Origin of the sequence: Pedobacter gandavensis (assembly GCF_032677645.1) — a bacterium.
Taxonomy (GTDB): Bacteria; Bacteroidota; Bacteroidia; order Sphingobacteriales; family Sphingobacteriaceae; genus Pedobacter; species Pedobacter gandavensis_A.
The window spans coordinates 115343-173013 of sequence record NZ_JAVTSB010000006.1 but is presented as its reverse complement, the minus strand read 5'-3'; the positions used below and the strand labels follow the sequence as shown (position 1 = coordinate 173013).

The following is a 57671-nucleotide window of genomic DNA, read 5'->3' as shown; positions in this document are numbered from 1 at the left end:
TTTTTTCAACTATAGACATCAATACTGAAATTAGTTTTCATTTTTCTTTTTCCCTTTGAAAAACCCGATTAAAAAGCAGATCAAAGCCGGTATAGCGAATATTTCGTATGGCATTATATCTTTGGTTTTAAACTTTTATGGTGTTGATTTCTTATTTCTTCTTCAATTTTAGGGCTGATAAATACGAGCACCCAGGAAATATAAACGACGAAAGAGGACGGCGCTGTATTGATCACCTCATTAGCATAGCTACAGAACAAAATACCCGCATAGCCGGAGGTTAATGCCATTGTTTTTATTCTCAGACCCTGGTCCTCCGTCTTCCAGACAATACCACAACACTTTCCGAGAATATACATCATGATACAGAACCATAAAATGAAGCCTACAATGCCATACATTGCCCAAACTTTCACCCAATAACTATCCGGTTGTACCGTAGAAAGGAATTTATCCTTGTTATAAGTTTCTCCCCAGACCCCGATCACACCAAGTCCACCACCAAAAGGTCTGCTGGCCAGATAATCCCGTAAGATCTGTTGATTCATCAGTCTGACATTCAGAGAAGCCTCTTTAGGATCTAACGCAGTCCTCAATCTAAAGATCTGATAATTTCCATCCCCGATATTGGTGAATTTCAGGAAGCCAATAAAAGCAAGTGCTACTGCCCCTCCAATAATCATGACTTTAAATTTCTTGCTCAGTACCAGGGCCAGCAACAAACCGATAATCAAGGCAAATAAAGCGCCCCTTGTCCCTGAAATCAACATCCCATAAATCATGATCATAGATGCGATAAACAACAATGCCTTTTTCCACCATTTAAACGGCCCCAGGCAAAGAATCAAAGTGATTAAACCGATATGTGCCTGCGAGGCTCCAAATTGTCCTGCATCACTATAAAAAGAGAAAACTCTTAATTTTCCCCAGATCAGGTGAGTATTTGCGGCACCATCATCCAGGAACTTTTGCTCCCCCGGAGAGAGGCCAATATACATTTGTTTTAAACCATTAAAAGAGGCCAGTAAGGAGAGGCCAATAATGAGATACAAGAAGGTATTCAGGTCTTTATTCTTCTTCAACAGTAGAAAACCGAGGGGAACAATCAGGAAAGGATATAAAGCTGCTGCTCTAATCTCCTGTAACCAACCCTGTGGACTGGCTCCGGCAGGATTTGCGACTTCCAGCACACTGACAATTAGCCAGATTGTTAACAACCAGACAAAATCATTATTTAAGACTTTCCAATCGTATTGGTGTGCGGTAAAAATGATCGTCAGCCATCCCATTAAAAGAATTACCTCCTGTAGCGTTCCATAAGGAAAACCTCCTACTTCCCTTCCTAAGATACCGAAGGTAAAGATATAGAAGATCGTCATCCAGATGATCGTTTTAGGCTGCTGAATAAAACAAATCTGCAAGGCAATTCCGCAGGAAATCGCAATGACCAACACAGGCGCTAAAATACCCAGATCCGCTATGAATATAGAAGTACCGAGACAAATGAGTATTACAAAAGATATAATTGTAATACTCCATTTATTGCGCTGTTTGGTCCCGGGTGTGCTGTGCATTTAAAATCTTTTAAAAAATCTGTTCATTAAAGATAGAACTCTAAAACCAGGTTTTAGTTTTTACTGTTCGTCCGAATTTTGTTCAGAACCCATCCTAACAAACCAGGTTGTTCCTTCAAATAATTAAGTGCATCTCTGTCTGTATCCGAGATTACACCTCCTACTTCAAAAACAATCAGACTTTTTTCCGTAAACATCAGCCATTCCTTAGCGATATTAAGGTCTCTCATGCTATTAATATCAATAATAATCAAGTCAAATTCTTCTCTTAACACTTCAAAACCTGCTTTCAGGCTTTTATTGCTTTGTAATTCTAATAGAGAAGTATTGTCATTGTTTTTATTCAAAACGGTGATGAGGTCATCTGTACGGATTTCCTTTTTAACCAGGAAGGTCTCAAAATTCTCTCTGGTTACCAGTTCTTTCGAATTACTTGCTTCGGGAACATGATTTTCGCCACCAATAAGCAGGATTTTCTTCCCTGTCATGGCGAACGCCTGTGCCAGACTGGAAGCGAGAAAAGATTTCCCTTCACCCTCTCCGAGGCTGGTAATGCCCAGAATCTTACTATCATCGGCCTCCATGTGGTTAGAAATCTCCAACCGAATAGACCTCAATAAATTCTTATAAGCGATATAATCGGGGTTATTGGCATCATTCCAGATGCTTTTAATAGATTTCCCTTGTACATCTACCAGCGTCAGGTTTCCAATTATTGGTAAACCCGTTGCCTGTTCCAGTTGTTTAGGCGAATAAATACTATTATCCAGGAAGAAAAGCCCGACTACTGCCATAAAGCAAAGCGAGAAACTTCCGATTCCGGAAAGCGCCAGGTACAGCATTGCCTTTGAAGGCTCAGGAGTACCAATTAATCCATATTGTGCAATATTTAACTTTAAGCCGATATTCTGTTCCGTTCTGGTCTGATTATAACGATTTAAAGCCTCCATATAGTCCTTGGTAGCCAGGTCTGCATCTCTTTCATAATTCTGAATTCCTGCATCAAAAGGCACCATTTTGTTGTATTTACCCTTCAGCATCGCCAATTCTCTATCGATAGAAGCAATACTACTTCTGGCCTGATCTGTAGCAATTTGCAATGCTGCTCTTTGCTGTATCAAATTTTGTTTAGAAACCGTAGGATCAGTGATGTTATTGTCCGAATTACGGGCCGTCATATTGCTAAGTACATTACTAAGCGAATCAATTTTACGTTTATCCGATACTTTAAAACCACCATCAATATAGCGGTCATTTGCAACTTTAAGCTGATTTTTAAGGTTTACAATATCTCTGTTATCGGAAACTACATTTCCACCTACATAAGGATCAGCTCCTCGCAATTTCGCCTCAATAGCGGCAATAGCACCCTGATTTGACTGTATAGACCTTAAGGCTTGTGCTTTTAACTCTTCATTCTGAGAAATCTGACCATAAACGATTTCGCTTTGCTTATCCAGATTCAGGACGCCATTGGCCATCTTGAAATTCCTTAAAGCTTCATTTTTCTGGTTCATCACCTCTTCCTTTTTGCGGAGCAGGGAATCCAGTAAAACGATAGAATTATTCTGATTGAAATTTACATCCAGCGTATAATTTGAGATGAACTCTTTCGCAAGGGTATTCACTACATAAGCAGAAAGTTCAGGGTTTTCAGAAGTATATTTAACGGTGATAAAATCACTGCCATCGCCATGATAGATACTCAGTTTTTTATCCAGCGATTTTTCATCATACCCCATAGAGCTAATAATTTCATACAGCGGAAACTTCTCTTTATTGTCGGCAACGGTTAAAACACTCTTTTTCTCAATTTTAGATTTCAAAAGATCGATTAATTCTGCTTTTTGAGGAGCAGATAAGGAATCAATCTTCTTACTGTATTGTTTAAATGAAGTTTTAGGGTCTTCCAGATCATGCAACATCAAAGTGTAGGAAAGAATACTCATGATTTTTTTCATTTTCATCTTCTCCATGATATTGGCAAACTGTTGACTGGTTTGGTAATAATCCCTCCCCTGTCCGGCTTCAGTATAGACTTGCTTAGATTGATCTACCAATCCGGTAGAGATCTGTGCTTCAGAACTGTATTCTTTGGGCATATTTTTCACCATAAAGTAAGTTATTGCGACAGCAACAACCGGCACTATGATAATCAGCCACTTGTATCGGCTTAAATGTTTTGAAAAATCCTTAAAATCCATTGAGTTAAAGTAATGATAAATTTTGTTATTTAACGTCTGATAATTTCATGCCAATAATCTCTTCCAATGAATCTTTTGCAGAAAGCAAGCTTACTTCAGATTGGATTTTAGAGGTTAAAGAGGTCGACAAGTTAATTCTCGATTGGTTATACACATCTAAAGAAATTTCACCTTTCTCAAATTTATATTTTAAGTTCTCCGCCACGTTTTTATTATCCTGTACACTTTGTGTATTGATCTTCAACTGACTGATTTGCTGAATATAAGCATAATACCTTCTTTTAACCTCTACCGAAATCGCAAGATCATATTCTTCCGCCTGGTATTCTGCAATCTTTAAATCAGATTTTGCTTTTTTAGCATTGAATGGCTTTTGAAGAAAGGCACCCAGGTTAAGGTTTACACCAAACTGGAATCCATTTACATTGTATGGATTTACAGGATCAATTACTGATTTACCCTGAGGTCTGTAAAAATAAGAACCATTAAATATATCAAGGTACGAAAGTGCGGTGATCGGTATTTCGGCTTTTGCTTTAGTAACCGTTTCATTCATCGCTTTTCTTTTTGGGTAATTCTGCTTAGCCAACGAAATGTACTTCTCTAAATCCGCGTACTTAATTTCTCCTATGACTGATTCCTGGGCGTACGTATCCAGGCTTATAAACATTAATACAATTAATGCGATTTTAAATAGATTTTTCATGATTTGAGTTGGTTAAGAGAATTCTTGTTAGCGTTTATATTTTTTTAACTGGTTTATTTCGGGTTATACTTCTTCCTTTTGAATCAAGGCAGGGATTGTTTTCAATATAATCTTAAGGTCCAATAAGATCGAATAATTGTCTGCGTAATAGTTATCCAACTCTTTACGCTCTGTTTCAGACATATCTTTCTTCCCTCTTTTACTGATTTGCCATAGGCCGGTTAAACCTGCTGGGCCCAGAAATCGGGTAGACCATTCATTGGTTGTCAACTGTTCTGCTTCATATAGCGGCAGCGGGCGGTTCCCTACCAGCGACATATCTCCAATGAAAACATTGATCAGTTGTGGCAGCTCGTCGATACTTGTTTTCCTTAAAAAAGCGCCTAGTTTGGTAATTCTAGGATCGTCTTTAAATTTCACAAAAGCGGCTTTACCGTTCTTTTTATCAGATTCATTGGCATATTGGTTCAGATTAGCGATAGAATCGAGCATTTTATCGGCATCACTTCTCATCGATCTGAATTTATAAAAATCAAAGATGCGATATCCTGCACCTACCCTTTTACTCTTATAAATTACTGGTCCTTTAGATTCCAGGCGGATTAAAATGGCTACGATGATAAACAAGGGGAATAGAACCAATAGTGCCATACCCGATGCAACCACGTCAAAAGCGCGTTTAGCGAAGGGTGTCTGGTACTCTACTTCTACCTGTTGAGAAAGCTCCATCAATTTAGGTTTGATTAGCTTAAATTTAACTAAAAAATTAAGTCTTTCACAGAAATCTTCCAAAGGAAATGGATAAGTATAATAATCGTTCACCTTTAGCTCCAGTGCTTTCTTTCTCCAGCTCCTATCTTCTTTGATCCCGAGCAATACAATAATCAATCCCTGGAGCAGTGGATTTTTCTTAATTTCTCTAATCTGATCAAAGCAATTCTTATTGTCATCTACCTCAATTAAAATAATATCCGGCAAGGTCAACAATGATTGTTGATCCAGGTATCTTCTAAAATCCTCAGGATCGTCCATCTGCTCCACATTGGCATCAAACTCCTCGGCAATTACACTTTTAAGAAGTTTCCCAAAATGCACAATCTTAGCATTTATTTGAGGACGATTAATTGTAGACGTGTTCATTATGCGATAAGTTGAGCAATTTGAGTTTTTAATGTAGCCGGATTAAAAGGTTTTTCCATATAACTGTCTATTTTAAACGGCATATTTTTTACTTTTTCAGCAAGATCTTCGGCACCGGACAATAAGATGACCGGGGTATTTCTATAGAATCCACTGATTTTCAGGTTCCTGATCAGGGAGCTGCCATCAAAATAAGGCATCATCAAATCAGAGATAATCAAATCAGGATCATTCCCTTCTTCCAACCAGGCAATCGCTTCTATTCCACTTTTTTTAATGATTAAATCGTAATCTGCGGCTAAGATAAAACTCAACAATTTGAGAATACTAAGTTCATCATCAACAATTAATATACTTTTCTTGTGAGCTGTTTTACTTTCCATGTATTCTTTAGTGTGCGTCTTACCTGAACTCCACAACAAAAATTTATCCAAATATGGAGAATGATCTGTTTCAGAGGATCTGGCTGTACTGTTCTTGTTACTGATTTTATCTGTAAACATAATGCTTTTTCTAGTTAAAACTTTAATTAAACTTGCGTTGGTTTAAAAAAAGCAGTAATTACTATACTTCATATTCCTATCAGCTCAGTTATTTTATTTTGATCACGAAGGTTTGCATCCGACTTTCACCTTCCGTCCAGTCTTTCAGCTCATTAGAAACCACTCTTCCAGAAGAATCCATCACTAAAAGTCTGATCTTTTGCTCCTCTTTAGAAAGCAATGTGGTGATCAGGTTAAAGCCATTCGCATAGTAAAAAGCGATATCATCACTTCCCCGGTCGACCCTTACTTCATAATTCTTACCATTGACCTGGTAGTTAATCACACATTTATTACATTCCACTCTTAAGAGTCCTGCATTCTTTAAAACTACAGGGCTTTCAGCTTCTACGCCCTCCTTTTTACAGCTACCCAGAAACAGCGTAACTAATAACAATAATGGATATAATGCCCTCATTTTCCTGTAGTTTTATGAGATATTAAAGGAAAAAACCAAGCCAGACCTGTATTTTGACAAAATGAACTTCAAAATAAAGCAATAAACTTAGATGTAAGCATACTGAGCGGTATTTTCGATATTAAAAATATAATTGATGATCTCATAAACAACAGCTATAGGTAGTTTATTTTCCCAATAAAGGCCCCATTGTGGGCATTTTTCTACAACTTATCCCGCTCAAATAATAGGTGTTACACCGCCAAACCAGCCTCTACGGTGCATTTTTGAGGCATTTTATTTGTCCATCAAGGGACTTGGTTCGGCTGGCGAATTCGGATATCTAAGGTCATTTTCGCCATCGGGATTCCCCGAAATCCGCTCATGGTCGCTATTCAGATAGCTGTTAAACGAAAAATCCTCAGAGGAGCCATCGGCATCCAGTCCAAGATTGTTCTTTTCTTCATAAATTCTGCTGAGAAGTCTGTTTTTCTTGTAATTCATCCTGATATCGTTTTTATTATTCTTTAATTTTCCGGAAAGCCTGCCCTGTAAAAAGTTTAAGCCCTGGCAGGCGGGATTTAAGCACATTCCACACTGGCAATCCTATTGCCTTGAAATCCAGTTAAAACATACCTAAAGTAGATATTAGTCCGGATAAATTAACAAGTAGCTGTAATATAGGTTTTAACAAAATAAAATTTCCTAAATTTAAATTATCCTCCACCCTGATTTTAAGATTTTGATATTAATGTTCAATTCATTATTTTCACATCGAAATATATATATAAGAATATGCGTACAACAGGAAAAGTTAAATGGTTTAATTCTGCAAAAGGATTTGGATTTATAACTCCAGAAGATGGAGGAAAAGATATTTTCGTACATTTTTCTGCGATTGCAGGAGATTCATTCAGAGAATTGAATGAAGGAGACAGCGTAGAATTTGAATTGAATGAAGGAAAAAAAGGTCCTGAGGCTTCTAACGTAACCGTTCTTTAGTCTTTACATTCATTTTATAAAGGGGGTATGCTCAGGCATTACCCCTTTTTTTATTTATAATAGACCATGCAAAGTAATTTGACACCTATAAAACAACAGACCATCAGCATTCTTGGTTGTGGCTGGTACGGATTGGCACTGGCCAAACGCCTTTTAGCCGAAGGTTATTCCGTAAAAGGCTCAACAACCAGTCCCGAGAAAGTCGAAATTCTTTCTTCCATGGGCATCCAACCCTTCCTTCTTGATTTTCAAGAGCAGGGAGATACAAGTAATCCGGATTTCTTCAATACCGATATTTTAGTCATTGCCATACCCCCAAAAAGAAACACCTCAGAACAAGCCTCTTTTTCAGGGAAAATCCAAAAGATCGCCAGGCTAGCACAAGCAGCTAAAGTACCACAGGTTATTTTCATTAGTTCCACCGCAGTTTATGGGGAATCTAACGGGGAAACCAGCGTATCCAGCAAAACCATGCCTGATACACCATCCGGGAAAGCAATGCTGGAAACCGAGCAATTATTATCCGCCAACACTTCCTTTTCGACCACCATACTCCGTTTTGCCGGACTGATCGGTCCGGGAAGAAATCCGGGAAGGTTCTTTGCCGGGAAGCAGGACATTCCTAACGGCCAGGCTCCGGTAAACCTGGTGCACCAGGAAGACTGCGTAGAATTTACGCTGGCACTCATTCAACAGGACGCATTCGGGCAGATTTACAATGTCTGTAGTCCGGACCATCCCAGTAAACAGGAATTCTACGTCAAAGCTGCACAGCAATCACAACTTCCATTACCATCTTTCCAGGATCAGCTGTTAAAATGGAAAATTGTTTCCGGTTTACCGGCCAATTCCGCCTTCCATTACGAATACCGGATCGCTGATTTTTCAAAATGGATGGATACTGATCGCTTTTAAATTGATATATTGCTGCATTTAAGCAAGAGCGGAAATATGAAATTGACCATTTGGGGAGCAGCAAGACAGGTAACAGGGAGCATGCATCTGCTGGAATTAGCGGATTACAAAATACTCGTAGATTGTGGTCTGGATTATGAGAAAGACACCTATCAGGAAGAGAATCAGTATTTTCCTTTTGATCCGGGATCTATAGATGTCGTGATCCTTACCCATGCACATATTGATCATTCCGGGAATCTCCCTACCCTAATCAGGATGGGTTTTGAAGGACAGATTCTCTGCACTCCACCTACTGCTGACCTTACAGAATTACTTTTACTCGATTCTGTTAACATTTTTATCAATAAACAGACAAAATCCGGCAGAGGCCGTAAAAAAAGAGGACCGGGTCCGCAGCCACTTTACCTGCATAAACATGTTATGGATACGGTGGACAGGTTTGTAACCGTTAATTTCCATAAAAACTTCCGCATTAATCCGGAAGTATCCCTGGAGTTCATCCCTGTTGGCCACCTTCTGGGTGCCGCAGCTGTTGTTTTAACGGTACAGGATGAGGGAATCACTAAAAAGATAGCCTTCACCGGTGATATTGGCCGCAGCAACTACCCGGTATTGGGAGATCCTGAACCGATCCCTGAAGTAGATTACCTCGTTTCAGAATCTACTTATGGCGGAAGGCTACACAGCTCAGAAATGAGTCTGGAGCAGAAACTAATTGAAACGATTCAGGAATCTTGTATCAAAAATCCAGGCCGCCTGATCATTCCTGCCTTTAGTATCGGCAGAACCCAGTCGCTGGTATTTGCCTTAAATCAGATCTTTAGTAAGGGCTTACTTCCTTACGTGAAAATATTTGTAGATAGTCCACTAGCCGAATCTGCGACTACAATATACCGCAAACATTATCATTTACTGAATCAGGAGGCTCAGGATTTCTACAAACACCAGGGTGATCAGTTTGAATTTGAGGGACTCTCCTATGTTCATGATAAACGCGAGAGTATTTCCATTTCGAATTATCATGAGCCTTGTATTATTATCTCTTCGGCAGGCATGCTGGAAGGCGGAAGGATACAAGACCATCTATATTATAACATACAAAACTATTATTGCACGATCCTATTCATTGGGTATTGCTCCAAAGGGACGCTGGGCCACCGTTTACTCCGTGGAGATTCTATCGTTAGACTGAGAAACCGGGAATTAATGGTCTATGCTACCATTCAGAAAACAGATCTTTTGAGTGGTCATGGCGATCACAAAGATCTCGTCAATACGGTAAAACAACAGGATCCTTCCAAACTAAAACAAGTATTTCTGGTACATGGCGAAGATAAAAGCACGCAAAGTCTGGCAGAAGCCCTGCGGGAAATCGACTATAAAGTCAGTATTCCTGAGCTCGGAGAAGTCTTCGATTTATAATTTCTGTATTAAATACTATACACTAAATCTGAGCGTTGATCGGGATAGGTTGAAATTTAATACGTTATCAAGAAATCAATAACTCACTCATTATTAATGTATTCATAGGATTTTAAGCGCTAATAGTTGTTTGGCAAGATTATTTCAAGGGGGATTGTAGTTCAATAATACTAAAAGAACGCAAATACCTAATTGAAAAGAATATGAAATCCAAAATTACAAAAGCCGCAATGGTAGTGACCCTATTGGGTGCATCATCGCAATTATTCGCACAAGATACAAACCCTGATGCAGCAGGACGCTTCGGGAAAAAAGAGTTCCGCACCTGGTCAATAGGTGGTCATGCAGGTATACTAAGCTCAAACACTATTTTCAATGGTAATGATCGTGATTTTAATAGCGCGAGAGAAGCTTTAGGATACGGTGGATACATCAAAAAACAAATCCTTCCTGCTTTAGGTTTACAAGCTGATTTCCTTGCCGGAAAGGTAAAAGGATCAGGCGCCTTAAACCCGGGTCTTACTGGTGGTAAATATTTAGGTAGCAACACTGCTTTTGAAACGCATCTGGAATGGTCGGCAGCTTTAACAGCAGTTTACAACCTGGCTAACATCAGCATCAACAACGAAAATGCAGTCCTGATCCCTTACGTTAAAGCTGGTGCGGGTTACATGTCTTCAGGCGCTAAAGTTACTGATGGTACACTTACAGAACAAAACCACTACAAAGACGGTTATTTCATCCCTGTAGGTGCAGGTTTCAAACTTGGTATCGCTAAAGGTATTAACTTAGACTTCGGTTATGATGTGAACTTCACAAAAACAGCTGAATTTGATGGCTACAATACCGGAACGTTTGATAAATTCTCTTACGGACATGCAGGTATCGAATTTGCATTGGGTAGCAAATCAAAACCACAATTACAAAACTATAGTTCATTAGCAAACTTACGTAACGAAAGTGCAGAAGAAAGTGCAGCATTAAGAAGTGCTTTATCTACTGCTGAACAGAAAATCGAGAGAGATAGAGAAGTTTATGCTAAAGAAATGGGTGATGATGATAAAGATGGTGTAGCGAACAAATTTGACAAATGTCCTGGTACAACATCAGGTGTAGTTGTTGATGGTTCAGGATGTCCATTAGTTGCTCCGGCTACCATTATCAGAGAAAAAGTAATCATCACAGAAGCTGACCGTAAGGTTGTTGCTGAAGCGATTAAAAACTTAGAATTTGATTTAGGAAAAGCGACAATCCGTGAAAAATCTTTCCCTACATTAAACCGTGTTGCAGCGCTATTAGTAGAGAAAAACTTCAGCCTTAAATTAGCTGGTTATACTGATAACACTGGTTCTAATGCCTTAAACATGCGTTTATCGAAAGAAAGAGCAGAAGCAGTAAAAGATTATTTAGTAGCACAAGGTGCAAACCCTGCACGTATTGAAGCGGTAGGTTACGGTCCGGCTCGTCCGATTGCAACTAACAAAACTGCTGCTGGTCGTCAGGCTAACCGTAGAGTTGAATTTAATTTATTCTAGTTTAATCAATTCATAAGTAAGAAGCCGGCAAGTAATTGCCGGTTTTTTTTATGAGCAAAATCCAGTGGTTACGGTGCTTTAAAAAGAATCCGGTTCGCGTTCCGGTATAAACACACCTGATATTTTCATTGTCTGAATAGCCTGATCCAGGGTAAATGTCAGTTTCATACGTTCCATATCGGTACGGTCGATGGCACTACAAACATTATATTCTTCCAGCTGATAGCTTACACTGAAGCTCCCCTTCCCTGTTCCCTCCAATTCCAGACTATCTGCAATGAAATTAACATGACGTACTTTTTCCCTGGCATGATAGCCTTGAATCATCAATGCTAAAGGTTCTTTCTGCATGTCCAGCAATTTAAGCAACGCGGTTTCGGGATTGGCCGCATACAAAGTCCGGAATTCTTCGGGAAGATTGATCGTTAAAGAATGTTGCATAATTATTGATTTATGGACAAAGTTAAGATTTAAACCAGAAAAGGCCTGAGTTTTAACAACCCGGGCCTTTTCTAATCCGCTCCTGCGGAGCAATTACTAAACTATTATGCTGCTTTTTCTTTCGGCACAAAAATGATGGAAGCAATTACTGCCAGGATCAATACTCCACCTACAATCGACAATGATAATGGTGAAGAGATGTGATAGAACGGAGCAATTACCATTTTAACCCCGATAAAGGCTAAGATAATGGCCAATCCGTATTTCAGCAAGCTGAACATGTGAATAAAATTCGCCAACAGGAAATACAGGGCTCTTAAACCCAGGATCGCAAAAATGTTAGACGTATATAAGATTAGTGGATCATCAGGAGCAATGGCGAAAATCGCAGGGATTGAATCTACTGCGAAAAGTAAATCTGTAAACTCAATTACCGCAACAACTACCAATAATGGTGTAGCTACTCTAATTCCGTTTTCAACAGTGAAAAACTTTGCACCATCAAATTCCTTGCTTACTTTGAAGAACTTGTAGATCAAACGTGCACCAGCACTTTTGCTAAAGTCTTTTTCTTCATCATCATCGTCATCTGCCACCCATGATTTGATACCTGCATAGATTAAGAAGATACCAAAGATTAACAGAATCACATTGATTTTCACTACTTCTCCGAATATCGTCATTTCAGGTAGGTAGGTTAAGTTAATCAATCCTACACCAGCAAAAATGAAGATCGCGCGGAACAATAACGCACCGATGATACCCCAGAACAACACTTTATGGTGTAATTCTTTTGGTACTTTAAAGAAACCGAATACCAGAATAAAGACGAAGAGATTATCGACTGATAAAGCCTTCTCAATCCAGTAGGCCGATTGAAATTGTGTGAATTTCTCAAATCCGGAGGTTGCATAAATCACTCCACTAAAAGCCATAGATAAAGTAATCCATACAACAGACCATATTGCAGCTTCTTTGCTGCTTACGGCATGTACCTTCTTATTAAAAACGCCCAAATCCAGCAATAGCATCACGACGACTAGTATTGCAAACCCGATGATTACACCTGGGTGATTAATCAAATTATTATCCATGTTTTAATTATTGTTTTATTTACTGTGTAAAAAATGCTAAAAAAGATCTGTTTTCAGCATTGCTTTTAAAATATTAGCCTGTACATCGAAGTTATTCAAATGTTCCAGGAAATCCAGGTCTGAAATTTTCAGGTAATTCTCTTCGAGCAGATCGATAATCTCTTTTGGGATATAGGTTTTAAGGGCCGCAGCGCTACTTTCCAGCTTATCGTTCTTGTAAGAAAGCTCCTGAATCATCTTTTCCTTTTCCGATAGATTATTGGTCCAGTCCATATCCTTTAAAACCTCCATATCGCAAAACAGGAAGAGATTCCTGTTGGGGAAAAAGAGAAAATAACGGTCAACTTCTACAAACTTATAGACCTCAATGATCATTTGTCCTGATTTTAATCCGCAGAAGAACTCCGTTTTAAAATCATACTTACAAAGGGTGCCCATTAATTTCTTTTCGATAGTTGCATGTATGTTTAGATACACATCTTTCGGATCGTATTGAATCAGTTCACTCAACTGATCAGGAGTAATGTTGTAATAAAAGTCTTTAGCATACCTGGAGCTAAATGAATTGATATTTTTTGAAAAAGGAAAATCGGTACTCAGCTCAGACAACACTTCGAACAACTTCCTTAAGGATAAATTGATCTTTAAGGCCTGTTTCTGCTTGTCCAGCTTGAAATTCCGGTCCGTAAAGACCGAATTACTCATCCGTTCGATCAGCTCCTTATTCAGCTCTATTTCATCATAGATCAGGCTGACATTCTTTTCATTATTTTTCTTGATTTTTCTGAGCAGCTCAATAACACTGGAGGTAAACTGGACATGAAATAGCTCCAGTTTATCAATATCCAACTCTTCATTCTGCTCAAACAACTGATGAATGACCTGGCTACGCAGGTAAATTTTATAAACCGCTTCTTCCTCAAAAAACACAGAGAGCAGCTGTAAACGGCTGATCTCTGTGCGGGATTCTTTTAAAATATAATTACGGCGGTCATCCATCGATTTTTTTAATTAACGCGGGTCACGTTTTTCTTCAATTCAGTTTCCAGAGTTTTCAATTCTCCATCCAACACTCTTCTGCTCTGCTCTCCTTCTTCATGAATTTTCTTCACCTCATTCAAGGTTTCGATCAACGATTGCGTAGTCATTTTCAGCGTATCTAATGATACTACTGTTTTTTCATTTTCTCTGGCCACGTCGATACTATTCTGTTTCAGCATTTCTGCGTTCTTCTGCAGAATGGTGTTGGTGGTATCAGAAATTTTCTTCTGCATCTCTACATTGGCTTTTTGCCTTTGTAAAGCGACTGCAATGGTCAGTTGGTTTTTCCATACCGGAATGGTGGTAGAAACAATCGACTGTGCTTTTTCAGCGATAGAAGTATTGTTATTCTGCACGACTCTGATTTGGGCCAGCGACTGTAACATGATAAAGCGGACAATTTTCATATCAGCTAAACGTCTGTCTAATCTGGTGATGAAATCTCTTAAATCAGCGATTTCATAATCCTGATAATCAGCAGGATTGGCTTCCATTTCCGTCAATTTCTGTTTCAGTTCTTCATATTTCAGTTGACCCGAAATAATCAGTTCTTCCATCTGGTGGATATACGCCACATTGTTATCAAACATCGTTTGCAATGAGCTGTTGTCCTTGATCGAATTTAAGCGCCCAGCCTTAATCTTATTGGTGATTTTGTCAATATTATTGACCACCACATCATATTTTTGAAATAGTTTCTTAACATCAACTACCAGATTCTTTAGGAAAGGGATTTTTGAAATGAAAGATTTAAAACCACTCTGTTCCAGTTCAGAAACATCAATATAATTAAGCTCGCTTAGTAATTCATTAATCAATCCACCAACTTCGCCGCTATTCTGAGTTCTTACAGATGATAAAAAATCATTACTGTATTTCTCCATAGAATTTTGCGCTTCTACCCCATAATTCAGGATAGAATTAACGTCAGAAGGCTGTAATGATTTATTAATCTCACTATATTTTCTCACCTCTTCCGGTGTGATGGTTGTTAAATCTACATTTCCATCTTTATCCAGTTTTACCGGAACCGGAGTCAGGCTTTGGGTATTATTCGGGGTTATTTCCATAATTCAATAAAATGTTCCTTTGCCTTTAGATTCTAAAGATAGCTTTGTGTTACTGTATTTACAGTTTCTTCTAATTTCTTGTCTTTGGTAGGCTCTCCGATTGCGTTGAATTTCCACTCTCCGTTTTTCTTATAGAATACACCTAGCACCATAGATACATGACCAGCAAAACCTGCGCCATTTGCGATATCATAAGTTGCAAATACTTCTCTTACCTGTTTTGGGTTTCCTTCGTAAATACGGATAGATGCGAAAGGAATGGTTCCAAAATCATGACCTCTAAAGCTATTTAATACAAATGCCACATAGTCAACAGATGGGTTAAGCTGGGTAAAATCTAAAGTAATTACCTCATTATCTAAACCATCATCACCACCCATATCGCCGGTTAAATCGTCACCACTGTGTTTTACTGCGCCGTCTTTAGATTTCAAACTACCGAAATAGATCACATCTACCAGTTGTTTTTTCTCATTATACAAGGCACAACTTGCATCCAAATCTACTGCTTCTTTTGTTTTACCAAAACCAAACATGCCTTTTTTCTCAATGGCACCCCAGTTAATTCCTACACAAATATTTTGAAGCTTGCTTCCGTTACTCTTTTCAAGACTGATACGCTGTCCTTTTTGAAGATTAATTGCCATAATTTCTTATTGATATTTATTTAAATAATCCTGTAAACCACCTTTCATTCCCATTCCTACTGCTTCGAATTTCCATTTTCCTTCACGTTTGTAAATTCTACCGAATTCTACCGCAGTTTCAATAGAGAAATCTTCTTCCAGTTCGTATTTTAAAATTACTTCATTTGTAGCGGCATCAAAAATACGTACAAAAGAATTTCTAACCTGACCGAAATTCTGTTTTCTGCCTTCTGCATCATGAATCGTTACCACAACGCAAATCTCATTTACTTTAGGATCTATTTTGGTCAAATCAATCTTGATTTGCTCATCATCGCCATCTCCATCACCTGTTAAGTTGTCACCTGTGTGTTCTACAGAACCATCAGGAGAAACCAGGTTGTTGTAAAATACCAGATTTTGATCCGACACTAATTTCTTTTGATCATCTAACATAAAAATGGAAGCATCTAAATCAAATGCTGTACCTGTAGTAGAACTATTGGTATCCCATCCAAGTCCGATCGTAAATTTAGGAGCATCAATATTCTCCCTTTGTCCTTTTTGCAAGTTAATTGCCATATTTCATCAATTTTAAATTATAATCAATAATTAACAATACTGGTCCCAGCCTCGGTTTCCGCTTTGAAATCTGTACGATTACAAATTTCGTTTAGCAAAATCAGCCGCTTCATCAGTACCTGCAAAATATCAATTTTTCGGGTAATAAACTAGCTTTTTAATGTAAAAATCGTGTTTTTTATCCGCTGATCCCCTCCTATTTGAAGATCGGATGACAATTGCTTTTTGCCTGGGATTTCAGGGTCCTTATTGCTGACTTAGTATTCCCGATTTTGCAGCAAATTCCAGGTTAATACAGTCAATTATCAGGATTTGGCTCTCAAGCCTGGCTCCTTCGCTCCTTACCCGATGTTTCGATCTTGTTCCTTTCATCTTTCCTTCGGGCTGCGTCCGGAATGCGTTCAGATTGTAGTCGTATTTCCCCCATATTTAATTGATCCTTGAATCATGGTTGAAAGGTCATTTAGACCTATCAAGGACCTATCAACCATTAATCAACGACCTATCAGAGATTAAGAAAATCTGAACACAATCCGAACGCATTCCGAGCGTATTCCGGACGCAGCTTTAAGTTTTCCTGAAAGCAAAGTTGAGCTTCCATAAAATCACAAACGGCGCTTTCTATCCGGAAGCCAACCGCAATACTCCCCTCCCTGAAACACAAAAAACTCCTGCATTTTCTTGCAGGAGTTTCTTTCTCAACTTAAAAACCTTTTTAGCTTACCGTATAAGGCTGCTGCTGTAACTGATTTTTCAAATGATTTAGATTTCCTTCATAAGATGGAATCGTATGGTAACTATTGCCCAATGATAAATCATACAAGTTGTTCTTGAATTCCGCAGTTTGTCTATCGATGAAAATGCTGAAATCTTCAAAATCACTATTCAGAATATATTTTACAATCCTCGTGTTTACCGCAAAGTTTCCGCCTTTAATGATCTCATCCAGGTGAAAAATAGATTTCACCAAATGATAGTTTAGCTGATTTTCAATATTCGGATGAATATCTTTATTCACCAATTCCGCAAAATAAAGCATATGAATATCGTTTTTAAGACCATATTCTTTCACCATTTTCAGGATCATCCGCTCATGACTTCCCGTAATTTTGATATCATCCAGAAAAAGCAATGTTTTACCTGCTAAAAAGTCTTTATCGATATGAAAAGAATCATTTCCAATCAGTTTCATTCTTTCTTCCGCACTTAATCCCCCGTAATCCTCTTTATAAGTGATGGTTCGGTGTACTTTAGCTTCCTGAACGACCAATCCACCATGCGCAACCAACCAACGGTTCAATTGAGAAACAAATGCGTTTTTCATTGCAAAAGTTGCTGTAGGAATGAAACAATAAGGACTGGAAATGACTACAATCTGTTCTGTAATCAAGTTCTCTTGCAGATAATATTTGATAAAACCATCAGCCAGATCTTTTCCGAAAGACTTAGATACCAGATCATCACCGAATTTAAAGCGACTGTAATCATCGGCTGAGAAGCCGAAATTAACCTGGTCATTTATTTTGTGCAGGGAGTAGGTATATGGAATCATGAAAGTAAATGTGAAATTAATAAGTCATTTGAATTGATCAGCAGGGTATGGATTCCCATCGCTTTCGCCCCTTTTACATCCGCAATGGGGTTGTCACCTACATGGATGACTTCATGAAGTCCGATTTCCGGGTGTTTAACCGGGTCAATCGTGTTCAGCATCAGTTTAAAAAATTCTGGATTAGGTTTAGACAAACGCAGTTCATCAGAGTATAATTGAAAATCCAATAAGTCCGACAAGTTCAGATTTGACAATACTTTTCTTAAGGTTTTTCCTTTGATAAAGCCGGTATTGCTTAACACATTTACCGTACTCAGTCCGGATGATTTCAGTGCGGTTAACACGGTAAAAGTTTCTGGATTATATAACAAAGGCATGTTATTTAACAACAGGGTCTCCATTTCCAGATACAATGCTTCGGTATCTACCTCCTGAAAATCCGTTGAATAATCATTGATCATACTGATCACCATCAGATACATTTCATCAGCATCAATGTTCTTACCCGTTTTTTCATTGATGGCATTCACCATTAAGTCCACCTGTCTAAAAACTAAAGCGACTTCCTCAATAGTTTTCTTTTTGGAATTAAACCGGGCATGAAAATATTTCGTCCGCTCCGTTTTAAAAGCAGGATTGGACTTGATCAAGGTCAGCCAAAGATCAAATGAATAGTGTTTATAAAAAGGCATCTGTGTGTTTAAATTTCCAGTTTAGAATATATTTAGCGAAGTAATGTTACAAATTCCGCATCGCTTATTTGATTTTATCTAATGGTTTTCGCTGGTTAGCACTGGAGTCTTTATATTTACTGGGGCTCAAACCGGTAACCGATTTAAACTGTGCAGAAAGGTGTGCGCTGCTGCTGTATCCCATTTTATAAGCAATTTCGTTCAGATTTAGCTCTCCATATTCCAGGAGTTCTTTTACCTTTTCGATTTTCTGTTGAATGATATACTTCTCGATCGTAATCCCTTCTACGTCAGAAAACAACCGACTCAGATAGGCATAGTCCTTATCCAGACGCTCTGCAATCATGGTGATCAGGCTTTGATTAATTTCATTCAGATCCGAATAATGAACCAGCTCAATCACCTTATTCTTCACCTGCTCTACCAGCTGATCTTTCCCCTTATCCATCAGTTCAAAACCCAGCAATTGCATCGTTGCCGATATGTCCTGCAATTGAGTGGGATTAGGATCCGGAGCCACCTCTACCTTACCTAAGCTGATGTCTTTTACTTCGAAATGAAGCTGCTCCAATTGCTGACGAACAATCATCACACAACGTTCACAGACCATGTTTTTTACGTATAACATCATAATTCTATCTCTCAGGAGGTTTATGCAAATACAAAAATAAGGAATTTCCTTTCGCCGGACTTACAAAATCCTGCTTAAAACTTATATAATTAAAAACGAAATGCTAAAGATTATGTTTTGATAAAACTGAAGATATGTTGAGGTAAAACGACGAATTCCCGGAGAAAACGACCGATTCCGGCGGATGCCAAAAGTACAATTCCTATATTTGCAAAATCTAATGACAAAACAAAAATACTTCCTCCTGATTGTACTATTAGGCTCCCTAACCGCGTTAGGCCCCTTTTCAATCGACATGTACCTTCCTGGATTTCCGGCCATTGCCAAAGATCTGAATACAACTGTGCTTAAAGTATCGTTATCACTTTCCAGTTATTTTATCGGAATTTCCGCGGGACAACTTCTTTACGGCCCTTTATTAGACCGTTTTGGCAGAAAAAAGCCCTTGTATATCGGATTACTGGTTTATATTATTGCTTCCGCATTTTGTGTGTTTGCTAGTAGTCTGGATGCCCTGATTATTCTGCGTTTCCTACAGGCAATTGGTAGTTGTGCCGCCGCAGTGGCCTCGATTGCCATGGTCAGAGACCTTTTTCCGGTAAAAGAAAATGCTAAAGTTTTCGCCTTACTGATGCTTGTAGTAGGCGTTTCTCCAATGATCGCCCCTACTTTGGGTGGCTATGTAACGGTGGCCTGGGGATGGCACTCTGTATTCATCATTTTGATGGGTTTAGGGGTACTGAATCTGATCGCCAGCTGGCTTTGGCTGCCGGATAGTTATAAACCTGACACCAGCCTTTCTCTGAAACCACTCCCTATTCTCAAAAACTTTCTTTCGGTACTCAAAGAGCCACAATTTTATACCTATGCTTTTACCGGTGCCCTGGCTTTCTCCGGATTGTTCGCTTACATCTCGGGTTCACCACTGGTTTTTATCGATATTTTTCAAGTGTCGGAAGAAGGCTATGGCTGGATTTTCGCTTTACTAGCTACAGGTTTAATCGGCTCCAGCCAGATCAACACCTTTTTATTGAGGAAATACAAAAGCGAACAAGTGATTTTTGCCGCGCTAAGTACCCAGGTAGTGATCGTCTTATTTTTCCTGTTGGGTAGCATCAATAACTGGTTTGGCCTTACAGAAACCGTTCTTTTACTTTTCTTATTCCTATCTTGTCTGGGCTTAACCAACCCGAATACCTCCGCTTTATCGCTTGCACCATTCAGCAAAAATGCGGGTAGTGCATCTGCCTTGATGGGTGCGGTACAAATGGGTCTGGGTGCTTTAGCCTCCTTTGGCGTGAGTATGTTTGAGGTAAAATCGGCGGTTCCTATGGTTGCCATCATGACCGGAACCACCATCATCGCCTTGATGATTCTGGTGATTGGAAGGAGAAATATTATGGTTCAAATCGAGGAAAGTAAAGACGCTTCCGCTTTTATTCATTAATTTTTCAAAAGGTCGTAGGGGTAAAGCCTCATTACGTTGTCTCATTTCAAAATCAGACAAAAATGAGGACTCCCAACTACCACAAAACATTAAAAACAAGCTACCAGGCTCTCGCCCTTAGCGGATTGTTACTTTCAGGAATAAGCGGTTTTGCGCAAAGTGAAACTGCGAACAATAAAAGCCGTTCGGAGACGAATCGTGCTAACCCCGGTGACAGTAGCAGTTTTGCGATGAAACATGTTAACCGCACAATTCAAACGATCGAAAAAGGGCTTGGAAAAACCCATATCGGATTAACTTACCCATTGAGCAGCAATGGAAAACATGCCCCTTTAGACACCAACAATTTCTCTTTTCATTTACTCGCAGGTACCTCTTCCGTTGAAAATGGATTCAGTTTCGCAGGCTTTTCAAATATTATCAGAAATGAAGCAACAGGAACACAAATTGCCCTGTTCTCCAATCACATTGGTAAAAAGGCGACAGGCGTACAATTCGCCGGATTTCTAAATACTTACGGGAAAGGTGATGGCGCTGCCTTTGCCGGATTTGCGAATGTTTCCAAAGGAAATATCAATGGAGTTCAATTTGCAGGTTTCCTCAATATTGCGAAAGACGTCAAAGGTGCACAGTTCGCTGGTTTCTTAAATAAAGCCAATTCAGTTCAGGGTTCACAACTTGCAGGTTTCCTCAATATTGCCGGGAAAAATGTGTCTGCTTCACAGTTAGCCGGCTTTATCAATAAAGCGGAAGATGTAAAAGGTTCCCAATTTGCCGGATTCATCAATATCGCCAAAAAAGTAAAAGGTGTACAAGCAGCCGGTTTTATCAATATTGCCGATAGCAGCGACTACCCTATCGGGATCATCAACCTGGTAAAAAAAGGAGAAAAAAGCATCAGCTTAACCCTGGATGAAACGCAGACTTCCATGCTTTCTTTCCGCTCGGGAGGAAAAGTTACCTATGGTATGATCGGCATCGGATACAACCTCAAAAACAAGAAAGAAGTTTATGCTATGGAAGTCGGTTTAGGTGCCCATTGGTTTCAAAGTTCTTCCTTCCGACTCAACACAGAACTAACAGGAAGTGTATTAGAAAGTTTCAAAACAGGAGAATATTTTAAATCATCGCTCCGCATTTTACCCGCTTTAAGAATCGGAAATCACCTGGAATTATTTGCCGGGCCATCCCTTAATTTCCTAAGCACCAATACCACTGAAGGCAGGAACCTCCACAAGCAATACATACATACCTGGAGTGATCGTGGGCATGACTTCCAGGCTTTGTATTTAGGTTATTCCGGAGGAATCCAGGTAATATTCTAATCTTTTCATTTCCTATCCCCTTTATCTTTTAATCCCATACCTATGGCAACCCTAACTACCGAATGGATCGAATTACTCCCTGTATTTGGGGCAGCAAAAATTGACTTCGCAGACAGTTATCTGATGCAGGAACAGGCTCCTAATCTGATTGCTTACGCGCTACCCGCAGTATTTACACTTGCGCTAATCGAATTTCTCCTGTCGCACTTTGGGGCACATAAAACCTATGAAAAAGAAGAAACGATCGGTTCATTGCTGGTCGGACTAGGGAATTTACTGGTCAATATTCTGATGAAAGTCGTGTTGATTTATGCTGCAATCTGGATTTATAACCTCTTGCCATGGCGTATGGAAATGAACTGGTGGACTTTAATTCCTTGCTTCATCCTCTACGATTTCTGTAGTTACTGGTCGCATCGGACTTCCCATTTTAACCGCTTCTTTTGGGCAACTCATGTAGTCCATCATTCTGCAGAACATTATAACCTGACGGTTGCTTTTCGCCAAAGCTGGCTGCAACATTTCAAAACCGTGTTCTTTATTCCTGTGGCACTAATGGGTTTTCATCCGGTGATCTTTTTAGTCGCCAGTCAGCTGAGTACACTTTATCAATTCTGGGTGCACACCGAAGCAATCGGGAAGTTGCAGCCATTTTTTGAGAAGTATTTCGGAACCCCCTCCAACCATCGTGTACACCATGGCAGTCAGGAGAAATATCTGGATAAGAATTTCGGGGCTACTTTGATGATCTGGGATCATTTATTTGGCACTTTTCAATATGAAGAAGAGCAACCGGTTTATGGGCTCACCACACCGATTGAAAACAAAACGAACCCTTTTTCCCTGAATTTCCAGGAATACCGGGATATGTTGAAAGATGTGAAAGGAAGTGATGGCCTTAGAGAATGTTTATTTTTCATTTTCGCCAGTCCGGGGAAAATATACCGACATAAATTGAATAAGGATCAGCAGGTAACACCGGCTAAAGAAATCCATTCCAAAGCAACGGCCATTGTATTGATGATTATGCTCTTACTGACGCAGGTAGTAGATGCACAGCCCCTACCCGTTCCCAATGGAAAAAATCTATTGTTCTTTCTGCAAAGAACGCCGGACGCGAATACAGTGGTTTATGAGCTTAATTTTAAAGAAGACGGGCAACTAGACCCCAAAGCACCTGTTAAGGGCTCCTGGATCAGATATGAAGAGCAGGGACGATTAAAACCACTAACTACTATAGAACAGAAATTCGCTTATGGTGTAAAATCAAAAGCCCTGGGAAATGAGGTTTATGAAATCCGGCTGGCGGCCTATCAGAAGCTTCCCATGTACCTGATTAAATCAGAAAACGACCAGCAATACCATATCTATATTAAGGATGAGGGACGAAATCATCTATTAAAACGGGTATTTGTAAAAGTTAAAGGAGGTTCCTTCTGGTTTCCAAAAGTCGTTTACATTGATCTGATCACGACTAATTCTGAAACAGGAATTGAAATGCTCAAAAGAATTGACCTTTAAACATTTGGCTTTTATGCCCTGATATAAGTAAAAGAAACTAATATATTTGACTAGAATTAAACCTGTGAATTTAACCGATCCGCTATCCCCCAGCCTGGAACCCTACGACGATGTCGCCTTTGAGCAATTGTTCAAAATGCACTATAAGGCACTTCATGCCTATGCTTTCGTCATGCTGAAAGACCATGATACCGCGGAAGAAATGGTTCAGGGGATGTTCATGAAGTTCTGGGAAAAACGTGAATTATTAGTTATACAGTCCTCGGTAAAAGCATACCTATATAAATGTATTTATCACGATTGCCTGAATTTCCTCAAACATGAAAAGATCAAATTTAAACATCAGGAATATACTCAACATAGCCCTATTTCTCCATCTGAGTCTGCTTCGGCCAGAGTAGAAATGAGCCAATTAAAAAACAATCTGAGCATTGCGATGAATGATTTACCCGAGCAGTGTAGAACCATTTTTCAAATGAGCAGATTTGAAGAACTCAAATACCGGGAAATTGCAGATCAGTTAGGGCTGTCGGTGAAAACGGTAGAAAACCAAATGGGCAAAGCGCTCCGGATTTTACGGTTAAAGCTAGCCGATTTTCTGATCCTGATCGGGATAGGCATAACATACTACAAAGATTTTTTTAATTAACACCATGGCAATGACTGATGAATTATTGATAAAGTTTCTATTGAAAGAAACCAGTGAGGAAGAAACCACTGCTATTGAAAAATGGCTGGCTGCCGACCCTGCGAACCTATCTGCGTTTCTGGAATTGGAAAAAATCTGGGAAAGCAGTCAGTTGCTGGCGCCAAAAAGCCCGGTCAATGAAGAGACAGCCTGGCTCAACTTCAAAGAAAAACTGAGTCAAAAAGAAAAGGCGGAGACCATGCCGGGACATCAGGTATTACAACTCAAAAGAAACTACAACTGGATAAAAGTAGCCGCAGTGTTTATACTGGCCATAGGTGCATGGGTAGCTTATGAGGTACTGACACCTGAAAAATATATGGATCTGGCGGCAAATCAGGAGGTCATCATCCAAAAATTACCAGATGGATCGGAGGTGACTTTAAACAAGAAATCAGCCCTCAGCTACGCGTCGGACTTTAAAACAGACCGCAGCGTACGTTTGGATTCAGGGGAAGTATTCTTTAAGGTGGCTCCGGATAAAAGCCATCCTTTCGTGATCAAAGTAGATCAGATTTCGGTTAAAGTGGTTGGAACTTCCTTCAATGTTAAACATAAGAACCAGCAGACCGAGGTGATCGTAGAGACGGGGATCGTGAAAGTTAGTCTGAAAGGAGAAACGATCAATCTTGTGGCCGGAGAACGGGTACTCATCAACGCTTCTTCCGGAAAACTGCAGAAAGAACAAAATCAGGATCAGCTTTACAGCTATTACAGAACCAGGATTTTCGTCCTTAACAACACCCCTTTACCCAAGTTTACTGAAGTATTAAATCAGGCTTATGACGCGCAGATTAAGTTAGATCCTGCCCTTAAAAACCTGACTTTAACTACCACCCTGAAACTCAGCGAACCTTTAGATTACAACCTGGATATCATTTGTCAGGCTTTAAATTTAACCCATAGCAGTAACGGAAAAGAGATCCTGCTGTCTAACAGAAAATAATGAAGATCAAATTAACGGTAATTTTTCTTTTCTTTTTCAGTATTGCGGAGGCACAATTATCTTCCGCAACAAGCAATACTCATCGGAATCTTTCCAGGCGACTGACTTTTACCGCGAAGCAGGAAACGGTGAGTCAGGTGCTCGACAAGATGAGTAAAGCCGGTGATTTCTATTTTGCCTATAACGGAGCTTTGTTTAATCAGGATAGCCTGGTCAATATGAACCTGAAAAACGTACCCGTAAGGACGATTCTAGATCAGCTTTTCCAGGGTAAAGTGGATTATAAGGAGCGGGAGAATTACATTATTCTGCGTTATGCGGTTAACCACCTCACCATTGAACCCGAGAACATCACTACCGCTGACAATCTTTACCTGATTAGCGGCTATGTGATTGATACGGAAACCGGGCGCAAGGTAAAACAAGCCAGTGTATATGAAAAAAGACTACTTCAATCTACTTTGACAGACGACAATGGCTACTTCAGGTTACGTTTCAAAGGAGAACATAAAGAGGTGATTTTAACCGCCAGCAAGGAAACTTACCGGGATACGGCACTTGTTTTCCTGGCCGATATCACCATCCAACCGGAGTCTTACGATGACCCTGATAAAGAAAACGGGGCTATATTTTCGAATACGATTGAAGAGTTGGGCATTGGCCGGTTTTTCATTTCTTCGGCACAAAGAATTCAGAACCTGAATATCCCTGCCTTTTTTGCGAATACACCTTTCCAGGCTTCACTTACACCAGGTTTAAGTTCTCATGGAATGATGAGTTCCAGCGTTGTCAATAAAGTATCTTTAAATATCTTTGGCGGCTATACTGCCGGAGTGGATGGCTTCGAAATGGCGGGTTTATTTAACCTCAACAAAGGGGATGTAAAAGCATTACAGGTGGCTGGTCTTTTCAATGTGGCAGGCGGTTCTGTAACCGGCTTTCAAATCGCTGGCTTGCACAATGATGTTCGGGGCAACCTAACCGGTTTTCAAGCTGCCGGTGCATTAAACGTGGTCAAAGGCAAGGTAGAAGCTTTTCAAATGGCCGGAATTGCCAATCTGACCAAGGGTGATATGAAGGGTTTTCAGGCAGCGGGTGCGCTCAATGTGAACAGTCGCGAAAAAAACGGCTTCCAGATAGCAGGATTAGGGAATATCAATTCCAGAAACTCCAGAGGGGTCGAAATTGCAGGTGTTGGTAATATCACTTCAAGAACTGCTTCGGGTCTCCAGATTGCCGGTTTATTCAATTATGCGAAGAAGAATACGGGTTTTCAACTGGCCCTTTTAAACTTTTCAGATTCCTCTACAGGAACCAGTCTGGGTTTAATCAATCTGGTGAAAGATGGTTATCATAAGATCAGTATTTCGACCAATGAACTCGTGCAGACAAATGTGGCTTTAAAGACCGGAAACGCAAACCTGTACAATATTTTGTTTGCCGGAAAAACTTACTCGGACACGGCAAAAATAGCGACTTTTGGGCTTGGTTTTGGCCATGATGTCATCTTCAGCAAACACCTTTCCCTCGCTCCTGAACTCAGCGTCCAATACCTCTATCTTGGGAACTGGAAATACTCCAACATCTTAACGAAGTTCCAGCTGAATTTGCAGATACAGTTGTTTAAAGGCTTTACCCTGTTTGGCGGACCGGCTTACTCCTATTATAACAGCGACGCGCCAGCTGCTGCAAGCGCAAAGAATTATAAGCAAGACATTGTGCCCGCTAAACACCATAGTTTTAGCGGAAACAATAAAGGTTGGTATGGATGGAATGCAGGGATTACCCTGTTTTAGGTTAGTAAGTCCAGCAAATCTTTCATTCCTGCAACGGCACCTTTTTGAATCTTAATCACCTGGTGGCTATTTTTTACTTTTGGAATAACCGGATCGATGATGTAGGTGGGACTTTGTGCGGGTACAAAATCAATCAGTCCTGCTGCCGGATAAACCGCCAGTGAGCTACCTACAAGCACGAATACTTCTGCGGTACTACAAATGAAGGCCGCTTCCTCAATCATAGGCACGGGTTCTCCAAACCAAACCACATGCGCACGGAGTTGTGTTCCCAATTCACAAAGATCACCCATTTTGAGTTCCCAACCCTCGATTGGATACGTTAAAAGCGGGTTTTTATCCGATTGCGAACGAGTGATGACGCCATGTAAATGGGTTACCTGAGTAGAGCCCGCTCTTTCATGTAAATTGTCTACATTTTGAGTGATGATATGTACGTCGTAATCTGTTTCCAGTGCGGCAAGTGCTTTATGGGCATCATTAGGTTGGGCCTCCAAGACCTGTTTTCTGCGCTGGTTATAAAAATCCTGCACCATTTCCGGGTTTTTCCGCCATGCTTCCGGCGTCGCCACATCATAGATATTGAATCCTTCCCATAGTCCGTCTGTATCGCGAAAGGTTTTCAATCCGCTTTCGGCACTGATTCCGGCACCGGTAAATACCACTAGTTTCTTTTTCATGGGGAGTTTGGTTGAGCGCTGCTTTGCAGCAAAAAGGAACGCTGCTTTACTGCAAAGCGCTGAATCAAATATAACTATAATAAGGCGTATGAACCAGGAATCCCGATTATTCCACCATAAGGCACACAGCCTTTTCTTGTTAACGAAAAAATCCCGGTATTGTTGAAGAGTTTCCTCCGCAACAATACCAGGATTGTTTATCAGCGCTGCTTAAAAAGCGATGTTTATACTGTTTTAGCTAAACTTAAAGCTGGGTATTTAACTTTCAGGGCTTCAAATGCGCCGAACATTACTGCTCCGTAGGCTACTGTGCCATAAAGGAAGTTCAGTTCGAAAGGAATTGCAGCGATTAAACATTGTCCGTAACCGGCTAATGTAGCTGGATAAATGCTTGGTGCATACATTGGGCCGATGTCGCTAAGAATCCAGTGAAGGAATACACCAATGAAAGTAGAAGCCATAAATGTACCTACATTTACTTTATTCATCATCAGTTTACCAACTGCTACCATGGCAATAATCGCAATATAAGTCCAGTACCAGCCCGCATAGAAGAAGCCGTATCCTGACATTCTTGCAATAAAAATATCGCTTAACACCAATACCAACATAGGAAAAGCAAATGCTTTAACATTGTTATTGAAATATGCGCCGCCAAATAAGGCAATTGCTCCTACAGCAGAGAAATTAGCGAGCTCTTTAAAGTCGCCGGATAAAGGGGCTGCAATACGGATAATGCTTACAAAGATGATAATCATTAACAGGATTATCGAACGCGGGTTGAATTTAGATTCAGACATATTCATTTATATATTATAAAACAAAGTTATATTTTTTCCACGGCATAAAAAAGCCCCTGGCACAAGGTTTAATGGAAGGCAAACGCTGCAGGGAAATAATAACCTTCATAAGGAATGCTTTTGCTCAGTGTTCCGCTTTTTGCATCATAGATATTCAAGGTATTAACTTTGAAATTTTCGCCCCAACCGTCCTGAACAGTGGTGGTTACAATCTGATCGGTCTTTGCATAATAACCAAGGTTCTTTTTATAGAAACTCTGTTTTGCAGCAGTAGTGATGAATGGTTTGTCTAAAGAAGTTTGATCGCCGGAAACATATTTATAGATTTCTTTACCGGCACCGAATCCACCGGTGGTCTTAATCATGAATACTGCGTTCTCTTTGGTAGAAGCAACAATTGGCGAAGAAAACCAGGCACTAAAGGTATTGTAAGTGTTAAACGACAATGCTATCGTTTCTGTTTCTAAAGTTACCGGATCTGATTTATACAGGTTTTTTCCACCTGTAAACCATACTTTACCATCTGGTGTTTGTACAAAGCCCATGGTTACTCCAGGGATTTTCTTTAGAATAGTAAGGTCGGAGGTATTGTAGATGATCGCTCCTTCGGTTCTGGACAGTGCATAGATATATTTGTCTGTTTTCAACAGATCGCCTATATCTCCTGTAGAGCCCGTTAATTTAGTAGGGACGAAGGTCTTCAAGTTCATCGAATAAATCCCGTTGCTGCTACTCAGAAGGCCGTTGTTTTCGTCTATACCGACAAATGCATGCCAGTCAGATCCCTTAACGCCAGGGATTCTGCCTACTTCTTTCATCGTCTTTGCATTTGCAACTACTACCGGTCCACCTATCTTAGCGATTACATATAGGTTTTTGTTGAAAACGGTACCATATTGTACCGTAGAGCTTACGGACTCAAATCCTTTTCCTTCATTTTCTTTTTGGAACACACTATCGCGCAGTGTTCCACTTGTTGCATCATAAAATGATACTGATCCGGTTCCATGACCAAACCATCCTTCATTGATGATAAAAAATCCATTTTCGTATTTTGCGGCAACTTCTATTGGCTCTGCAGGGGCATCTTTCTTACAGGAGAATAGCGCAGCCGATAAAACAGCTGCTACTGCTAGTCCTTTAAAATTGGTAAACTTCATTTAATGGGTTGAATTGGTTGTGAATTGTTACTTGATTAAACTGATGTCGGCTACGCCGGTAACTTCAGTAGATAGTTCTCCCAACCATTCCATACTTGCTTGTATGCCGGTTTGGATTTTAATAAAGTTTATTCCTTTCAAAACCACTTTCTTTCCACTTTCATCTACCGCATTTGCGATGTCAATTTTATCGCCACCAACTGTATTATCGCCATAACCCCATGCGAATGGGCTGCTGGTAACCATAGTTGGAACTGTTGTATTTACATTTGTCGAAGGTAATTTAGATCCTTTCAAGGTGTATTCCGTGATCAATTTTCCGTCTTTATCTTTCATGACCGGGAAATAGGCTTGTCTATGAAAAGTATTCGTCTGGACTACCCCTGTTTTACCATCGCTATCTTTCCATGGTACCGGATCTGCATTAGTTGCCGGCTTAGTGTAGGTAACCGAATAACCGCGTTTATATAAGGGATTATTGAACTCGCTACCCGCAATTTCATACCAGATATCATCTGCTAATCCATTTCCATTGGAATCCTCCATCACCCATACGATACCTGGCTCTGCAAAATCAGGCAGCGCATTTCCGTAGACCATGATATCAGCTTTATCAGCCTGATTGATCACCGTATGATCAAAACCAAGCACAATTGTTCCGCCCCATGCCCCAAGACTTACCGTTCCGGTTTTACCGAGTATCGAATTAGCAGCACCTATATCCCCCAGACTCTCGTTCATAAACTGACCTGGAGCTGGTAGATATTCGATTAATTTAGAAACGTAAACCGTAGGCACAACAGGCTCTGGTGTTGAATCTGAGTCTTTAGAACAAGAAGCCAGGGTGGCGATTCCCACAAAAGCCAGGTAGTACTTAATTTTCATTATATATTGATTTTAGATAGGTTTCAAAAACTTTGGCTATTAATAACCGTATTGGAATACGGCCATTTTAGGGACAACTCCTGTTGCAAAAGAGAATTTCAATACTCCTTCTTTGCTATAGCAAGAAATTGCACCGGCATTGGTATAGTCTTTTCCATCAGCTACATAAAAAGTATTGTCCAATGGATTTAAGGTTACCGAGTAAGCAGAAGTGATTTTGGTAGCAGTACCGTCTGTGATCAGGTCTTTTCCTAAGGCACCAGTAGCGGTGTTGAAATATTTAAGATAAGCAGCGGTATTGAAGCCAATTGCAAATCCTGTTGTTCCCGTGATGTTCAGGAAGGAAAGTCCTAAATCAGAACCTGAACCAATATTAGTATCAGTCAGACTGTTTAATTTGTCGAGTGCCCCTGGAATGTTTGGCCATTGACCAGAAGTCTGCACGAATAAATCACCGGTAGGTGTGGCGAAAATTGCTCTTGGATTAAGGGCAGTAGTGATTTCTTTGCTCTTGGCAAAATCATTCAGGTCTACCACAGATACGGAAGAATTAGTCGCAGATGGAAATAATGGCTGCAAAGAATTGGTCACATAAATCTTGTTATTTACAATGGCCAGTTGCTCTAAAGCACCACCAACAAGTATTCTTTTCTCGATCGCTAAACTCGCAGTATCCAGTTTAGTCAGGTTTCCATCATATCCGGAGATATAGGCTTTGTTTTTATTGAACACAATATTTCTTGGCATAAAACCACCTTTATCATCTGAAAACGCAATGCGTTTCAATGATTTTCCGGTAGCAATGCTGATCACGTCCAGGTAAGAATCTTTTGCACTAGCCGTTGTTCCAGTGATTACGCAATACATTTTACTACCATATTGTTTCAGGTCGTTCGCATTAGCACCCAACGCAGTACCGTTTTGGGTTTTATAATAATCATTGTCTAATTTCTTAGTACCAATATTATAGTAGCTGATGGTACTCGGGCCACCTGCACTAAATGAACCTTCGTTTAACACATAAACGCCAACGGTAGTTTCCTCTAAAGGATCTATCTCCGGTAATTTATCTTTTTTACAGGCGTTGAGTGATAAGAGGCCAGCAGTTGCAAGCAGAAGAAATAATCTGTTTTTGGTCATTGTGGTATTCATGAGATCAATATTGTTTAGTTTTATTTATTGTTTTTAGTTGTATAAATTCTATTTGTATACCATGGCAAAATGGGCTGGAATATCTCCGGTAACCACGGACCATTTCTTTCTTCCTGCCGGATCAAAGCAGTACAATACGCCTGGAGAAACATAATCCCTGGCATCCGTTACGAAAACTTCTTTGGTGTATTTATCAACGGCAATCCCATAAGGAATCTTAATATTTGCATCCGTCCCATCGGTAATAAACTTCTTATCCAGGATTTTCTCGTCTTTTACATTGAGCATCCCGTAACTGAGACTGAATTTCCCGGTATTATTGCTCCATTCTGAACCATAGAAATAAGCGATATCCTCATCAATAACCATATTATTGGCACCGACATCAAAGCGCGCTTTTACCAAATCGGTTTTAGTATCAATCACGAATATTTTAGAATGGATGTCTAAATAATTCCCTCTGGAAGTCACATAAATATCTCCGTATTTATCTGCTTTTACGCGATGTAAATTAATGGCGACCTCGATATTTTTGACTACGGTAAAGGTATTCAAATCAATCACAGAAACTCTGGTATCGTAGTTTAAAGGGGTATATCCTCCGGAATTGGCGACATATAATTTCCCCGAGACTATTGCCATTTCTTCCGGTTGTCTACCAACTTCTATTCTCTTTTCTTCCTTCAAAGAGGCGGTATCGATTTGTACCACTACCCCATTTGGCGCATTTGCCACGCCGACTTGTCCGAGGTAAGCACTTACATACGCCTTCCCATCTTTGAAGGTGATATAACGGGGATTAGTTACATTAATCTGTTGAATTCTTCTACCGGATTTCGCATCCAATACCTCAACTTTGTTGGAAATATTAACGACGATATACAGCTTTGATCCATAAATACCGGCATCATTAGCTACATCTCCGAGCCCGTTGATTTGTGCAGGGTTCAATTGATTGTAAATGTTTCTTCTATATATGCCAGTCGAAAAATCCATAAAGTCCAGGGAAGCTTTATTCATCCCCATATTACCTTCATTGACCAGGTAAAAGCCCTGTAGCTGACGCGATGGATCTGCTGGCAGAACACCGACCTGCTCCTCCGGAATCACTTGTGGATCCTTGCGACAAGCGCCCAAAAACGAGGTCAGCAGGATCAGCAGAAAACAAGCATAGCCTCTTATATTAGTTTTCATTTTATGTACAGGTTTAGTCATCATTTACGCATGGTTTTAATTTCATTTACCCATTGGGTTAATAATCATAGGTTAAACTGAATCGATAAGAACGACCAGGCATGGGGTAGTTCGTAATCACCGCATAGGCCTGATTTAACAGGTTATTTACCTCCGCAGTAAGTCTGATTTTTCTTTTCTGGATTTTCGTATTGTACTGCATGGCCAGATCATGGGTATAAAAAGGTTGCACATAGTTTTTCGGGATATTGGCGCTTTGATCGTAGCGTTCTCCGGTATACATAAAGCTATAATTCAGCGCAAATTTCTTGTAAGAAGCCCCTGCAAGCAAGGTGCCGTTATGCCATGGAATATAAGGGATCTGGTTTTTATAAGTCGTAGATGTTGGATCTGCATCAATAGCCTGCTGGTAGGTATAGCTGAGTCCCAGACTTAAATTAAGTGCTTGTGCCAGTTCCCAGGCGGATTGAATATTGACATCAATTCCTTTGATCTCTACTTTTCCTAAATTTCTCATACTCCACATGGCTTGTGAGGTACCAGGAACTGCTACAATCTTATCTTTTACCTGGTTGAAGTAGGCATCGGCCTGAATAGAGAATTGGGTTAAGGCCCGGTTTTCAAAGCCTTTAATGTAAGTGAAACCGAGGTCATATTGTTTGGTATATTCCGGACGAAGTACGGTAAACTGGTAAAAAGTATAGTAGAGATCGTTGAAGGTTGGCATTCGGAAAATGCTTTTATAAAAGGACCTTATTCTGAACTCCTTTTGGTCAAAAGGCTGCCAGGAGACCATCACTGTTGGTGTAAGCTCATTTTTGCTTCCTGCGGCAGGGCCGGATTTCACTTTATCGCTAACCAGTGTGCTTAGTAAATTTGCCTGAATATCGAACCTGTAGAAATGAAGTTGGGTTGCTAAAACGTTCAGTAAAGTATTTCTTGTTGGGTAAGCGAAGAGATCCAGGTTGGCATCCATATCGTTCCGCTGATAGTCTGTAGACCATACCACATCCCAATATTTATTGATTTTCAATTTATTCGCTAAAGAGAAGTAGAATTCCTGCTGGTGATAGGTGTTATTGAGAAAACCTGTAGTTTTTACATAATCCGGATTCAGGAAACGCAGGTAATCATTTGAATACTTGGCGGAAGCGACGAGGCTATATTTCCCGATGTTTTTTTCATAGGCAGACTGTGCAAAGAAGTTGCGGTTCCACATCCGCTGAGAAAAATGGAATACATTGGCTACAATTGCTCCGGGTAAACCCTGATTGTCTTTATAACCATATAATTTTACGCTCCATTTACTGCTGTCGGCCAGAAAGCCGTTTAAGCCCAGTTCCAGGCGCATTGCTTCTACATCTCCGTCGGTACGGACGGCCGTAGTATCGAACACCCCGTTCGTGATGCGGTATTTATAACGTCCGTTGGCTTTCTTTAATTCTGCACTAACGGTGCTGTAGGTACGTTCGCTCAGTTTGCTCTGCCACAATATGGAGGGATTTAACAGGCCAAAAGACCCTGTTCTGAATGCCGCTTTGATGCGGTTGCTCCTACCATCTTCAAAGTTAGGCTGTCGGGCTTTGAGGTATAAGGAACTTGCCGAAGCGAAACCTTTTGCCGATTGCAAAATACTACTCTTTTGTCCATTGTATAATTCTATCTCTTCTATGTTGTCTAATGAAAACTTCCCAAGGTCTACCTGTCCGTTTTGCGCATTTCCTAATTGTACGCCATCATAAAAAACGGCGGTATGGTTACTCCCCATACTGCGCACATTGATGGTTTTTAATCCGCCGATTCCGCCGTAATCTTTCAGCTGTACGCCAGAAAAATAACGTACTGCATCAGCAACAGAAAGACTATTCAGTTTTTCCAGCTCTGCACCGGAAAGAATTTGTAAGGGCGTGGAAGAAGTTTGACGTCGGCTGAGTTTGATGGTCTTGATCTGTACTTCTTTTAATGCGTTTACCTTTTCCAGTTTTAACGCGTTTGCCTTTTCCAGCGAATCCTGCTTTGCCGACTTCAGCGGATGTGTCTGAGCCTGTAAATTTAAAGGCACAGCTCCCCCGATACCGATAAGGGTTAGAAAAGTAAAAAAACAAGCGTTGATACCTTGAAAGGCAAATTTGTTTCTTCTCATTTTTGTTGTGAGTTATTTACCCACAGCAAACAGTTAGATCATGGAAATGAAATACAGTAAATAAGCACTCACTCCAAGCTTCAATCCCCGAAAGCTATGAAATATTATACTTATGGCAGGTCTTCTGACTTACTCCCGGTGATCCTGCCTTCCCAATCTGTTAAAAAAGTGGCCTTGATTTGAATACCGTTATAGAGCTTACAGCTGCGGGACAGTTACGGATTCACACCGTATTCCCTTTTAATCCCGGTAAATGATCACCGGGAACCAAAAGCGTGGCAAATGTACTTAATTATCCCAAAAGAACAAACTCTGGAAATTAACCTAAAATCTAAAGGGGGATTTCCTGCCCTTCCCTACACCTTTCTCTGCACCTTTCTCGACACCCTTCCCTACACCTTTCTCTGCTCCCTGCTTTACCCCCCGGAAAAGGAGTTTACTGCAAGGTGGCCTAGAAAATTTCGCCCTTTTCCGGGCGAAAGATTTCAGCCACCGAGCAGTAAGCTCCTTTGTATCTCTTCTAATTTTGCCATCTCCTCTTCCCCTAAAACCGGAAACTTCAAATCCATTCCATTTAAATGTTCTTCTAAAATCTGGCTAATCAGCAACCTTGCGTACCATTTTTTATCTGCGGGAATGATATACCATGGCGCCTGTTCCGTAGCGGTTTCGGAGAGTGCAATTTCATAAGCATCCATATAATCCTTCCACTTTTCTCTTTCTGTAATATCCGAGGAGGAGAACTTCCAGTTTTTAACCGGATTTTCTATCCGCTCTAAAAATCTTTCTTTCTGTTCCTCTTTAGAGACATAAAGAAAAAACTTAATCACTTGCGTACCATTATCGGAAATGTGTTTCTCGAAATTCCGGATACTTTCATATCTCCTTTTCCAGAACTTATCATCTATTTTTTTCACCTCATTGTAACCGGGAATTTTCTCCTTGAGAACATATTCGGGATGCACTTTACAGACCAGTACATTCTCATAGTGAGACCTATTGTGAATCCCGATCCGTCCTCTTTCTGGTAAGGCTTTATAATGACGCCATAAGAAGTCGTGGTCATATTCTTCCGAAGTTGGCGTTTTAAAGCTATATACCTGACAGCCCTGCGGGTTTAGCCCTGACATCACATGAGCAATTGCGCTATCTTTTCCGGCGGCATCCATGGCCTGAAATATGATTAAAACAGAATGACTATCGGCAGCATACAGGGTTTCCTGCAATTTATTCAGCGCTTCTTTCGTCAGATCCAGTTCGGCTTTGCCGGCTTCTTTTTCCAGGTCTCCGGTGTAACTGGTATTATAATCTTTTAATGACCATTTCTTACCGGGAACAACCCTTGATTTTTCTATTTCTTTTTTCATTGGCAGATAGGTTTTGTACAGTTTTCTTTACAGGTTTAGAACGCTATAGGGCCTCAGAATGTTTAAAATAAATAATGCTTAAACTCAAAACGCGCCACTATTCGCGAAATTTAAGGTAAAACCTCAATTCTAAACTAATTTAAGCCTTTTTGTAGCGCATGTTTGGGCGTCAAAGTTTTCCCGATCAGTTTAAAGATCAGAGCACCTGTAAAAACATATCTATTTTTTAGCACAAAACTGCGTATTGTATCCTTCAATCTTCTCAGTTCCGTGAAAAATCTGTGTGAATGTTCACAATGTGAATTACAACTTGAACAGGTACTCTTTTTATGGGTTATTATTTATCTAACTTTATTCTAAGAATTCCGGGGAATATCAATTAGTTAAATCATTTAACCTCCAACAAAATGAAAAATTTAACCTTTGCTTTACTCATTTCGCTGATTATACAAGGCTGTGCTCCACAAAGGAACCTCGTTTACTTCAGCAACCTACCAAATTCCACTAATGAAAAAATTCAGCGCGCACCTGAATTAAAAATCCAAAAGAACGACCAGTTGAGCGTTACACTCACCAGTTTAAATACGGATTACAACGTACTATTTGCCAGTGCAAATGCGAATAACAGCAATACACCAGTAAATGGCAAGGCTGGATTCAAGGTAAACAATGCGGGGAATATTGCTTTACCGATGGTTGGCGAGATCAAAGTAGAAGGATTAAGTCTGGAAGAAGCGCAGGCTTTGATTATTCAGGCCTTAAAAAGACAGATTAAGGATCCCTATGTGGACCTCCAATTGGTCAACTTCAAAGTCACGGTTATTGGGGAGGTGAACCATCCTGCTTCTTTAAACGTTCCGGGTGAACAAATTAACTTATTAGAAGCTTTAGGTATGGCTGGCGATATGACCGTATTCGGCAAAAGAGAAAACGTACTGGTCATCAGGGAAGAAGATGGGGTGCGTAACATGACCCGGCTAAACCTCAATGATAAGAACGTTTATGATTCTCCATATTTCAATCTAAAACAGAATGACATCGTCTATGTGGAGCCTGATAAAGCTAAGGAAAAACAGGTCAATCCTAACCAAAATCTGATGCCGATCATATCCACTCTTGTATCAGCAGCAGCAGTAATCCTTACCGTAGTATTAAGATAATCCGTTCTATTTTAATTAGAAGAACATGAACTCACAGTTTTATCAAAAAACGCCTTCTACTCTGGAGAGCGCAAGGGAAAACCTACATCAATATTTGAAATACTGGTATATTTTTCTAATCGCTTTGGTGTTGTGCCTTGCGGGCACCTTTATATACCTGCAAACCCTCAGTCCAATTTATAAAGCAAGCAGTACTTTAATGGTTCAGGACGACAGAAAGGGAGAAGGAGAAGTTAAAGAAAGTGCATTTAGTGACCTGAATATGTTCCGCATTGACCGTAAAGCGGACAATGAGATGGAAGTACTGCGTTCCAGAGATCTGATTTATAAGACCTTAAGAGCACTCCATTTAGAAACTGCCTACTTTATTAAGGGCAGCTTAAAAGACGAAGAGTTATACGGAAAAAATTCACCTTTAAAAGTGACACTTCTTGGTGCAAATGCTAGTGGATACCTGAAAAAACCAGAGGTAGCGCCTTACAATGACCTTGAGTACACTTTAACTGACAAGGATCAGCATTGGGTATTGCCGTACGACAGTGTGGTCCAAAAACCTGGTTACAAAATTATTGTCAGCAAAGGTCCTGCTTTTCAATCCTATACAAAGCCGGTGATGCTGAAATTCAAGAACCTACATCGTATGGCCGAATCTTATAGCTTAACACGTCTGGTGGTGCTTCCAATTGTTAAAGATGCCAATACGATAAACATCAGTCTGACGGATAACATCCCACAAAGGGGCCTGGATATTCTAAATGTACTGATCAGAACCTATAATCAGGAAGATGTGATCCGGAAAAACATGATTGCAGTTAATACCATCAAATTTATTGATAAGCGACTGACTGCCTTAAGTAAGGATTTAAATGGTGTGGAGCATGATGTAGAGAACTTCAAACAAAGCAACATGGTGACCGACGTTAATGCTGATGCACTTATGAATGTGAGCAAATCCGGGGAATACGGGCAGATGCTGTCCAGCACTACTACCCAGCTTAATGTCCTTTCTTCACTGGAAAAATACCTACAGAACAACAATTTAAACGTTGTTCCCAGCGCATTAAACATCAACAATGCGACCTTAACTGATTTGACTGCTAAATACAATGCGACACAGCAGGAAAGGGCAAAAATGCTACGGACTTCTGAAGAAGGCAACCCATTGGTACAAAACCTGACGGCACAGCTGGTCAGTTTAAAATCGAACATTCAGGAGAATCTTCAGAACATCAAAAAGGGCTTGCAAATTGAAAGAAACAGCCAGCAGGCCATGAGTTCAAGGTTCAATTCTAAGGTACGTTCCGTACCAGCCGTAGAGCGTGGTTTACTGGAAAGAACCCGGGAGCAAAGTGTGAAATCCGGATTGTACCGATATCTGTTGCAAAAAAGAGAAGAAACCACACTTTCCTTATCCACCACTGCTCCTACCTCACAAATCATTGATAGACCTTCCTACAACAGTGTGCCCGTATCACCGAAAAAGGAACTGATTTATCTCGGCGCCTGCTTTGCAGGACTACTGATCCCGGGCGCATTCATTTATGGCAGGTCTATGCTAAATAATAAAGTCCGCGATGTAAAAGAAATAGAATTCCTGACTGGCGTACCGGTTCTGGGTGTATTAAATCATGTTAACAAGAATGAACTTGCCACCATAGACCACAACAGCAGGTCTACCATTACTGAATTGTTCAGGTATATCAGAAGTAACCTTAACTTCATGAATAACGGGATGCCTGATCAGGTAATGTTAATTACTTCCTGTATGAAATCCGAGGGGAAAACATTTTTCTCCATCAATCTTGGACTGACACTGGCCTCTGTAAATAAACGGGTTGTGCTATTGGAGTTCGATATGCGTGAGCCACAGTTGCTTCAAAAACTACATTTAAACTCAAAAATCGGTATTACGGATTACTTGCTGGATCCTGACGTCACCATAGATGATCTGCTCTCTAATTCCAGGAAATACCATGATTTAATTGTGGTGGATTGCGGGCCAATTACAAAAAACCCATCGGAGTTGATGATGCATCCAAAAATTGGCAAGCTGGTGGAGGAATTGAAAAGCAGATTTGATTATGTGATCATTGATACTGCCCCCGTAGGGCAGGTTGCAGATGCTTTCAGCCTCTCTGCCTATACGGATTTGAGTATATACCTGATACGTTATAATTACACGGATAAATTACAACTGAACATATTAAAAGACATTTTGTATTATAAAAAACTGACTAACCCTATGGTCGTGTTTAATGATGCAAAAGTTGAGAATAGTAATACCTACGGATACGGTGGCTTTGGCTACGGTTATGGTTTCGAGGTCTCAAAAAACTAATAACAATCACCCCCTCATTTCAGTGTTTCCTACCCTATTCATGTAAGTGATGTAGCGAAGCTCTGTGCTTTTTAAAACAGTAATATGAATCTTTTTACAATTTAAATCTTCTCGACATGGAAAATCAATTCGGCTCCAGATGCACATGGAGCAGGCACTGGCTTGTGATTTATACTCGCCCAAGGTGGGAGAAAAAAGTAGACAAATTATTGAAACTACAGGATATTAAATCCTACTGCCCTATTCGCAGCGTTACCAGCCAATGGGCCGACAGAAAGAAAATTGTTGATTTACCACTTTTTAGCGGGTATGTCTTTGTCTGGGTAAACGAGCGTGAAGAGTATAAAGTAAGACAGACCTTAGGGGTATTAAACTTTGTTTATTACATGGGAAAGCCGGCAGTAATCAGAGATAAAGTGATCGAAAATATTGAGGAACTGATGAGCAAAAACCACGAATATGAAATCATCGATGCCCAGGAAATCACCCTTGGTGACCGCGTACGAATAAAACACGGCATCTTCTACAACCAGGAAGGCACTGTGATTAAGGTCCGTGGAAAACATGTTTTAATGCTCCTTGACCATTTAAATTGCGCCATAGTCAGCAGTATCGCGATCGCAGATGTGATACTGAATACGGCAATATAATCCCGTTCCGGCTGATCTCTTTAGCCGGAACATCAATTTCTCCATCCCTTTTCTACTTTCCGGATAGCACAGATGACCATTGATGTCCCACATGAATGGCCCATGCTTCATGCAATAAAAGATTCACCATTAAAATTAAACACATGATTCCTGTAACTAAACCCTTTCTTCCAAAGGAAGATGAATTCAAAGCGTATCTGGACAGCATCTGGGAACGTCAATGGCTCACCAATAATGGTCCTTTACTCAATGACCTTGAGCTTAAACTAAAGGAATATCTGAATGTAAATCATATGCTGTTCGTCTGTAATGGCACTTTTGCATTACAACTGGCTATTAAAGCATTAGACCTGACCGGTGAAATTATCACCACGCCATTTTCTTATGTAGCCACCACCAGTAGTATTGTATGGGAAGGTTGTAAACCGGTTTATGTTGATATCGACCGGGAAACCTTTAACATCGATCCAACCAAAATTGAGGAGGCGATCACTTCCAAAACTTCAGCCATTCTGGCTACCCATGTTTACGGGAATCCATGTGACATTGACGCCATTCAGGCTATTGCGAATAAACATGGATTAAAAGTGATTTATGATGCGGCACATTGTTTTGGTACGCAATATAAAAACAGGTCAGTATTTGATTATGGTGACATCACTACAACCAGTTTCCATGCCACCAAATTATTCCATACCATAGAAGGAGGAGCGGTTTTCACCCGTGATCCGGATCTTTTAAAGAAAATGCAATACATCCGGAATTTTGGTCACAGCACACCAGATACTTTCGCAGGATTGGGTGTAAATGGCAAGAATTGTGAATTTCATGCGGCCATGGGCTTATGTAATTTAAAGTATGTTGACGAGATTTTAGAAAGGAGAAAACTGCTATCGCTCCATTACTACCAGGGTTTATCCAGACTCAAAGTTAGTTTTCCAAAGCTAAACAAGGATAAGGACTACAATTATGCTTACTTCCCTGTCTTATTTGAAACGGAGGAATTAAGGCAGCGTTGTACAGAAAACCTTGAGCTGTCAAAAGTCTATTGCAGAAGGTATTTTTCTCCATCATTATCCACCCTACCCTATGTAGATCCGGTTTCCATGCCTGTTTGCGAAGACATTTCGAATAGGGTGTTGTGTTTGCCACTCTATCATACCTTAACACTTCCTGACCTTGACATGATCTGTCGTATCATGCTAAGAACTCAGAATTATACTGATGTGGCACCGGTTGCTACAGATAATTTTGGCATACAAGTGACCAATAAAATCGCAACAGAAATCAACGACTTCAACGCTGTTACCAAACCAAATAGACCCATGTAAACCACTTAAACTAACAATCATGAACATTCCATTCTCACCCCCGTTTATTGATCAAAATGTAATTAATGAAGTAGTAGACACGCTTAAATCCGGCTGGATAACTTCCGGACCAAAAGTACTGGAGCTGGAGAGAGAAGTGAAACGGCTAACCAAATCAAAGGCCGCCGTTTGCGTTAACTCCTGGACTTCCGGTGCAATAATGATGTTAAAGTGGTTTGGTGTACAAGAGGGAGATGAAGTCATTATACCCGCTTATTCGTATTGTGCTACGGCTTTATGCGTACTACATTGTGGGGCAACTCCGGTAATGGTTGATATCACTGATGACTTTACGATAGATCCTCAACGGATTAAAATGGCCATCACCTCCAAAACGAAAGCGATCATTGCCGTAGATATTGCGGGTTTACCCTGCGATTACAATACCATAAAAACTTTAATCAGAAGTGCAAAAGTCAGAGGGCTCTTCGTACCGCATTCACCTGAGCAGCGTAAGCTCGGCAGAATCCTGTTAATTTCTGACGCGGCACATTCTATAGGTGCCTGTTATATGGGGCATTCCGCAGCGGTAAGTTGTGACGTCACCATTTTTTCTTTTCATGCAGTAAAGAATATCACTACTGCTGAAGGGGGCTGTGCCTGCTTAAACTTACCTGGCAATTTTGACCACGATGAAGAATATAGATACCTGAAGATCTTCTCTTTAAATGGCCAGAACAAAGATGCCTATGCGAAATCAAAAGGGGCAAACTGGAAGTATGATATTTTATATAAAGGTTTAAAAATTAATATGCCGGATATCTGTGCGGCCATAGGTTTAGCACAAATCAAGCAGTATAAAACTGCTTTACTACCGGAACGTAAAAAGATTGCAGAAAAATATTGTAATATTTTAAGTAATTATGAATGGTTTATTCCACCAACCTTAAAAGACCTTTCAAGAGAATCCTCTTACCATATTTTCCCAATGCGCATCAAACACATCACTGAGGCACAAAGAGATCATATTATTGAAGATATCGTCGCTTTTGGGGTCATCGTAAATGTTCATTTTATTCCGATGCCTATGTTAAGCTATTTTAAAAAAACAGGGTATAATATCGTGAATTATCCAAATAGCTATACACAATATGCCTGTGAAATTTCCTTACCTATTTATCCATCGCTATCTGATACCGATACAGACTATATTATTGATGCCGTAATTAAATCGGTTCAGACCCATTTGCTACAAAGCAAACAGAGAGAACTATCGCTTGTTAAATCATCGTATTTACCTGGATAGCATTTCCGTTTATTTCCATCTCGTTAGCATAAAAAAAGGATGTCTGTTCAGACATCCTTTTTTTATGCTTTAAATCTGAGTTTGCCTCAGGCCGGAAAATCAGCACTGGATAATGCGCATAAAAAAAGGCGCCCGAAGTTCCGGGCACCTTTTCAGCGTTAAGCTGATTTGTTTTTGTAGATAGATAGCAAATGGGGTAACTATTCGTCAGACCTCATATCTGAATATGGTTTGGGATATCTCTCGCTCAATAACTCATTGTATTTTTCGAGTAGCTTGATGTACTTATTCATCCAATAATTTACAGCGGTTGAGTAGTTCGCTGTTGAATTATCATCATTGCTCATTAAATCCCCCTTTTTCTCTCTATCCCCTTGTTGTAAAAGAGCAAAGTCATCTGGAAACTCTTTGGAAAAGTCATGGTTGATGACATTTCCAATTTTACAAATAATATCAAAACTTAAAGATTCTTGATCGAACCAATTGTAAATGGTTCGCCTACTAACGTTTAGCTTCCTTGAAAGTTCAGTGATCCCCATATGATCCTTTCTTACAACATGTTCAATTACTTGACCTACATTTAAATTCATAGTATAAAGTTTTATTAAATGACAACTAGAATTGGAGGGATGAGATCTATATTAAAAATAACAAAAAAATGACAACAAAACAAGAGAAAAATCAAATTTTAAAAAGTATTAATCATACCTACCGTAAATTGATCTATATGCTCATATTTTGAGTTTTTACTCTTAAAATCTGGAATAATTTCCTTCATTTTCTTCACCATTTCATAATCATTATTGGAGTTATTGAGCAGCAACAGCTCTTCAATTACGTTTTGCACATAGAAGATACTATGGTTAATGATTTTCGAAATTTTGATTTTTGGATGGTAGGTTGATAAGGTTTGTTCTTCGACCATCAGTAATTCTTCATATAATTTTTCTCCTGGCCTTAATCCTGTAAATATGATTTGAATGTCTTTACCGGGCACTAATCCGGCTAATTTGATCATATTAATGGCTAAGTCTACAATTTTAACCGGATCTCCCATATCAAAAATATAGATTTCTCCACCATTGCCCATCGCCGCAGCTTCCAACACCAATTGCACCGATTCCGGGATGGTCATAAAATATCTGGTGATTTCGGGATGAGTTACTGCAACTGGTCCACCACGAGCGATTTGCGCTTTAAACCTTGGGATAACAGAGCCGTTCGATCCCAATACATTACCAAATCTGGTGGTTATAAATTTAGTACTGGTTTCGTTCTGCCTTGTAATTGTGTTTTCATTTGATATGGTTAAGTTTTTTTCATTGTTCAGGGATTGAATGTACATTTCCGCCAGTCGTTTGGAGGCCCCCATGATATTGGTTGGCCGCACGGCTTTGTCGGTAGAAATCATTACAAATTTATCCACGCCATATTCTATGGCAAGGTCTGCGATGTTTTTTGTTCCGAGCACATTGGTTAAAATGGCTTCGGAGGGGTTATTTTCCATCATAGGTACATGTTTATAAGCGGCTGCATGAAAAACAATCTGGGGATGATACTCCTCAAAGATCGCTTTCATCCGACACCTGTTCTGAATATTTGCCATGACCACATGAGTTTTTGCCTCTTTAAAATCATCTTCAATTTCGAGCTGCAGATCATGTAAAGGAGTTTCGGCCTGATCACACAAGACCACCATTTCGGGCTTAAATCCGATAATCTGACGCACAATCTCGGAGCCTATGGATCCGGCTGCACCGGTAATCAGGATACGCTTACCCTGCATTTCCCGCAGGATATTATTCCTGGTGAGGACGATAGGCTCCCTATGTAGTAAATCCTCAATTTTCAGGTCTTTGATTTGATTCAGGGTGAGTTTACCATAGAGCCATTTATCAGACTGAGGAACCGTAACGACCTTTATCCCCAATTCAATACATTTATCAATAGTCAACTTTTTACCATTTACATTCAGCTCATCACCAACAAAAAGAACCTTTTGAATATTAAACTTACGTTGTAAAGTCTCAATTGATCTCGAATGGTATACATTTTTCTGTTCTATATGTTTATTGAGCTTATCCGGATTATCATCTACAAAGGCAAATACATTTAAGTCGTTGGTATTACCACCTTCTAAAGCTTTTTTAACCAGAATAGAATCTCTGCCAGAGCCATAGATCAGGATGTTCTCTTTCTTATCACCAGGCTCCATTGTTTTGACATAAAAAAACAGACTTTTGACGGCGATTCTTAACATGATTAACAAGGAGGAAGACACGAAAAAATTCATGGTCAATACTTCTGGAAACCATTTTGAAGAGATACTAAAATGCGGGACAAAAAACAGCTTACTGGTAATGGTGAAGATGAAACTGGTTAACAATACGGCCATAAATATCCGGATAATGTCTTGGGTGTTAGAATACCTGATGATCCCGGTATGTATGCGCATTCCAATAAACACCCCGACTGAAATAAAACTATACAAGGCCGTATAGATCATAAAATGTGAATATACCAATTGTATATACTCAAATTTATGAAGAAGTAGAAAGGACATAAACAGTGTCCATCCGATGATGAGCTGGTCGATAAATAAGATCAACCAGCGAGAATACGTTTTGTCGCGAAACAGGAGCATTTTCATAATGTGAAGATTTAGATGACCAATTGAAAGCAGCCCATGGTGATCCCATTCAGTACTGCACGATAAAGTGGGAAGAAATCAACATTTCTCCCATGATCAATTTTGCGCTTGTTGACCAGCGCAGCATAAACTGGATTATTGGCCACATACCGCCAACTTTTATATTCTAAAAACAAATCTGAAAACCCTGCTTTCCAATTAAACAAAGTATCCATTTTAAAGCCTACTCCACCGCCCAGATGCAGATACCTCATACCTTCTTTCCGTCCGACCAGGGTGATTTCATCCACCAGATATTTAGCGGGGGAATCTATTAAATAAGCATGTTTCGTCCCTACTAAATGTCCCTGGATAATACCATGAGTAAACGTTACAATCATACCACAAACCACTTCTTCTTTCACACAAACCAGGAACAACCGGCAATCAAAATCCTCGTTACCAACAAGAGACAGGAAATATTCTTTACTAAAAAAATAGCTTTCAGATGCCTCTATCCGCTCCATATTATGGGTATAGATTTCATAAAACAAATCAATATCGTTGGGGCAATTACTGGCTCTGACCGAATAACCGGAACTTCTTGCTTTCCTGATGCTTTTCAAGGTATTTCTCCGGTATTTTTTACGTTGTTCTTCTATGGAAATTGTCAGATCTATGGCCACTGTTTTACCGTTTTCATGGATTCCACCAAATTTTTCAAACAACAAGTATTGATTAAACAGGGGATGAAGCCTGGAAAAAACAGAAACATTCTGCTCTTCATTCAGAAAATCTAAAAATGAAATCATGAAATTCTCTCTAAAACTATCTTCGATATCTTCGAACTTCCGATTGGATAATGGCCCTGTATAGCCATAAACAGAAGTTAAATCGGAGAAATCAGTTTGAGAGATGGCTCTTTTGAGTAAAGGAAAGGCGATATAGTTCTGGTCTTCCTCATAAACAAAAAGGACAGGATCACCACTTAGATCCAAAGAGTGATAGAGCCAGGTATGATAAAAATCATACTCTGCGGCACCGTTAACATAGGCAGTCCATTCCTCCCGCTCCAGGAGGGTGATTAATTTTTCCATTTCTTATGAAATTAGGATTTAGGAATAGCCCGGAGTTTTAATTTCCAGGTGTAAAATTCTCCTTCGTCAGCAACATTTTCACTTGATTCCCATGTTTGCTTAGGGGAACAAAACCCATTTTTTTATAGATTGAATGTCCGGCAATATTATCTTCATGTGCGAACAAAAAGATACTATCCAGATTCAGCTCAGAAAATGCCTGTCCGAGGATTAATTTCGTCGCGGCCTTCCCGATTCCTTTTCCCCAAAACTGTGGTTCTCCAATAAACATATGAAACTCAGCCTGTCCATCTTTCAAATCAATCAATTGTACGTTCCCAATGTATTGGGCGGTATCTTCGAGGCAAATTGCAAAGCGCTTATCGGTTTCTTTTTCTAATTTGGCCTGGAGCCATGCTGTTTCCTTTTCCATTGTTATGCCCGGGTTACCGGGTTTAAACTCTGTATAAACCCATATTTCCGGGTTATTTCGCCATTGATAAGATGTTTCGGCATCTTCTACTTTCAATGGCCTTAGGTAGACCGTGTGATTCATATTATTTCATTTAAATAGCGAGATCATTGATTGTAAGAGCATTGCTTAGCCCTGACCAGGTTGGTACATTCTTAAATGTGGTGGCTGATAAAATTCGTGGAGATTGGCTGAAATTCGGGCATTGTATCCAATAACCTGTCTTAAATGGTCATTTAAACCTTCCCCGAATTCATATCCTAAAAATCTTGGAAAATCGAACTGCGGTTTAAAGAATGGCCTGGTAAAAGTTAGGGTCAATGCACGTCTGGGGCCATCGGTTTTATTTACGCCTACGGCATGCCATATATTGGAATCAAACAGAATAATACTGCCTTTCTTCGCCACTGCCCGATCTGCCTGCTCATAGAAAAATACGTCATGTGGTTTAGTATCTTTCTTATGAGATCCGGAAAGAAAATGAGTAGCCCCGTTATCAAGTGTATAATCATCCAGTAAAACAATCATTTGGATGGCGATTTTAAAATCTCCTGTAAAGCTTCTGATATCACGGTGAATATTGTGAACATAGGCTTTAAAATTTTTAAAATTAAGCACTCCACTTATACCGTTTACGATGTAATTGCCATCCAGAAAGTGTCTCATTTCTTTATCACAATATTTCTGCGATAGAAAGGGCATACTGAAGTTATCCTTTTCCAACAAGTGGTGCAGTGTTCCTTCCATACCTGTATCAATGCCATTTTTGACTTGAATTTCCCTTCTTTTTAAATAAGCTGGTTCGAGGTCATTAATTATTTTTTCAATCATTTTATCCTCTGCGGCGTCTTCATAGATGACCCAACCATACTGATCCATTGCATTCTCAAAGTCACTTAAAGTGGCTTCGGAATAAATAAATTTATTTTTCAAAGCACAAAGATTTAAAAGGTTAAACTTTAGTTAATTATCAAATAATAAAGGAATATCTTATTAGACGGCTACCGCAGGGACACGGTAGAGTGGAAAATAGTTCAGATTACTTTGGTCATTACGTTCCTTAACAAGGTCATTATAAACCAGTGGATCTGATACAAATCTCCAGGTACTATCCTCCAGTAACAGGGTTGAAAAGGAGAATTTAAATTTAAACAAGGAGTCTTCTTTCCCCTCCAGGCCACCACCAAGGTGGAAATATCGTTTTCCAAGCTGACGTCCGATGACGCTGATTTCATCTGTCAGGAGTTTACTTGGAGAATGCTGTATATGGCTGTTTGCAGTTGCCGACAGGTGGTTACGGATTACATTTCCAGCGCACATGATTACTGCCCCGCAAATCATCTCTGTTCCATCATAGATGACAATTAATCTGCATTCTTTTGCTTTGCTATTCAGAAGATTCGTGAAATAGGTTTCATCGAAAAAATACCGCTGACTAGCGCCGAGTCTCAACATATTTTCATTGTACATGGCGGTAAATAGACTAATCTCCGTTGCGCTGGAGGCCTCTTTAATTTGATAAGGCATTTTTCTGAGCTGTCTGATTTGCCTGCCCAATCTTTTTTCATACCCGGCTCTCTGTTCTTCAATGGGAATTGACAGGTCCATATAGACGGTTTTCCCATTGCCCGAAAGCCCCCCTATTTTCTCTATTAACACTTTTTGGTCTATAAAGGGGTTTAACCTGGAGAAAAGGCTAATAAACCGGCTGGTTTTCATGAAGCTCAAAAAGGATTGTTTAAAATTTTCCAGTAACTGATCGTTGATGTCTATAAATTTCCGGTTAGATACCGGGCCTGAATAACCATAAACAGAGGTCAGATCAAATAAACCAGAATTATTAATCTCTCTTTTCAGCAGTGGAAGCGCAATAAAGACCTCCCCTTCTGTGTACACAAAAAGCAGTGGTTCACCATTTTTCTCTAAAGCATGATAATGCCAGGTATGGTAGAAATCATAGTTAACGGCCTCTTGAATACATGCATCCCATTCAGCCGGTTGTTCCATATTGATCACATGATATGCCATAATAAATATTAGTTTTAATACATCAATTTAGCTTTCTAAACAACGTCCATGATTTTCAACATATCGGCATTAACCAGATCCACATCGAATTTTGCTTTTGCGAAGTGTCTTCCGTTAACTCCATATCGTATAATGTCCGTCGTATTGTTTATGTAATATTCCATTTTTAAAACAAGTGCAGTCACGTTTTTCACCGGAACTAAAAAGCCATTGCGTCCGGATGGTTCATTGTAGATGGTTTCTCTACAGCCAACAGAATCACAGGTAATCACTGCTCTTCCCATGGCCATCCCTTCCAGAATACATCTTGGTACGCCTTCTCCATAATAGGAAGGTAGAACCACAATAGATGCATTTTTAATATAGGGTCTCACATCATCCACCTGTCCAATATATTCTATAGTATCATCGAATAAAATCTTAGAAAACAAATCCAGGGGTATCGAATCGATATTGTTATCGAAAGCGCCGATCAATTTAAATTTGATGTCCGGGTATTTATGGCGGACGGATTTTGCGGCTTCATAATATTCTTTTATCCCCTTGGCATTGATCAATCTGGAGATCATGAGAAAACTAATATTTAAAGTGTCTGGTTCAGAATAATCATAATGACTTAAGTCGACCCCGGAGCCATTAACCACATATGCCTGTTGCTTTTGTCCGATTATTCCGGTCTTCAGCAATTTCTTATAGTCATCGCGATTCTGAAAAATAATCCGGATTCCTTTATTTCCTCTTAAACTGACTTTGAGCAAGACCTTTGTTATTGCAGTAACCAACCAGTTTTTCTTTCCGCCATCCGTAAAATTATAACCTAAGCCTGTCAGCATGGGCGTAATACAAGCCGTCTTACAAAACTTAGCGACCATAGTCCCATAGATGACTGGTTTGAAGGTATAGGGGAAAAATACATCAGGTTTAGTATCTCTGATCAGCTGGTATAGCTGAACAATATATCTCAGGTCAGAAAAAATAGAAACGTTGCTCCCATTCAGCTTATTCTCATACACGGTTACGTTCAGGCTTTCTAACTTATCTTTAACCTGCTGTCTGGAAATTTTGGGGGTAAAAACCGACACATTATTTCCCTTAACCAACTCTTCAATGAGTTTACCACGGAATTCCAGTAAGGTATGGGAGGAATCACAGGCGATCAGTATATTTTTTCTTTTATTGTCCATAATACACAACGATTTAATACAATCCAAATTCATGATATAGGATGATATACCGTCATCCAAATGGTAGACTTTTGTCGTTTAAATTCTCTTCGAAAAAAAGGTGATAATGATTAAAAACCACCCAGGCTACCTCCCAACAAATGGTAGCCTGAATGGTTAATCCCGGGAACAATACGACCAAGTGTATTTCAACTTACAGGGTCTACTTATTTCGGGAAGAATTTTACTTACCTGGTTAGACCTGCATGATTAGCAGATTTGTACGTGTAAGCGGGCAGCCATTTTGGATGCTGCCGAAGTTGTTTTATTACTAAAAAGAGGTTAATGTTGCACCAGCACCTTTTGTAACTAGCGCAGGAACATCTGCAGCTTTGTTTAACACCGAGGTGTAAGCATAAGTTGGAATCCAACTTGAAGCAGCTGTAGTAATTTTGTTTGCACCTGAAGCTTCAAATATATTGGTATTTAAACCGCTGATAAATCCAGCAACAGGACTAATTTCAGTTCTGATTGGAAGTGACGAGTTTTTGAAGTAGTTATTCTCCACACGTACTGTTGCTCCCATTAGTGCTCCAACATAACCTGCATTCTGCATATAGTTATTGAACACATGCACATTTCCGTATCTCACATCTGGTGTACGCTCAGAAATATTGTAGAAGTAGTTATGGTGAACTGTTACTTTAAGGTGGTTCACATCATCAGGACGGGTATAACTAAAACCGATCAACATCGCTTTGTGGTTGTCATGCAATTTGTTCCATGATAAGGTAACATAATCAGCACCAGTACCAACATCCAGCAATCCATCATAATAATCCCAGTCACTTACCCTAACAGATGAAAGTTCACAGTGATCTATCCAAACGTGGTGAGCACCTTCTTTGATGATGATGTTAGAATAACTAATTACATTACTGATCGTCATATTTCTAACAATTACGTTGTTCTTTCCATAAATCAAAAGACTTGCGCCATTCAGTCTGGATCCCGGAAGTCCCAAAATTGATTTATTTGATTCTACCTGTAGCATTCCTGTACCTGTAATTGTTCCGGAAACCATAATGATTAACGGAGATTTTGAGGTAACCGCAGTTTTCAATTCCGCAAAGGTTTTTACGGTAACCGTCTGACCACCTTTACCACCTGTTGTTTTACCATTAACAGAAGCATAACCAATTGGCTCATCTCCACTAATCGGAGTAGTTGGTCCCGGATCTGGTGTTATTGGATCTGGTGTAGTTGTTGGAGGTGTTATACCACCAGCTCCTTGTCCATTTACGGTATAAGTATATTTTTTACCGTTTGTTTTTGGATTTGAATTATCCGAAGCGGACAAGAATAGGAAACCAGATTTATGGCTGAAACGGCCATTACCTTTTGCTCTGATCTCATCATGTGAGGAATGACCAGGGCCAATTTCTTTTCCATTTTCAAAAACTCTTACTGTAGAGACAGTTGGTTTTTCATTTGAATCACTAATTAGTTTAGAATCCATGGGAATCCTTACTGCAAAACCACCATCAGAAGTAGCCCCTGAAACATTAACCTGCATGGTACCCGATGTACCTCCTCCATTCACAGCTTGTGAATCTAATATACCCGGGATTTCATTAGTGATGGGGTTTTCCGGGTCCTGTGGCCCTACTACTCCATCTTTCTTACATTGACTAAATGCTAATACTGTCGATAACAATACGCCGAACACAAACACTTTTCTAAAATTTAATTTCAATCTTTCCATTTAATTCACTCCATTTTTTTAAATATGCCTCTTAAACGGGGAGGTTGTAAAAAAATTGTATCTCAAAAGTTACAAAGGAAAAGTAAATTGAGACCTCGTGAAGGTAGAAAAATTGGGATTGGGTGATTCTAACAAAGAATATAGCACTGTGTAACAGCCTGTAAAGGCTGTTTACAATTATTTCACATTATTACTTAGTGACATTAAGATGACTAAATAAGCCTGGATATTGGTTAAATTTTAGTTGCAAAAACATGAATTTGATTAGACGGTCTGATTCTTGCACGTCTACGAACCTCCTTATTACAGCCATAAAACATTTTATACCAATCTATGAACTGATGTACCCCGTCTTTGACTGAGGTTTCCGGACTATAATCCAGCTCGTTAACCAGTTCAGATACCTCTGCCCAGGTCGCCGGTACATCGCCAGACTGCATCGGTAAGTACTCCCTAAGCGCAGGGAGGCCAATATTCTCTTCAATTTCATTGATAAAATCTAAAAGCGTTACTGGTTCACCACGACCTATATTAAATACACGGAAGGGCACATTTGAACTTGCAGGATCTGGTTCAGCTGGATCCCAATCTGGGTTTATTGCTGCAGGCTTATCAATTAACCGTAGAATTCCTTCCACAATATCATCGATATAGGTGAAATCTCTACTCATATTCCCATTGTTGAAAATCTCAACGGGTTTACCTTCCATGATGGCTTTGGTAAATAAAAACAAGGCCATATCCGGTCTGCCCCAGGGACCATAAACAGTAAAGAAACGCAGTGCGGTAGTTGGCAATTCAAAAAGGTGACTATAGGCATGGGCCATTAACTCATTACATTTTTTAGATGCGGCATACAGAGATACCGGGTGATCCACGTTATGATGAACCGAGAAAGGCATTTTTGTATTTAAACCGTAAACACTGGAAGAACTCGCATAGAGTAAATGTTTAACTTTCGCATACCTACAGCATTCCAGGACATTCAAAAATCCGCTGATATTGGAATCTATATAGGCCTCTGGATTTGTTAAACTATATCGCACCCCGGCTTGTGCCGCTAAATTGACTACTGCGTCAAAATGATTGGTATTAAATAGTTCTATCATGCCATCTTTATCGTTTAGATCCAGTTTCACAAACACATAGTTATCATACTTTGTACTCGTTACCGGTTGATCATAAACAATCTGGTCTTTGGAAATACCACTTTCCTCCAGACGGGCATACTTTAAATTCACATCGTAATAATCATTAATCACGTCTACCCCAACAACTTCATTTCCTCTTTCCAATAAACGTTTTGCTAAATGAAAGCCTATAAATCCGGCTGTACCAGTTACTAAAATTTTCATAGTGTTTATTTTAAGTGTTTATATATGGTTAGTAAATCCGCAAAGTAATTTCGGGAAGTGCGCCGGGGTCCGAAAGAAAAAAGCTATTTGCGATAGCAGCCCTTGTACCAGACTTCCAATCCGAAAATGCAAAAGAGAATTTTTGCTCTTCTTTCATCAGAGATTTTAATTTTTGAAGCGAGCAGATCCAGGATGAAAGATTTCTTAATAATTTTAGGATATAAGGCGTCCGGAGCGAGCAAGTAATCATTTATAATGGTCTTCAGTTCTCCGTTTACCCAGGTTTTTAGTGGGATTTCAAATCCCCGTTTAGGCTGATTGATCAGCTCTGCCGGTAGGTACCTGAGTGCTAAATCCCTTAAAATGGGCTTGGTGGTCAGGTTGTTTATTTTGTAATGATCTTGTAAACCGGGGGCAAACTCTAAGATCTCTTTTGATAGAAAGGGGCTCCTTCCCTCCAGAGAGTGCGCCATCGTTGCAATATCCATTTTAGGGAGCAGCCGGCTGAACAACATCGATTGAAAATCAGTTAATATGATTTTTTTTAATGCGGATATTGGCAATTCATTCACCATGATCAGGTCTGCAGAAATATCTTTCATCAATGGTTTGTGTAGAAACTGATCTTCAAATCCGACAAACAAATCGCAGGATGCAGAATTGTAAACCTTTAGGATATCGTTGTAACCGGCCAGCTTTAACAGCCTGTACACATAATTGTAGCTGCTTTGTTTTTCATTGGCAATTGGCAGAATGCTGGTCAGCATTTTTGCAGCAGTAGTGCTTATCCGACCGGAATTAAAAAAGTCGAAATGTTTGAAAGGCACATACCTGCGATAGCCACCGAATAATTCATCTGCCCCATCTCCATTTAACACTACTGTGATGTGTTTTTTTGCTTCTTTTGCCACATAGTAACTTGGGATCGCAGAATTATCACAGTTGGGTTCCCCATGATTGATGAGTATCTTTTCTATGTCGTTTTGTAAATCGGAGAAAGTAATGTCCACTACCGTATGATTTGTAGCATATTTAAGGGCTACTTTTTTTGCCAGATGGGATTCATCATAGCTCCCTTCTACTTTAACGGTAAAGGTTTTTAAATTTGTGGTATGAGCGGCAGCGATGGAGGTCACTAATCCGCTATCAATACCACCACTCAAAAACGCCCCCACGTCCAAATCAGAACTATCTATTCTCCTTTTCACCGCCAGTTGAAGGTTATGGTCTAACCGATCAACAGCATCATTATAGTTTAATTTATTATCTGCTTGATAGAAATTAGCAATATCGAACCATTTCACCTTTTTACTGATGGTGGAATGGGTATCAATCTCCATATAGCTACCATTTTCCAGTTCAGATACCCGTTGATATGGTGTCGCTTTCCGGTAATGGTATCCCAGGTATAGATAATCGGCAATCGAGCCATAATCAATTTCCGGGCGCACCACTTTGGACAGGATATTCAGTTCGGAAGAAAACACACACTGGATTCCTTTTACATATACATATAAGGGTTTCTTCCCTGCACGATCTCTGGCCAGGTATAATTTCTTTTTTTTGCTATCATAAAGCGCGAAAGCAAACATGCCGTCGAACTCATTCAGCATTTTCATTCCAAGGAGTTCGTACATCATTAATATCGTCCTGGTATCGGAGCTTGAAGAGTCAACCAGTCCATATTTTTTCCTGATTTCAAGATGATTGTAGATTTCTCCATTAAAAACAATACTAAGGTCCCTGTATTTCATCGGCTGTTGCCCTTGAACTGTCAAATCCTGAATGGCAAGCCGGGTATGGTATAATTCCAGATTATCATGTTGCAGATGGCGTTGTTCATCAGGCCCGCGATGAAAAAGATCACGGTATATTTCCTCATCATTCTCTCTGGAATTGAAATTTAATGTCCCAAATATTCCGCACATGTTTTCTGATTTTAAGCGTTAAATTAAATAGGTAAATGGCTGTTATCAGGATGATAAAGAACCAGATAAGGAGGTTTTCTTATTTTCAGCGACCTGATCAACTAAGGATTGCCAGTCTTGCAACACTTTCTCTTCAGAGAAGTGCTTTTCAATATGTCTTCTTCCATTCCGGCCAAGTATTTCCCTTTCCTGAGCAGACATATTCATGATCAATTTCATTTTTTGGGCGAGTTCCGCAGCATCCCCCTGCTTAAATAGAAAACCACAATCCATATTTACCAGCAGCTCTTCAATTCCGGCAACAGCGGATGCGATGACCGGTTTCTGGTGCGCCATCGCTTCCAGCAAAGCATTGGGCATCCCTTCTAAGAAGGAAGAAAGCACGAAACCATCTGCTTCCTGCAGAAAAGGACTGGTATCTGTTTTTAATCCCAGCAGGTTCACCTGGTGTTCGATATTCAGTTCTTTAATCATTTGAAAAGGCCATTCCTGATCAAATAGATTTCCTAAAATATCTATCCTGAAATTTTCCTCTTTCATTAAGGAGATTGCCTTAAATAACGTTACATAATCCTTTTCCGGAACAAAATGTGCCATAGAAATCCAAACAAAAGGTTTGTTTAGGGAGGCTGTCGTTATTTTAGGCGAGAGTACCGGAATGGAAATGGCATTGTTTACAACCAGGCCGGTCCTTTTAACGAGTTTATTTTGCTCAAAATTAGATTTCGATTTGTAGGAGTTATACACGACTACATCATCCCAATCTGCTGTTAATTTAAATAAGGCATACCATTTATTAGCAATTACAGGTGTTCTTATGGAGGAGATCAGGTTAAAACCAAACCACATTTTCAGAAAACGCGCAAAAATGATGGAGATAAACATGAATGCAATCACGACATCAGGATTAAATTCGCGGACTGTTTTAAAAAGCTTTATGATATTGGAGAATGGATTTGCCATCCAGCTCTTCAAAAAGATAACTTCCAGTCCTTCTGCATTGAAGTCAATATTAAAATCATTGATTGGTTTTAAGGAAACAATCCTAACCTTGTAATCCCTGCTTTTTAAAAACCGGGCAATTTTAATCAACTGTGTTTCTGCCCCACCTTTCCGTAGGCCTGTTGTCATAAACAAAACATGCTGTACCATAATATCTGATGATTATAAGCCGATAATTTATATTCAGGGCTGCTTGACCGGGAATTCAGGATAAGCGATAGGTGATTTTTTTCAATAACCGATGTAGCGGCGTGATTGGAGAATGTCTTCTTCGTTTTCCATCAACTACAATAAAATCTTTACCAAAACTGATGTTGTGCATCCCCAGCAAATAAGGGGCTTCGGGCAATAATTCAAAATCCTGTTCGGACTTAAAAGTATCTGAGCTAAGGTCCGTAATCTTATTGATCACGATCGAGCCGCCATATCTGACTTCAAGATTTTGTGTTGGACGGTACAGTGAGTCATCCACAATAAATAAACTCCCCGCCCCTCTGCAATTTTTTAAGCTCACCGGAATTGGATTCTGTTTATGAGGAATGAATTCCCCATCTAAATTTTCCGCATAATAGATGTAGAGGTCATTCAGCTCGCCATCAACATTGGTAAACAACCAGTATTTACCCTTGTATTTCACGATAGAGCTATCTACATAACGCGCGCCATCCAGCAATGTCCTTTTCTTTCGCAGCTCGGTTGCATTTTCAGGATTCACCTGATAAAGACTTACTTCACCTGCATCGGCAGTCTCCGGTATGCAGTAAAACTTAGCCTGTTCCTCAAAAATATAAGGGTAGGAAAAATGGATATCTGCAGGCTGAAAACCCGTTACCTTTTGTTTAGTGTTAAAATCAAAGTTCTTAATCCTTGAAATTTTACCTTTAACTTTCCAAAAATTAAGCTCTTCATAATAGACATAAAGGATAGACCTGATACTGATTACGAAAGGATCTGCTGAATAGTCTGCTTTATCTTCTTTAAGCCAGGAGACTGCTTTGCTAAAGCCCTTCCTCAGGACCAGGTCTCTGGCAGACTGTTTTACCATTCCAATATTCCATTTATCAGCGCCAAAATATCTATCTATAACGTTTTGCATATTTTTGAGATAAAATCATTTGAATTGAAGAATTTAATCAGGCCAGTTTGTAGGCCAGGCTGTGCTTTTTCTCCGCAGCGCCAATGTGATATTTTGACCGGAATGCGTTCTTACTATTTT

At 39.8% G+C, this 57671-nt stretch carries 53 protein-coding genes and 1 riboswitch (2 of these 54 running past the window's edge); of the genes, 15 read left to right on the top strand and 38 right to left on the bottom strand.

The features are described 5' to 3' along the window. From R2Q66_RS11680 to R2Q66_RS11645, 8 genes are all read right to left on the bottom strand, one after another. A protein-coding gene (locus R2Q66_RS11680) for an acyltransferase (RefSeq protein ID WP_316749083.1) crosses the window boundary here: on the bottom strand, nucleotides 1-19 show its 5' end (the start). Its footprint begins 611 nt before the window's first position; the window shows 19 of its 630 coding nt (coding positions 1-19); its start codon is at nucleotides 17-19; its stop codon lies off the left edge, out of view. Between the two features lie 94 nt (nucleotides 20-113). Then, nucleotides 114-1574: an O-antigen ligase family protein gene (locus tag R2Q66_RS11675; RefSeq protein ID WP_316749081.1), complete on the bottom strand. Its 1461-nt coding sequence runs from the start codon at nucleotides 1572-1574 to the stop codon at nucleotides 114-116. A gap of 53 nt (nucleotides 1575-1627) precedes the next feature. After that, nucleotides 1628-3778: an exopolysaccharide transport family protein gene (locus R2Q66_RS11670; protein ID WP_316749079.1), complete on the bottom strand. Its 2151-nt coding sequence runs from the start codon at nucleotides 3776-3778 to the stop codon at nucleotides 1628-1630. 25 nt (nucleotides 3779-3803) lie between these two features. Further along, on the bottom strand, nucleotides 3804-4484 hold the full coding sequence (locus tag R2Q66_RS11665; RefSeq protein WP_316749077.1) for a TolC family protein: 681 nt from the start codon (nucleotides 4482-4484) through the stop codon (nucleotides 3804-3806). A gap of 63 nt (nucleotides 4485-4547) precedes the next feature. Beyond that, nucleotides 4548-5624: a sugar transferase gene (locus tag R2Q66_RS11660; RefSeq protein WP_316749075.1), complete on the bottom strand. Its 1077-nt coding sequence runs from the start codon at nucleotides 5622-5624 to the stop codon at nucleotides 4548-4550. Next, nucleotides 5624-6127 (bottom strand): response regulator, encoded by a 504-nt coding sequence (locus R2Q66_RS11655; RefSeq protein ID WP_316749073.1) that lies wholly within the window; start codon nucleotides 6125-6127, stop codon nucleotides 5624-5626. Before R2Q66_RS11655 ends, R2Q66_RS11660 begins: the two co-directional genes overlap by 1 nt. An 88-nt stretch (nucleotides 6128-6215) precedes the next feature. Beyond that, complete coding sequence (locus tag R2Q66_RS11650; protein WP_316749071.1) at nucleotides 6216-6584, bottom strand: hypothetical protein; 369 nt, start codon at nucleotides 6582-6584, stop codon at nucleotides 6216-6218. A gap of 276 nt (nucleotides 6585-6860) precedes the next feature. Continuing rightward, a complete protein-coding gene (locus R2Q66_RS11645; RefSeq protein ID WP_316749069.1) occupies nucleotides 6861-7067 on the bottom strand; it encodes a hypothetical protein in 207 nt (68 codons plus the stop codon). 291 nt (nucleotides 7068-7358) lie between these two features. Here R2Q66_RS11645 and R2Q66_RS11640 point away from each other — a divergent pair, with 291 nt between their 5' ends. From R2Q66_RS11640 to R2Q66_RS11625, 4 genes are all read left to right on the top strand, one after another. Next, nucleotides 7359-7565 carry a cold-shock protein gene (locus tag R2Q66_RS11640; protein ID WP_062548063.1) on the top strand — a complete coding sequence of 69 codons (207 nt, stop codon included), beginning with the start codon at nucleotides 7359-7361 and terminating at the stop codon, nucleotides 7563-7565. Nucleotides 7566-7631: 66 nt separating this feature from the next. Further along, nucleotides 7632-8480, top strand: a complete 849-nt coding sequence (locus R2Q66_RS11635) for an SDR family oxidoreductase (RefSeq protein WP_316749066.1) — start codon at nucleotides 7632-7634, stop codon at nucleotides 8478-8480. 36 nt (nucleotides 8481-8516) lie between these two features. Next, nucleotides 8517-9905, top strand: coding sequence for an MBL fold metallo-hydrolase (locus R2Q66_RS11630; RefSeq protein ID WP_316749064.1), 1389 nt, complete (start codon nucleotides 8517-8519; stop codon nucleotides 9903-9905). Nucleotides 9906-10108: 203 nt separating this feature from the next. Next, nucleotides 10109-11440 (top strand): OmpA family protein, encoded by a 1332-nt coding sequence (locus R2Q66_RS11625; RefSeq protein ID WP_316749062.1) that lies wholly within the window; start codon nucleotides 10109-10111, stop codon nucleotides 11438-11440. 78 nt (nucleotides 11441-11518) lie between these two features. Here R2Q66_RS11625 and R2Q66_RS11620 read toward each other — a convergent pair whose 3' ends face one another. From R2Q66_RS11620 to R2Q66_RS11580, 9 genes are all read right to left on the bottom strand, one after another. Then, nucleotides 11519-11881 (bottom strand): hypothetical protein, encoded by a 363-nt coding sequence (locus tag R2Q66_RS11620; protein WP_316749060.1) that lies wholly within the window; start codon nucleotides 11879-11881, stop codon nucleotides 11519-11521. 104 nt (nucleotides 11882-11985) lie between these two features. Then, nucleotides 11986-12975, bottom strand: a complete 990-nt coding sequence (locus R2Q66_RS11615) for a TerC/Alx family metal homeostasis membrane protein (RefSeq protein WP_316749058.1) — start codon at nucleotides 12973-12975, stop codon at nucleotides 11986-11988. A 36-nt stretch (nucleotides 12976-13011) separates the two neighbouring features. After that, nucleotides 13012-13974 (bottom strand): hypothetical protein, encoded by a 963-nt coding sequence (locus tag R2Q66_RS11610; RefSeq protein WP_316749056.1) that lies wholly within the window; start codon nucleotides 13972-13974, stop codon nucleotides 13012-13014. An 8-nt stretch (nucleotides 13975-13982) separates the two neighbouring features. Further along, a complete protein-coding gene (locus tag R2Q66_RS11605) occupies nucleotides 13983-15086 on the bottom strand; it encodes a toxic anion resistance protein (RefSeq protein ID WP_316749054.1) in 1104 nt (367 codons plus the stop codon). Between the two features lie 32 nt (nucleotides 15087-15118). After that, nucleotides 15119-15733 carry a TerD family protein gene (locus R2Q66_RS11600; RefSeq protein ID WP_265839827.1) on the bottom strand — a complete coding sequence of 205 codons (615 nt, stop codon included), beginning with the start codon at nucleotides 15731-15733 and terminating at the stop codon, nucleotides 15119-15121. 6 nt (nucleotides 15734-15739) lie between these two features. Beyond that, nucleotides 15740-16294: a TerD family protein gene (locus R2Q66_RS11595; protein WP_316749048.1), complete on the bottom strand. Its 555-nt coding sequence runs from the start codon at nucleotides 16292-16294 to the stop codon at nucleotides 15740-15742. 715 nt (nucleotides 16295-17009) lie between these two features. Beyond that, the gene (locus R2Q66_RS11590; RefSeq protein ID WP_316749046.1) at nucleotides 17010-17846 is read right to left on the bottom strand and encodes a phosphoribosyltransferase family protein; all 837 of its coding nucleotides are present in this window, start codon (nucleotides 17844-17846) and stop codon (nucleotides 17010-17012) included. Next, on the bottom strand, nucleotides 17843-18538 hold the full coding sequence (locus R2Q66_RS11585) for an HAD family hydrolase (RefSeq protein ID WP_316749044.1): 696 nt from the start codon (nucleotides 18536-18538) through the stop codon (nucleotides 17843-17845). The genes R2Q66_RS11590 and R2Q66_RS11585 overlap by 4 nt, the downstream gene beginning before the upstream one ends. A gap of 64 nt (nucleotides 18539-18602) precedes the next feature. After that, nucleotides 18603-19169: a helix-turn-helix transcriptional regulator gene (locus tag R2Q66_RS11580; RefSeq protein WP_316749042.1), complete on the bottom strand. Its 567-nt coding sequence runs from the start codon at nucleotides 19167-19169 to the stop codon at nucleotides 18603-18605. A gap of 220 nt (nucleotides 19170-19389) precedes the next feature. Between R2Q66_RS11580 and R2Q66_RS11575 the strand changes: the two genes are divergently transcribed. From R2Q66_RS11575 to R2Q66_RS11550, 6 genes are all read left to right on the top strand, one after another. Continuing rightward, entirely contained in the window at nucleotides 19390-20616 is a 1227-nt protein-coding gene (locus R2Q66_RS11575; protein ID WP_316749040.1) for a multidrug effflux MFS transporter, read from the top strand. Between the two features lie 62 nt (nucleotides 20617-20678). Next, nucleotides 20679-21941: a hypothetical protein gene (locus tag R2Q66_RS11570; RefSeq protein ID WP_316749038.1), complete on the top strand. Its 1263-nt coding sequence runs from the start codon at nucleotides 20679-20681 to the stop codon at nucleotides 21939-21941. A 42-nt stretch (nucleotides 21942-21983) separates the two neighbouring features. Continuing rightward, entirely contained in the window at nucleotides 21984-23462 is a 1479-nt protein-coding gene (locus R2Q66_RS11565) for a DUF4833 domain-containing protein (RefSeq protein WP_316749036.1), read from the top strand. Between the two features lie 46 nt (nucleotides 23463-23508). Next, the gene (locus R2Q66_RS11560; protein ID WP_316749034.1) at nucleotides 23509-24111 is read left to right on the top strand and encodes an RNA polymerase sigma-70 factor; all 603 of its coding nucleotides are present in this window, start codon (nucleotides 23509-23511) and stop codon (nucleotides 24109-24111) included. A gap of 10 nt (nucleotides 24112-24121) precedes the next feature. Beyond that, nucleotides 24122-25096: a FecR family protein gene (locus R2Q66_RS11555; RefSeq protein ID WP_316749032.1), complete on the top strand. Its 975-nt coding sequence runs from the start codon at nucleotides 24122-24124 to the stop codon at nucleotides 25094-25096. Beyond that, a complete protein-coding gene (locus tag R2Q66_RS11550; RefSeq protein ID WP_316749030.1) occupies nucleotides 25096-26892 on the top strand; it encodes an STN and carboxypeptidase regulatory-like domain-containing protein in 1797 nt (598 codons plus the stop codon). The genes R2Q66_RS11555 and R2Q66_RS11550 overlap by 1 nt, the downstream gene beginning before the upstream one ends. On the opposite strand, the gene R2Q66_RS11545 is transcribed toward R2Q66_RS11550, so the two are convergent. The 8 genes from R2Q66_RS11545 to R2Q66_RS11510 all read right to left on the bottom strand — a co-directional run bounded on the left by R2Q66_RS11545 (nucleotide 26889) and on the right by R2Q66_RS11510 (nucleotide 36273). Next, on the bottom strand, nucleotides 26889-27572 hold the full coding sequence (locus tag R2Q66_RS11545) for a Sir2 family NAD-dependent protein deacetylase (protein ID WP_316749028.1): 684 nt from the start codon (nucleotides 27570-27572) through the stop codon (nucleotides 26889-26891). The genes R2Q66_RS11550 and R2Q66_RS11545 overlap by 4 nt on opposite strands. A gap of 224 nt (nucleotides 27573-27796) precedes the next feature. Then, nucleotides 27797-28372, bottom strand: coding sequence for a DUF6580 family putative transport protein (locus R2Q66_RS11540; protein WP_316749026.1), 576 nt, complete (start codon nucleotides 28370-28372; stop codon nucleotides 27797-27799). A 68-nt stretch (nucleotides 28373-28440) separates the two neighbouring features. Continuing rightward, a complete protein-coding gene (locus R2Q66_RS11535; protein WP_316749024.1) occupies nucleotides 28441-29532 on the bottom strand; it encodes a DUF5074 domain-containing protein in 1092 nt (363 codons plus the stop codon). Nucleotides 29533-29559: 27 nt separating this feature from the next. Further along, the gene (locus tag R2Q66_RS11530) at nucleotides 29560-30417 is read right to left on the bottom strand and encodes a cell surface protein (RefSeq protein WP_316749021.1); all 858 of its coding nucleotides are present in this window, start codon (nucleotides 30415-30417) and stop codon (nucleotides 29560-29562) included. 39 nt (nucleotides 30418-30456) lie between these two features. Further along, complete coding sequence (locus R2Q66_RS11525) at nucleotides 30457-31569, bottom strand: YncE family protein (RefSeq protein ID WP_316749019.1); 1113 nt, start codon at nucleotides 31567-31569, stop codon at nucleotides 30457-30459. Between the two features lie 48 nt (nucleotides 31570-31617). Then, nucleotides 31618-32763, bottom strand: coding sequence for a YncE family protein (locus tag R2Q66_RS11520; RefSeq protein ID WP_316749016.1), 1146 nt, complete (start codon nucleotides 32761-32763; stop codon nucleotides 31618-31620). Between the two features lie 58 nt (nucleotides 32764-32821). After that, nucleotides 32822-34906 carry a TonB-dependent receptor gene (locus R2Q66_RS11515; protein WP_316749014.1) on the bottom strand — a complete coding sequence of 695 codons (2085 nt, stop codon included), beginning with the start codon at nucleotides 34904-34906 and terminating at the stop codon, nucleotides 32822-32824. Nucleotides 34907-35002: 96 nt separating this feature from the next. Continuing rightward, a riboswitch (cobalamin riboswitch) is annotated at nucleotides 35003-35193 on the bottom strand. 198 nt (nucleotides 35194-35391) lie between these two features. Beyond that, a complete protein-coding gene (locus tag R2Q66_RS11510; protein ID WP_316749012.1) occupies nucleotides 35392-36273 on the bottom strand; it encodes a polyphosphate kinase 2 family protein in 882 nt (293 codons plus the stop codon). Nucleotides 36274-36680: 407 nt separating this feature from the next. Between R2Q66_RS11510 and R2Q66_RS11505 the strand changes: the two genes are divergently transcribed. The 5 genes from R2Q66_RS11505 (at nucleotide 36681) to R2Q66_RS11485 (ending at nucleotide 43037) form a co-directional block, all read left to right on the top strand. Then, the gene (locus tag R2Q66_RS11505; RefSeq protein ID WP_316749010.1) at nucleotides 36681-37433 is read left to right on the top strand and encodes a polysaccharide biosynthesis/export family protein; all 753 of its coding nucleotides are present in this window, start codon (nucleotides 36681-36683) and stop codon (nucleotides 37431-37433) included. 25 nt (nucleotides 37434-37458) lie between these two features. Beyond that, nucleotides 37459-39771, top strand: a complete 2313-nt coding sequence (locus R2Q66_RS11500) for a polysaccharide biosynthesis tyrosine autokinase (protein ID WP_316749008.1) — start codon at nucleotides 37459-37461, stop codon at nucleotides 39769-39771. 116 nt (nucleotides 39772-39887) lie between these two features. Beyond that, nucleotides 39888-40421, top strand: coding sequence for a UpxY family transcription antiterminator (locus R2Q66_RS11495; RefSeq protein ID WP_316749005.1), 534 nt, complete (start codon nucleotides 39888-39890; stop codon nucleotides 40419-40421). Between the two features lie 143 nt (nucleotides 40422-40564). Beyond that, nucleotides 40565-41752 carry a DegT/DnrJ/EryC1/StrS family aminotransferase gene (locus R2Q66_RS11490; RefSeq protein ID WP_316749003.1) on the top strand — a complete coding sequence of 396 codons (1188 nt, stop codon included), beginning with the start codon at nucleotides 40565-40567 and terminating at the stop codon, nucleotides 41750-41752. Nucleotides 41753-41771: 19 nt separating this feature from the next. Continuing rightward, nucleotides 41772-43037, top strand: coding sequence for a DegT/DnrJ/EryC1/StrS family aminotransferase (locus tag R2Q66_RS11485; RefSeq protein WP_316749001.1), 1266 nt, complete (start codon nucleotides 41772-41774; stop codon nucleotides 43035-43037). A gap of 200 nt (nucleotides 43038-43237) precedes the next feature. On the opposite strand, the gene R2Q66_RS11480 is transcribed toward R2Q66_RS11485, so the two are convergent. From R2Q66_RS11480 to R2Q66_RS11420, 13 genes are all read right to left on the bottom strand, one after another. Beyond that, nucleotides 43238-43627: a helix-turn-helix domain-containing protein gene (locus R2Q66_RS11480; RefSeq protein WP_316748999.1), complete on the bottom strand. Its 390-nt coding sequence runs from the start codon at nucleotides 43625-43627 to the stop codon at nucleotides 43238-43240. Nucleotides 43628-43725: 98 nt separating this feature from the next. Then, nucleotides 43726-45687: a nucleoside-diphosphate sugar epimerase/dehydratase gene (locus tag R2Q66_RS11475; protein ID WP_316748997.1), complete on the bottom strand. Its 1962-nt coding sequence runs from the start codon at nucleotides 45685-45687 to the stop codon at nucleotides 43726-43728. 11 nt (nucleotides 45688-45698) lie between these two features. Continuing rightward, on the bottom strand, nucleotides 45699-46763 hold the full coding sequence (locus R2Q66_RS11470) for a GNAT family N-acetyltransferase (RefSeq protein ID WP_316748994.1): 1065 nt from the start codon (nucleotides 46761-46763) through the stop codon (nucleotides 45699-45701). A gap of 37 nt (nucleotides 46764-46800) precedes the next feature. Further along, a complete protein-coding gene (locus R2Q66_RS11465; RefSeq protein WP_316748992.1) occupies nucleotides 46801-47298 on the bottom strand; it encodes a GNAT family N-acetyltransferase in 498 nt (165 codons plus the stop codon). 45 nt (nucleotides 47299-47343) lie between these two features. Continuing rightward, complete coding sequence (locus R2Q66_RS11460; protein WP_316748990.1) at nucleotides 47344-48147, bottom strand: phytanoyl-CoA dioxygenase family protein; 804 nt, start codon at nucleotides 48145-48147, stop codon at nucleotides 47344-47346. Between the two features lie 60 nt (nucleotides 48148-48207). Further along, entirely contained in the window at nucleotides 48208-49242 is a 1035-nt protein-coding gene (locus R2Q66_RS11455; protein WP_316748988.1) for a GNAT family N-acetyltransferase, read from the bottom strand. A gap of 35 nt (nucleotides 49243-49277) precedes the next feature. Beyond that, nucleotides 49278-50426 carry a glycosyltransferase family 4 protein gene (locus tag R2Q66_RS11450; protein ID WP_316748986.1) on the bottom strand — a complete coding sequence of 383 codons (1149 nt, stop codon included), beginning with the start codon at nucleotides 50424-50426 and terminating at the stop codon, nucleotides 49278-49280. A gap of 310 nt (nucleotides 50427-50736) precedes the next feature. Then, entirely contained in the window at nucleotides 50737-52170 is a 1434-nt protein-coding gene (locus tag R2Q66_RS11445; protein WP_316748983.1) for a pectate lyase, read from the bottom strand. Nucleotides 52171-52403: 233 nt separating this feature from the next. After that, complete coding sequence (locus R2Q66_RS11440) at nucleotides 52404-53525, bottom strand: NAD-dependent epimerase (protein WP_316748981.1); 1122 nt, start codon at nucleotides 53523-53525, stop codon at nucleotides 52404-52406. 83 nt (nucleotides 53526-53608) lie between these two features. Further along, the gene (gene asnB / locus R2Q66_RS11435) at nucleotides 53609-55453 is read right to left on the bottom strand and encodes an asparagine synthase (glutamine-hydrolyzing) (RefSeq protein ID WP_316748980.1); all 1845 of its coding nucleotides are present in this window, start codon (nucleotides 55451-55453) and stop codon (nucleotides 53609-53611) included. Between the two features lie 45 nt (nucleotides 55454-55498). Continuing rightward, nucleotides 55499-56605, bottom strand: coding sequence for a glycosyltransferase (locus tag R2Q66_RS11430; protein WP_316748979.1), 1107 nt, complete (start codon nucleotides 56603-56605; stop codon nucleotides 55499-55501). A gap of 55 nt (nucleotides 56606-56660) precedes the next feature. Continuing rightward, nucleotides 56661-57551, bottom strand: coding sequence for a hypothetical protein (locus R2Q66_RS11425; RefSeq protein ID WP_316748977.1), 891 nt, complete (start codon nucleotides 57549-57551; stop codon nucleotides 56661-56663). Between the two features lie 37 nt (nucleotides 57552-57588). Further along, nucleotides 57589-57671: the 3' portion of a glycosyltransferase family 4 protein gene (locus R2Q66_RS11420; protein ID WP_316748975.1), read on the bottom strand. The gene runs 1018 nt beyond the window's last position; the window shows 83 of its 1101 coding nt (coding positions 1019-1101); the start codon falls outside the window, past its right edge; its stop codon occupies nucleotides 57589-57591.

Excerpts from the sequence above, each read along its gene's own strand:
- R2Q66_RS11675 (WP_316749081.1), bottom strand. The coding sequence starts at position 1,574 with ATGCACAGCACACCCGGGACCAAACAGCGCAATAAATGGAGTATTACA.
- R2Q66_RS11670 (WP_316749079.1), bottom strand. The coding sequence starts at position 3,778 with ATGGATTTTAAGGATTTTTCAAAACATTTAAGCCGATACAAGTGGCTG.
- R2Q66_RS11665 (WP_316749077.1), bottom strand. The coding sequence starts at position 4,484 with ATGAAAAATCTATTTAAAATCGCATTAATTGTATTAATGTTTATAAGC.
- R2Q66_RS11660 (WP_316749075.1), bottom strand. The coding sequence starts at position 5,624 with ATGAACACGTCTACAATTAATCGTCCTCAAATAAATGCTAAGATTGTG.
- R2Q66_RS11655 (WP_316749073.1), bottom strand. The coding sequence starts at position 6,127 with ATGTTTACAGATAAAATCAGTAACAAGAACAGTACAGCCAGATCCTCT.
- R2Q66_RS11650 (WP_316749071.1), bottom strand. The coding sequence starts at position 6,584 with ATGAGGGCATTATATCCATTATTGTTATTAGTTACGCTGTTTCTGGGT.
- R2Q66_RS11645 (WP_316749069.1), bottom strand. The coding sequence starts at position 7,067 with ATGAATTACAAGAAAAACAGACTTCTCAGCAGAATTTATGAAGAAAAG.
- R2Q66_RS11640 (WP_062548063.1), top strand. The coding sequence starts at position 7,359 with ATGCGTACAACAGGAAAAGTTAAATGGTTTAATTCTGCAAAAGGATTT.
- R2Q66_RS11635 (WP_316749066.1), top strand. The coding sequence starts at position 7,632 with ATGCAAAGTAATTTGACACCTATAAAACAACAGACCATCAGCATTCTT.
- R2Q66_RS11630 (WP_316749064.1), top strand. The coding sequence starts at position 8,517 with ATGAAATTGACCATTTGGGGAGCAGCAAGACAGGTAACAGGGAGCATG.
- R2Q66_RS11625 (WP_316749062.1), top strand. The coding sequence starts at position 10,109 with ATGAAATCCAAAATTACAAAAGCCGCAATGGTAGTGACCCTATTGGGT.
- R2Q66_RS11620 (WP_316749060.1), bottom strand. The coding sequence starts at position 11,881 with ATGCAACATTCTTTAACGATCAATCTTCCCGAAGAATTCCGGACTTTG.
- R2Q66_RS11615 (WP_316749058.1), bottom strand. The coding sequence starts at position 12,975 with ATGGATAATAATTTGATTAATCACCCAGGTGTAATCATCGGGTTTGCA.
- R2Q66_RS11610 (WP_316749056.1), bottom strand. The coding sequence starts at position 13,974 with ATGGATGACCGCCGTAATTATATTTTAAAAGAATCCCGCACAGAGATC.
- R2Q66_RS11605 (WP_316749054.1), bottom strand. The coding sequence starts at position 15,086 with ATGGAAATAACCCCGAATAATACCCAAAGCCTGACTCCGGTTCCGGTA.
- R2Q66_RS11600 (WP_265839827.1), bottom strand. The coding sequence starts at position 15,733 with ATGGCAATTAATCTTCAAAAAGGACAGCGTATCAGTCTTGAAAAGAGT.
- R2Q66_RS11595 (WP_316749048.1), bottom strand. The coding sequence starts at position 16,294 with ATGGCAATTAACTTGCAAAAAGGACAAAGGGAGAATATTGATGCTCCT.
- R2Q66_RS11590 (WP_316749046.1), bottom strand. The coding sequence starts at position 17,846 with ATGATTCCATATACCTACTCCCTGCACAAAATAAATGACCAGGTTAAT.
- R2Q66_RS11585 (WP_316749044.1), bottom strand. The coding sequence starts at position 18,538 with ATGCCTTTTTATAAACACTATTCATTTGATCTTTGGCTGACCTTGATC.
- R2Q66_RS11580 (WP_316749042.1), bottom strand. The coding sequence starts at position 19,169 with ATGATGTTATACGTAAAAAACATGGTCTGTGAACGTTGTGTGATGATT.
- R2Q66_RS11575 (WP_316749040.1), top strand. The coding sequence starts at position 19,390 with ATGACAAAACAAAAATACTTCCTCCTGATTGTACTATTAGGCTCCCTA.
- R2Q66_RS11570 (WP_316749038.1), top strand. The coding sequence starts at position 20,679 with ATGAGGACTCCCAACTACCACAAAACATTAAAAACAAGCTACCAGGCT.
- R2Q66_RS11565 (WP_316749036.1), top strand. The coding sequence starts at position 21,984 with ATGGCAACCCTAACTACCGAATGGATCGAATTACTCCCTGTATTTGGG.
- R2Q66_RS11555 (WP_316749032.1), top strand. The coding sequence starts at position 24,122 with ATGACTGATGAATTATTGATAAAGTTTCTATTGAAAGAAACCAGTGAG.
- R2Q66_RS11550 (WP_316749030.1), top strand. The coding sequence starts at position 25,096 with ATGAAGATCAAATTAACGGTAATTTTTCTTTTCTTTTTCAGTATTGCG.
- R2Q66_RS11545 (WP_316749028.1), bottom strand. The coding sequence starts at position 27,572 with ATGAAAAAGAAACTAGTGGTATTTACCGGTGCCGGAATCAGTGCCGAA.
- R2Q66_RS11540 (WP_316749026.1), bottom strand. The coding sequence starts at position 28,372 with ATGTCTGAATCTAAATTCAACCCGCGTTCGATAATCCTGTTAATGATT.
- R2Q66_RS11535 (WP_316749024.1), bottom strand. The coding sequence starts at position 29,532 with ATGAAGTTTACCAATTTTAAAGGACTAGCAGTAGCAGCTGTTTTATCG.
- R2Q66_RS11530 (WP_316749021.1), bottom strand. The coding sequence starts at position 30,417 with ATGAAAATTAAGTACTACCTGGCTTTTGTGGGAATCGCCACCCTGGCT.
- R2Q66_RS11525 (WP_316749019.1), bottom strand. The coding sequence starts at position 31,569 with ATGAATACCACAATGACCAAAAACAGATTATTTCTTCTGCTTGCAACT.
- R2Q66_RS11520 (WP_316749016.1), bottom strand. The coding sequence starts at position 32,763 with ATGAAAACTAATATAAGAGGCTATGCTTGTTTTCTGCTGATCCTGCTG.
- R2Q66_RS11515 (WP_316749014.1), bottom strand. The coding sequence starts at position 34,906 with ATGAGAAGAAACAAATTTGCCTTTCAAGGTATCAACGCTTGTTTTTTT.
- R2Q66_RS11510 (WP_316749012.1), bottom strand. The coding sequence starts at position 36,273 with ATGAAAAAAGAAATAGAAAAATCAAGGGTTGTTCCCGGTAAGAAATGG.
- R2Q66_RS11505 (WP_316749010.1), top strand. The coding sequence starts at position 36,681 with ATGAAAAATTTAACCTTTGCTTTACTCATTTCGCTGATTATACAAGGC.
- R2Q66_RS11500 (WP_316749008.1), top strand. The coding sequence starts at position 37,459 with ATGAACTCACAGTTTTATCAAAAAACGCCTTCTACTCTGGAGAGCGCA.
- R2Q66_RS11495 (WP_316749005.1), top strand. The coding sequence starts at position 39,888 with ATGGAAAATCAATTCGGCTCCAGATGCACATGGAGCAGGCACTGGCTT.
- R2Q66_RS11490 (WP_316749003.1), top strand. The coding sequence starts at position 40,565 with ATGATTCCTGTAACTAAACCCTTTCTTCCAAAGGAAGATGAATTCAAA.
- R2Q66_RS11485 (WP_316749001.1), top strand. The coding sequence starts at position 41,772 with ATGAACATTCCATTCTCACCCCCGTTTATTGATCAAAATGTAATTAAT.
- R2Q66_RS11480 (WP_316748999.1), bottom strand. The coding sequence starts at position 43,627 with ATGAATTTAAATGTAGGTCAAGTAATTGAACATGTTGTAAGAAAGGAT.
- R2Q66_RS11475 (WP_316748997.1), bottom strand. The coding sequence starts at position 45,687 with ATGAAAATGCTCCTGTTTCGCGACAAAACGTATTCTCGCTGGTTGATC.
- R2Q66_RS11470 (WP_316748994.1), bottom strand. The coding sequence starts at position 46,763 with ATGGAAAAATTAATCACCCTCCTGGAGCGGGAGGAATGGACTGCCTAT.
- R2Q66_RS11465 (WP_316748992.1), bottom strand. The coding sequence starts at position 47,298 with ATGAATCACACGGTCTACCTAAGGCCATTGAAAGTAGAAGATGCCGAA.
- R2Q66_RS11455 (WP_316748988.1), bottom strand. The coding sequence starts at position 49,242 with ATGGCATATCATGTGATCAATATGGAACAACCGGCTGAATGGGATGCA.
- R2Q66_RS11450 (WP_316748986.1), bottom strand. The coding sequence starts at position 50,426 with ATGGACAATAAAAGAAAAAATATACTGATCGCCTGTGATTCCTCCCAT.
- R2Q66_RS11445 (WP_316748983.1), bottom strand. The coding sequence starts at position 52,170 with ATGGAAAGATTGAAATTAAATTTTAGAAAAGTGTTTGTGTTCGGCGTA.
- R2Q66_RS11440 (WP_316748981.1), bottom strand. The coding sequence starts at position 53,525 with ATGAAAATTTTAGTAACTGGTACAGCCGGATTTATAGGCTTTCATTTA.
- asnB (WP_316748980.1), bottom strand. The coding sequence starts at position 55,453 with ATGTGCGGAATATTTGGGACATTAAATTTCAATTCCAGAGAGAATGAT.
- R2Q66_RS11430 (WP_316748979.1), bottom strand. The coding sequence starts at position 56,605 with ATGGTACAGCATGTTTTGTTTATGACAACAGGCCTACGGAAAGGTGGG.
- R2Q66_RS11425 (WP_316748977.1), bottom strand. The coding sequence starts at position 57,551 with ATGCAAAACGTTATAGATAGATATTTTGGCGCTGATAAATGGAATATT.